This window comes from Marinobacter sp. EN3 (assembly GCF_000475315.1).
GTDB classification, from domain to species: Bacteria; Pseudomonadota; Gammaproteobacteria; order Pseudomonadales; family Oleiphilaceae; genus Marinobacter; species Marinobacter nauticus.
In genome coordinates, this window is record NZ_AXCC01000021.1 from 172,009 (window position 1) to 212,596 (window position 40,588).

General features: G+C 58.0%; 31 protein-coding genes and 1 tRNA gene (1 of these 32 cut by a window edge). 11 read left to right on the plus strand and 21 right to left on the minus strand.

All coding sequences use genetic code 11. The features are described from left to right. A protein-coding gene (locus Q675_RS27210) for a cation diffusion facilitator family transporter (RefSeq protein WP_014421812.1) crosses the window boundary here: on the plus strand, positions 1 to 838 show its 3' portion. The gene continues 326 nt to the left of window position 1, outside the view; 838 of the gene's 1,164 nt are visible here — the last part of the coding sequence; its start codon lies beyond the left edge, outside the window; its stop codon occupies positions 836 to 838. Positions 839 to 847: 9 nt separating this feature from the next. On the opposite strand, the gene Q675_RS27215 is transcribed toward Q675_RS27210, so the two are convergent. Continuing rightward, the gene (locus Q675_RS27215; protein WP_022992552.1) at positions 848 to 2,347 is read right to left on the minus strand and encodes a RimK family protein; all 1,500 of its coding nucleotides are present in this window, start codon (positions 2,345 to 2,347) and stop codon (positions 848 to 850) included. Between the two features lie 202 nt (positions 2,348 to 2,549). On the opposite strand from Q675_RS27215, the gene rimI reads away from it, so the two are divergent. Further along, positions 2,550 to 3,665, plus strand: a complete 1,116-nt coding sequence (gene rimI, locus Q675_RS27220; protein ID WP_031211292.1) for a ribosomal protein S18-alanine N-acetyltransferase — start codon at positions 2,550 to 2,552, stop codon at positions 3,663 to 3,665. On the opposite strand, the gene uvrB is transcribed toward rimI, so the two are convergent. Then, the gene (gene uvrB / locus Q675_RS27225) at positions 3,666 to 5,723 is read right to left on the minus strand and encodes an excinuclease ABC subunit UvrB (RefSeq protein WP_023011096.1); all 2,058 of its coding nucleotides are present in this window, start codon (positions 5,721 to 5,723) and stop codon (positions 3,666 to 3,668) included. A gap of 193 nt (positions 5,724 to 5,916) precedes the next feature. Between uvrB and Q675_RS27230 the strand changes: the two genes are divergently transcribed. Together Q675_RS27230 and Q675_RS27235 are read left to right on the plus strand one after the other, a co-directional pair. Further along, positions 5,917 to 7,101, plus strand: a complete 1,185-nt coding sequence (locus Q675_RS27230) for a pyridoxal phosphate-dependent aminotransferase (RefSeq protein ID WP_023008149.1) — start codon at positions 5,917 to 5,919, stop codon at positions 7,099 to 7,101. A gap of 70 nt (positions 7,102 to 7,171) precedes the next feature. Beyond that, positions 7,172 to 7,247 (plus strand) — tRNA-Asn (locus tag Q675_RS27235). Between the two features lie 235 nt (positions 7,248 to 7,482). On the opposite strand, the gene pyrF is transcribed toward Q675_RS27235, so the two are convergent. The 12 genes from pyrF to purU form a co-directional block, all read right to left on the minus strand. Further along, a complete protein-coding gene (gene pyrF / locus Q675_RS27240) occupies positions 7,483 to 8,193 on the minus strand; it encodes an orotidine-5'-phosphate decarboxylase (protein WP_023011097.1) in 711 nt (236 codons plus the stop codon). A 47-nt stretch (positions 8,194 to 8,240) separates the two neighbouring features. After that, complete coding sequence (gene lapB / locus Q675_RS27245) at positions 8,241 to 9,413, minus strand: lipopolysaccharide assembly protein LapB (RefSeq protein WP_014421819.1); 1,173 nt, start codon at positions 9,411 to 9,413, stop codon at positions 8,241 to 8,243. After that, positions 9,413 to 9,715 (minus strand): LapA family protein, encoded by a 303-nt coding sequence (locus Q675_RS27250; protein WP_011784539.1) that lies wholly within the window; start codon positions 9,713 to 9,715, stop codon positions 9,413 to 9,415. The genes lapB and Q675_RS27250 overlap by 1 nt, the downstream gene beginning before the upstream one ends. Before the next feature lie 71 nt (positions 9,716 to 9,786). After that, entirely contained in the window at positions 9,787 to 10,083 is a 297-nt protein-coding gene (locus Q675_RS27255) for an integration host factor subunit beta (protein WP_011784538.1), read from the minus strand. A gap of 132 nt (positions 10,084 to 10,215) precedes the next feature. Continuing rightward, positions 10,216 to 11,907 carry a 30S ribosomal protein S1 gene (rpsA, locus tag Q675_RS27260; RefSeq protein ID WP_011784537.1) on the minus strand — a complete coding sequence of 564 codons (1,692 nt, stop codon included), beginning with the start codon at positions 11,905 to 11,907 and terminating at the stop codon, positions 10,216 to 10,218. 129 nt (positions 11,908 to 12,036) lie between these two features. Beyond that, positions 12,037 to 12,717 (minus strand): (d)CMP kinase, encoded by a 681-nt coding sequence (cmk, locus tag Q675_RS27265; RefSeq protein WP_023011099.1) that lies wholly within the window; start codon positions 12,715 to 12,717, stop codon positions 12,037 to 12,039. After that, positions 12,717 to 14,945, minus strand: coding sequence for a bifunctional prephenate dehydrogenase/3-phosphoshikimate 1-carboxyvinyltransferase (locus tag Q675_RS27270; protein ID WP_031211294.1), 2,229 nt, complete (start codon positions 14,943 to 14,945; stop codon positions 12,717 to 12,719). Before Q675_RS27270 ends, cmk begins: the two co-directional genes overlap by 1 nt. A gap of 1 nt (position 14,946) precedes the next feature. Then, positions 14,947 to 16,071, minus strand: a complete 1,125-nt coding sequence (hisC, locus tag Q675_RS27275) for a histidinol-phosphate transaminase (protein WP_023008144.1) — start codon at positions 16,069 to 16,071, stop codon at positions 14,947 to 14,949. 29 nt (positions 16,072 to 16,100) lie between these two features. Next, complete coding sequence (pheA, locus tag Q675_RS27280) at positions 16,101 to 17,198, minus strand: prephenate dehydratase (RefSeq protein WP_011784533.1); 1,098 nt, start codon at positions 17,196 to 17,198, stop codon at positions 16,101 to 16,103. 2 nt (positions 17,199 to 17,200) lie between these two features. Next, complete coding sequence (gene serC / locus Q675_RS27285) at positions 17,201 to 18,283, minus strand: 3-phosphoserine/phosphohydroxythreonine transaminase (RefSeq protein ID WP_014421824.1); 1,083 nt, start codon at positions 18,281 to 18,283, stop codon at positions 17,201 to 17,203. Continuing rightward, positions 18,280 to 20,850, minus strand: coding sequence for a DNA gyrase subunit A (gene gyrA, locus Q675_RS27290; RefSeq protein ID WP_022992563.1), 2,571 nt, complete (start codon positions 20,848 to 20,850; stop codon positions 18,280 to 18,282). Before gyrA ends, serC begins: the two co-directional genes overlap by 4 nt. A gap of 126 nt (positions 20,851 to 20,976) precedes the next feature. After that, positions 20,977 to 21,831 carry a formyltetrahydrofolate deformylase gene (purU, locus tag Q675_RS27295; protein ID WP_011784530.1) on the minus strand — a complete coding sequence of 285 codons (855 nt, stop codon included), beginning with the start codon at positions 21,829 to 21,831 and terminating at the stop codon, positions 20,977 to 20,979. 144 nt (positions 21,832 to 21,975) lie between these two features. Between purU and ggt the strand changes: the two genes are divergently transcribed. From ggt to ftsH, 3 genes are read left to right on the plus strand one after another with little or no spacing between them, the layout of a single operon-like run. Further along, complete coding sequence (gene ggt, locus Q675_RS27300; RefSeq protein ID WP_023011101.1) at positions 21,976 to 23,736, plus strand: gamma-glutamyltransferase; 1,761 nt, start codon at positions 21,976 to 21,978, stop codon at positions 23,734 to 23,736. A gap of 44 nt (positions 23,737 to 23,780) precedes the next feature. Then, a complete protein-coding gene (locus tag Q675_RS27305; protein WP_011784528.1) occupies positions 23,781 to 24,029 on the plus strand; it encodes a YkoF family thiamine/hydroxymethylpyrimidine-binding protein in 249 nt (82 codons plus the stop codon). Next, positions 24,026 to 25,927 carry an ATP-dependent zinc metalloprotease FtsH gene (gene ftsH / locus Q675_RS27310; protein ID WP_023011102.1) on the plus strand — a complete coding sequence of 634 codons (1,902 nt, stop codon included), beginning with the start codon at positions 24,026 to 24,028 and terminating at the stop codon, positions 25,925 to 25,927. Before Q675_RS27305 ends, ftsH begins: the two co-directional genes overlap by 4 nt. 27 nt (positions 25,928 to 25,954) lie before the next feature. Here the strand turns inward: ftsH and Q675_RS27315 are convergent, their stop codons facing one another. The 3 genes from Q675_RS27315 to yghU are packed head-to-tail and all read right to left on the minus strand — an operon-like array spanning position 25,955 to position 30,099. Then, positions 25,955 to 26,830, minus strand: coding sequence for a universal stress protein (locus Q675_RS27315; protein ID WP_023011103.1), 876 nt, complete (start codon positions 26,828 to 26,830; stop codon positions 25,955 to 25,957). Further along, entirely contained in the window at positions 26,805 to 29,210 is a 2,406-nt protein-coding gene (locus Q675_RS27320; RefSeq protein WP_023011104.1) for a Lon protease family protein, read from the minus strand. Before Q675_RS27320 ends, Q675_RS27315 begins: the two co-directional genes overlap by 26 nt. A gap of 16 nt (positions 29,211 to 29,226) precedes the next feature. Beyond that, a complete protein-coding gene (gene yghU, locus Q675_RS27325; protein ID WP_023011105.1) occupies positions 29,227 to 30,099 on the minus strand; it encodes a glutathione-dependent disulfide-bond oxidoreductase in 873 nt (290 codons plus the stop codon). A gap of 146 nt (positions 30,100 to 30,245) precedes the next feature. On the opposite strand from yghU, the gene Q675_RS27330 reads away from it, so the two are divergent. Genes Q675_RS27330 through Q675_RS27340 form a run of 3 tightly spaced genes read left to right on the plus strand, consistent with a single transcriptional unit; the run spans position 30,246 to position 34,593 of the window. Then, positions 30,246 to 30,983 carry an ABC transporter ATP-binding protein gene (locus Q675_RS27330; RefSeq protein ID WP_011784524.1) on the plus strand — a complete coding sequence of 246 codons (738 nt, stop codon included), beginning with the start codon at positions 30,246 to 30,248 and terminating at the stop codon, positions 30,981 to 30,983. A 4-nt stretch (positions 30,984 to 30,987) separates the two neighbouring features. Then, a complete protein-coding gene (locus Q675_RS27335) occupies positions 30,988 to 33,357 on the plus strand; it encodes an ABC transporter permease (protein WP_023011107.1) in 2,370 nt (789 codons plus the stop codon). Positions 33,358 to 33,384: 27 nt separating this feature from the next. Continuing rightward, a complete protein-coding gene (locus Q675_RS27340) occupies positions 33,385 to 34,593 on the plus strand; it encodes an efflux RND transporter periplasmic adaptor subunit (RefSeq protein ID WP_031211299.1) in 1,209 nt (402 codons plus the stop codon). Positions 34,594 to 34,629: 36 nt separating this feature from the next. Here the strand turns inward: Q675_RS27340 and msrB are convergent, their stop codons facing one another. From msrB to Q675_RS27360, 4 genes are all read right to left on the minus strand, one after another. Then, positions 34,630 to 35,838: a peptide-methionine (R)-S-oxide reductase MsrB gene (gene msrB / locus Q675_RS27345; protein ID WP_023011109.1), complete on the minus strand. Its 1,209-nt coding sequence runs from the start codon at positions 35,836 to 35,838 to the stop codon at positions 34,630 to 34,632. 96 nt (positions 35,839 to 35,934) lie between these two features. Then, positions 35,935 to 37,401 carry a sensor histidine kinase gene (locus Q675_RS27350; protein ID WP_023011110.1) on the minus strand — a complete coding sequence of 489 codons (1,467 nt, stop codon included), beginning with the start codon at positions 37,399 to 37,401 and terminating at the stop codon, positions 35,935 to 35,937. A 2-nt stretch (positions 37,402 to 37,403) separates the two neighbouring features. Next, positions 37,404 to 38,105 (minus strand): response regulator transcription factor, encoded by a 702-nt coding sequence (locus tag Q675_RS27355; RefSeq protein ID WP_023011111.1) that lies wholly within the window; start codon positions 38,103 to 38,105, stop codon positions 37,404 to 37,406. Positions 38,106 to 38,256: 151 nt separating this feature from the next. Beyond that, the gene (locus Q675_RS27360; RefSeq protein ID WP_023011112.1) at positions 38,257 to 39,075 is read right to left on the minus strand and encodes an NAD(P)H-binding protein; all 819 of its coding nucleotides are present in this window, start codon (positions 39,073 to 39,075) and stop codon (positions 38,257 to 38,259) included. A gap of 139 nt (positions 39,076 to 39,214) precedes the next feature. Here Q675_RS27360 and Q675_RS27365 point away from each other — a divergent pair, with 139 nt between their 5' ends. Further along, positions 39,215 to 40,174, plus strand: coding sequence for an AraC family transcriptional regulator (locus Q675_RS27365; protein WP_227499531.1), 960 nt, complete (start codon positions 39,215 to 39,217; stop codon positions 40,172 to 40,174). Positions 40,175 to 40,588: the final 414 nt, after the last annotated feature.

Below are 40,588 nucleotides of genomic sequence, written 5' to 3' on the forward strand. Positions count from 1 at the left end.
CCTGGCCTGGGAGAACATTCTCAGGCTCCTGTCCGGTGAAGCGCAGCTGGTTCCGGGCTGGCCAGTGCTGGTAGCGGCCGCAGCCTCGGTAGCAGGCAAGGAATGGATCTACCGTTATACTCGCCATGTTGGCATGAAAATCCGCTCAGACCTGATCATTGCCAACGCCTGGCACAGCCGTACCGATGCATTTTCGTCAGTGGTCGTTCTGGTATCTACCATCGGTGCCATGCTGGGTTTCGTCTGGCTCGACGTGGTAGCCGCCGTCCTCATTGCAGCCATCATTGTGCACATCGGCTGGAAATTCACCTGGGACAGCGTGAAAGAACTGGTCGACACAGGTCTGTCCGAAGATGATACCCGGATGTTGAAAACCATTGCCCTGGAAACGGATGGCGTGCGAAATGTTCATGAACTGCGCAGCCGGCGGATGGGGCACGACATCCTGCTGGACGTACACCTGGTGGTTCGCCCGGAAATCAGCGTTTCCGAAGGGCATCAGATTGGTATGAAGGTGGTCACGGGCATGCGGGATGCCCTGGAGAACATTCGGGACATCAACTTCCATATCGACGCCGAGAACGATGAAAAAGTGCCCCACGCCACCGACCCGGGGCTACCCGATCGCGAAGCACTTCGTCGCCTGCTGACAGAGAAGCTGGGAGAGCTACCACCACAAAGCCGGCTCCGGCTTCATTACCTCAAGAATCGCATCCACCTTGAAATCTTCCTGGATGAAAACCATTCCGGGCCACACCTGACCACGGAACAGGTTCGAGCGGTTCTGGCAGACTACCCCTGGTTTGGCAGCGTCCGGGTCTGGGTCGCTGCCAACTGACGCGCCGGTTTACCGGCGCCGGTTCTCCTCCATGCGCGACAGGAATTCCTGCATCACCAGGGTATACAGCTCTCCGCCCAGGAACTTGTCTTCCACACCCGAGTCGATACTCGGGTTGTCATTCACTTCAATCACCGCCACCCGATTCCCGGCTTGTTTGATGTCGACACCGTAAAGCCCATTACCGATCAACCGGGTCGAATTCAATGCCGCCTGGATGACATTGCGAGGCACCTCGTAGGTGGGCATGGTTTCAAAACCGCCACTTTCCACTGTGGCACCACCGTGCTGGTAAATCTGCCAGTGACCTTTCACCATCAGATATTTACAGGCATAAATGGCCCGACCGCCAAGCACACCAATGCGCCAATCGTAATCCGTGTAGAAGTACTCCTGAGCCAATACCAACGCAGACTGTTTGAACAGGTCTTTCAGCCCTGCCCGAAGTTCCTTTTCGTCCTTGGCTTTGATCACACCACGGGAAAAGGCGCCATCCGGAATTTTGATGACCACAGGAAAGCCCAGTTCATTACTCACCTGCTGTACCGCATCCTTCTGATCCTTTGAAAGGATCAGCGTTTTCGGTGTTGGCACCTTGTTGTTTTTAAGCAGGTCCGCCAGAAACACCTTGTTTGTACAACGCAGAATCGACACCGGGTCGTCAATTACCACCATCCCCTCGGCCTCTGCCTTGCGAGCAAACCGATAAGTGTGGTGATCAATAGCGGTGGTTTCACGAATAAACAGACCATCATATTCCGGCAGGCGCATGTAATCCCGGCGGGTAATGCGCTCCACGTTAATTCCCAGCTTTCTGCCAGCACGCTCAAAACGCTTCAGGGCCATCTCATCGCTCGGAGGCAACTCTTCCTCCGGGTTCACCAGCATAGCCAGATCAAAACGGTAGCGGCGACGGGTGCGGGGTTTGCGCCAGATCATGCTGCTGAAGCGATCCAGGGCGGCCGCGAACAAATCCTGCTCGCGCTCGTCAAGATCCGCCGGTGCCGCCGGCTTCATGGTTTCGATCTGCCATTGTTTGCGGTGACGGAACACCACTTCCAGAATCGGGCACGGAAACCGCTCGAACAGGGCACGGGCCACGGGCTTCAGGTCCGGATGTTCGGCCTGGCCAAAATAGGTTCGGATTCGTACTTCATGGGTAGCGTCCCGGTCATCGGTGGCGGGATCGATTTCGGAGGCTGATTTTTCCAGCCACTGGATGACACTGCTGTCCAGCTCTTCGAGTTCAAGCGAAAACAGTCCCTTACGGCTCAGGTCGTTAAGTGTCATAACCGATGGCACCACGTGGTGCCCGCGCGCCTCGGCCAGCAACGAACAGTAATAGCCCCTGCTCAGATACCTGGCACTCTGGCACAGGTTTATCACCCGCACGCGGCTGTTAGCCGGGGCGGTGAACTGAAGGTATTGATCGAAAGTAAGCACGTCTTCGCTGGGGTAGTACGGTGCCCAGTCTTTGGCGCGATCTACAACGATGAGCAATCGGGACATAAAGCGGCATTCCTCCCTGAAGGTAGAGCCTGATAATTCCGGCAACAATACGCCCCATCACCTTGCCAGACAATCGCCTGAAGATGCGTGCTTTTACGCATCATCCGCTGCTATGACGGGATGGCATCTGTCTACCATAATAGCGGCAATGAGCGTGCCCGCCAGGCGCTACCTTTTTCTCGTTGACCGGGTTTACCAGACCATGACCGATGTAATGCTCCGCCAAGCCCATGCCAGTGATCTGGATGCCCTCGTTCAGCTGGAGAACCGCTGTTTTACCGAGGACAGAATATCCCGGCGCAGCTTCCGCCGCTTTCTGGAGATGCCCAGGGACCGACTGGTTATCGCCGAATTGAACGGCGAACTGGTGGGCTACTGCCTGGTGCTGATGAATGCAGCCACCCGGCTGGCTCGGATTTACTCGATTGCAGTCTCACCCGTTGCCCGCGGCCGCGGTGTGGGTGAAAGACTGGTCCGTGAGGCGGAGAAGGAAGCGGTTGAGGCTGATCGCATCATCATGCGGCTGGAAGTGCGTGAAGACAACACCGGGGCCATTTCCCTGTATCGTCGGCTGGGATATCGGCAGTTTGGCACCTACCGGGACTACTACGAAGATCACGGCGATGCCTTGCGGTTCGAGCGACGGATTCTCTACTACGAGCCCTCTCGCGAATTTCTTCCGGTGCCCTATTACCCCCAGACCACCGAGTTCACCTGCGGTCCGTCTGCATTAATCATGGCGATGGCGGCCCTTGACGAACAGCAACCAGTAAGCACGCTGGAGGAGCTGAAAATCTGGCGTGAAGCCACCACCATCTTCATGCTGGCCGGGCATGGCGGTTGTGGCCCCCATGGGCTTGCGCTATCTGCCTGGCACCGGGGCTTCGAGGCCAGTGCCTGGATCAGCCAGGAAGGCGCGCTGTTCAAAGATACGGTCCGCAACGAAGATAAAAAGCGGGTACTGGAACTGGTGCACGAGGGGTTCCTGCACGATATCGGGCAGACTGAAATCCAGCTGCATCACGACCCGCTAACCCTGGAGGCAATGGAGAAGGCCCTGCATGACGGGCGCATCCCTGTCATCCTGATCAGCACCTGGCAACTGAACCGGAGCCGGGTGCCGCACTGGGTAACCGTATGTGCCATCGACGAGGATTTCGTGTACCTGCATGACCCGGAAATCGATACCGAGGAAGGGGAAACCGTGGCCGACAAGCAATACCTGCCCATCGACCGACGGGTATTCGACAAGATGTCGCGCTATGGCCGCAACCAGCCCCTGCAGGCGGCAGTGATTGTCGGCCCCAAACGCCACTGATCAGCCGGTCCGCAGGGCCGCTTCCTTCAGTTCCGAAATCTGATCCCGCAGGCGCGCCGCGGTCTCGAAATCCAGATCCGCGGCGGCTTTGTACATCTCGTCTTCCAGTTTCGCCACTTCCTTGAGGACATCTTCCGGCGAGCGATTGCCTACCTTTACGCGATAATCCTCGGCTTCTTCAGCAGCCTTCTGCCCGGGACGCTCCGCTTTGCGCCGGCCACGACCGCCGCCGCCCGCGGCACCCTCCATAATATCCGCGATCTTCTTGTTAAGACCGGTGGGGGTAATACCATGCTCCTCGTTGTGTGCCATCTGCTTGGCACGACGACGCTCGGTCTCATCAATGGCCCGCTGCATGGAACCGGTGATCCTGTCGCCATACAGAATGGCCTTGCCGTTCACGTTACGGGCGGCCCGACCAACGGTCTGTATGAGCGAACGCTCTGAGCGCAGGAAGCCTTCTTTATCCGCATCCAGTATTGCCACCAGTGACACTTCCGGCATATCCAGCCCCTCCCGAAGCAGGTTGATGCCCACCAGCACGTCAAACTCGCCCCGCCGCAGATCCCGAATAATCTCCACTCGCTCTACGGTATCAATGTCCGAATGCAGATAACGCACGCGAATGTCGTGCTCCATCAGGAAGTCGGTCAGATCCTCGGCCATGCGCTTGGTAAGTGTTGTGACCAGCACCCGCTCATTCACCTCCACGCGCTGGTGAATCTCAGACAGCAGATCATCCACCTGGGTAGACGCGGGCCGAACCTCAATCTCCGGGTCCAGCAGCCCAGTCGGTCGTACCACCTGCTCCACCACCTGGCCAGCATGCTCGGCCTCATAATTCCCCGGGGTGGCCGAAACAAAGATCATCTGGGGCGCAATTCGCTCCCACTCCTCAAACCGCATGGGGCGGTTGTCCAGTGCTGATGGCAGACGGAAACCGTACTCCACCAGGGTTTCCTTGCGGGACCGGTCCCCTTTGTACATGGCGCCAATCTGCGGAATGGTCACGTGGGACTCGTCCACTACCAGCAAAGCGTTGGGTGGCAGGTAGTCAAACAGCGTGGGTGGCGCTTCACCGGGATTCCGCCCGGAGAGATAGCGGGAGTAGTTCTCGATACCATTGCAGTAACCGAGCTCCAGCATCATCTCGATGTCGTAGCGGGTACGCTCCTCCAGCCGCTGAGCTTCCACCAGCCGGTTGTTATCCCTCAACTGCTGCAGCCGAACATCAAGCTCCTGCTTGATGTGCTCGACCGCATCCAGCACGGTCTGCCGGGGGGTGACATAGTGGGACTTCGGGTAAATGGTCACGCGCGGCACCCGCCTGAGCACCTCTCCGGTAAGCGGGTCAAAATAGCTCAGGTTCTCCACTTCATCATCGAACAGTTCGATGCGAATGGCTTCCTTCTCGGATTCTGCCGGGAAGACATCAATGACATCGCCCCGCACCCGATAATTGGCGCGATGGAACTCGATGTCATTGCGGGTGTACTGCAGTTCGGCCAGCCGCCGCAGGATATACCGTTGATCCATCTGGTCACCCCGGTCCAGGTGCAGCATCATTTTCAGATAGGATTGCGGATCACCCAGACCGTAGATGGAAGAAACCGTCGCGACAATGATGGCATCCGGGCGCTCCAGCAAAGCCTTGGTGGCCGACAGCCGCATCTGCTCAATGTGCTCATTGATGGAGGCGTCTTTTTCGATAAAGGTATCGGAAGACGGTACGTAGGCCTCCGGCTGGTAGTAATCGTAGTAGGAGACGAAGTACTCCACTGCGTTATCGGGGAAGAACTCCTTGAACTCGCCATAGAGCTGCGCCGCCAGGGTCTTGTTATGGGCCATAATGATGGTTGGCCGCTGGACCTGCTGAACCACATTGGCAATGGTGAAAGTCTTGCCAGAACCGGTTACCCCGAGCAGGGTTTGATGGGCAAGCCCGGATTCAATGCCGTCAACCAGTCCCGCAATCGCTTTGGGCTGGTCACCTGCAGGTTGGTAGGGCGAATCGACGCGAAAAGCCCCTTCCCTCGCACTGGATGCTTTGTTGGCCATATCTGGCGTTTTAACCTCCGGACACCGGAAACGACGGAATATTTGCGTCGCATCCTCAAGAAATTTAGCGTTCTGGCAGCTTCATGATACCATCTGTGCGATCGACGGCTGGGTGAAAAATCAGCCAGTAACTTTGGCTCCAGTTGCCCGGCCGATCGCAGCCCAATAAGACGCAGCTTTAAGGAGCTCAAGTTTGGACCTTCAACTTTCCAGCCGAGTACAGGCGATCAAGCCTTCCCCCACCCTCGCAGTTACCAATAAAGCCGCTGAACTCCGTGCGGCCGGCCAGGATATTATCGGCCTCGGTGCTGGCGAGCCTGACTTCGACACCCCCGATCACATCAAACAGGCGGCTATCGACGCCATCAACAACGGCCAGACCAAGTACACCGCCGTGGATGGTACGCCCGCGCTGAAGAAAGCGATTATTGCGAAGTTCAAACGGGACAACGGCCTGGAATACGAAGCCAACCAGATACTGGTAAGCAGTGGTGGCAAACAGAGCTTTTTCAACCTCGCCCTGGCGACACTGAATGAAGGCGACGAGGCCATCATTCCCGCACCCTACTGGGTTTCCTACCCGGATATGGTGCTGGTGGCCGAAGGCAAACCGGTGATCATCGAAACCACCGCAGAGACTCGCTTCAAGATCACGCCGGAACAGCTGGAAAACGCCATTACTGAGCGCACCCGCCTGTTCGTGATCAACAGCCCGTCCAACCCCAGTGGCATGGCTTACACCATGGAAGAGCTGCAGGCCATCGGTGAGGTGCTTAAAAAGCACCCGAACATCATGATTGCCACCGACGATATGTACGAGCCGATCCTGTGGACTGGCAAGCCGTTCTGCAACATCCTGAACGCTTGCCCGGAGCTGTATGACCGCACCTTCGTACTGAACGGTGTCTCCAAGGCCTACTCCATGACTGGCTGGCGTATCGGCTATGCCGCTGGCCCGGCAAAAATCATCGGTGCCATGAAGAAGATCCAGTCCCAGAGCACCTCGAACCCCTGCTCTATCTCCCAGGCCGCCGCAACAGCCGCTCTGGATGGAGATCAGGCGTGCGTGGGCGAGATGGTCAAGGCTTTCAGGGAACGCCACGACTGGCTGGTAGCGGCCCTGAACAAGCTGCCTGGTGTGGACTGCCTGAACGGCGACGGCACGTTTTATGTCTTCCCGAGCTTCCAGGGTGCAATCGATGCCACTGACGGCGTGAGCACCGATGTGGAATTCGCCGAGAAGCTGCTGACCGAGGCCGGCGTGGCTCTGGTTCCGGGCTCTGCGTTTGGCTGCCCGGGGCACATGCGGCTGAGCTTTGCCACCAGCATGGATAACCTGCAGAAGGCGGTCGAGCGTTTGCAGAAGGCTCTTGGCTAAAATTTTAAGCTGAGGGGTTGACGGGGCGGTATGGCCAACATAATATACGCGCCTCGTCACACGACGACGTTCCCCGATAGCTCAGTTGGTAGAGCAACGGACTGTTAATCCGTTTGTCGCTGGTTCGAGCCCAGCTCGGGGAGCCACTATTTCGAAAGCCCGCTAGTTCTCTGAATTAGCGGGCTTTTTTCGTTAGACCTCGTATTCGGATAATCGCCTGCCGGGCACGGACGGGTGTCGCTCCCGAAAATGTCGGAGGCCATGGATGGCCGGAGAGAAGCGCACATGGATGTGCTTGTAGCGGTTTTCGGGAGCGACACCCGTCCGTGCCCTACCCGCTAACCCGGAAGGCTAGGGACAGGACCCGTAACCGGGACAAAGCTAGACCGCCGCGACCTCAGCGTGAATGGCCTCTAAAGCAGCCAGAGGGTCAGGCGCCTGGGTGATGGGCCGGCCAATGACGAGGTAGTCGGAACCCGCCTTGAGAGCATCAACCGGGGTCATAATGCGTTGCTGGTCGCCTTTGTCTGCGGTCAGCGGCCGGATTCCCGGTGTGATCAACTGGAAGTCACTACCCTGCTCCGCTTTCAGACGCGGGGCTTCCTGAGCCGAGCAAACCACGCCGTCCAGGCCGCTGTTTTTGGTCAGGGTTGCCAGACGGGAAACATGGGCTTCTGCCGAACCGGTAATACCGATACCAGCAAGGTCCTCGTCAGACATGCTGGTCAATACAGTGACCGCAATCAGGAGCGGGCGGTCATTGCCGAACGCTTCCAGGCGTTCACGGCAGGCCACCATCATCTTCTCGCCGCCTGAGGCATGCACATTCACCATCCACACGCCCAGTTCCGCAGCTGCGACCACCGCGGCCGAGGTGGTATTAGGGATATCGTGAAATTTCAGATCCAGGAAAATATCAAACCCGCGACTCTGGAGCGCTTTTACCAGATCCGGGCCTGAGCGCGTAAACAGCTCCTTGCCCACTTTCAGGCGGCATTTTGCCGGATCAAGCTGATCAGCCAGGGCCAAGGCGGGATTCTGGGAAGGAAAGTCGAGCGCGACGATGATTTTCGGGTCGTTCAGGTTTTGCACGTTCAGGTTCCTGGGTAGAAAGGTAATCGGGATGGGTCAAAGCGAGGTTATTCCGCCTCTACGCCCTGAATGGGACGCACGGTTTCCCACTGTTTGCAGCTTGGGCACAGCCAGTGTAACTGTTGGCCGGAGAATCCGCAGCTTACGCAACGGTAGACCGGGCGGTTTGCGAGAATCAGGTGCCCTATTCTGCTGACAAGGCGCCCCTCATCGGTGGTCATGCCTTTTTCATAGCCCGCCATCTCCACCAACCGCAAAAGCCCTCGCACGGAGGGCCTGGTCTCGAGCTCCATGCGCAGTAGATCAATGGCCGCCGGCCGGCCGGAGGAACGCTCAACTGACTCCACCAGGGCCAGCAGCAGGCTGGTACTGGGATACTGCTCATAGAGCTTACGAAGCTTTTTATAAAGGCGTGAAACATCACCATGCTCACGCTCCAGCTTCATCAATCGGTCTATCGCTTCCGGACCGAACTCCGGATTCTGGTCGAAAATTTTCAGGGACTGGTTTGCCGCCTCCCGAAAATTGCCCTGCCGAATCTGGAGCTTCATCAGCAGCAGGGTTGCCCGCACACAGGAGCGGTCGTAATCCAGCGCTTCTTTCGCCAGCTTCTGCGCTGTCCAGCGGTCGTCGTTACGGCTCAGGGCGCCATCAGACAATTCGCAGGTAATGTAGGCCAGCGCTTTGAAGGTAGCAGGATCCGCATCACCACGAGTGAGGGTTTTTGCCACCTGGGCCGCCTTCTCCCACTCTCTCTCCTGCTGATAGAGCTCAATCAACGCAATGGCTGAGCGGCGCCCGTACTCGCGGTCGCCCATCAACTGGTGAAACAATGCTTCGGCCCGGTCGAGCAATCCGGCATTCAGATAGTCCATTGCCAGTTCCTGGGTAACCTGGGGCGAATAACGGGCCGGGAGCTCAGGCCTGGCAAGAAGATTCTGGTGAATCAGAATGGCGCGGTCTGTCTCTCCCTTATTCCGGAAATGGCTGCCAATGGAGAGATGCAAGCTGACGGTGTCTTTGTTGACGGCAAGGGATTGAACGAAGTTCTCGACAGCCTGATCAGAGTAGTTGGTAAAGAGAAACTGCAGACGGTCCCGAACGGAATCCTCGTCCATAATGGCTCGGGAGGCGCGGCCAGAGCGGTTTCCGTATCGACCTACAGCCCAGCCAGCGGCAACGGCCGCCGTCAGAAGCAGCCACTGAAACAGCATGTCCATCAAAGTGCCCGGTCGTTTTGTGCCCTGGATTTTTCGAGTGCGTGCTCTGTCCGCTCAAGACGCTTCTGCAGATGACGGCGCGATACAGACGTCCGGACGGTAGCCATGGTAGTCACAAGCACCCCAACCAGTGCACCAATCACAAACGCCATGATGATCCAGACAGCAACGCCATGGGGCTGGGTTTCGAACAACAGGAAGTTGAGCGAGACCGCCATCTGATTATTCAGGGAAAACACCAGCGCCAGAAGAATCAGAACCAGAACCAGCAAGGTAATTAGGATCTTCCGCAGTCCTGCCATGTCTTAAGCGCTCCCAACGGGTCAGATGCCCGGTATGTGAGGTTTCGTGTGTTAATTGCCTTCTCGGGGCCTCAGAAACCTTTTTTCATGCTGTCGTTGACCTGCTCTCGCAGCTCTTTGCCGGGCTTGAAGTGCGGCACAAACTTGGCTGGCAGTTGCACGGCGTCTCCGGTTTTCGGGTTACGTCCGGTGCGGGCAGCCCGATGATGCAGGGAAAAACTGCCAAATCCACGGATCTCAATTCGCTGGCCGTCGGCAAGGGACTGAGACATATGCTCGATGATGCTTTTCACCGCGAGCTCAACATCCTTTACGGAGAGCTGAGTCTGCTTCGAAGCGATCAGTTCAACCAGTTCGGACTTCGTCATGAGGCTTTTCCCTCTGTCGTTATTATTCCGCAGCAAATTACCGGGTCCCAATGCCTCTAGTTTAGCCAAACCAGAAAAAAACACAAAAAAAACGGGCTCTTAGAGCCCGTTTTTTTGACACCAACCGGAAACTTAGTCCTTGTTAGCGTTCTGCTGCTGCATCTGCTCCTTGATCAGGTCACCGATAGTGGTGGCACCTGAGGATTCTGCAGCCTTACTGCGTACGTTTTCCAGGGCCTGCTTGTCGTCCTCAACGTCTTTGGACTTGACAGACAGGTTGATCACGCGGTTTTTGCGATCGATGCTGATGATCTTCGCTTCAACTTCTTCGCCTTCCTTCAGAACGTTACGCGCGTCTTCTACGCGGTCACGGCTGATTTCAGAGGCTTTCAGTACCGCTTCAACTTCTTCGTTCAGGGCAATGGTGGCGCCTTTGGCGTCAACCGCAGATACGGTGCCCTTAACGATGGAGCCCTTGTCGTTCAGCTGAACGAACTCGGCAAACGGATCGCTTTCCAGCTGTTTGATGCCCAGGGAGATGCGCTCACGCTCTGGATCAACAGACAGGATAACGGTTTCAACTTCGTCGCCCTTCTTGTATTCGCGAACGGCTTCTTCGCCAGTCTCGTTCCAGCTGATGTCAGACAGGTGAACCAGACCATCGATGCCACCGTCCAGGCCGATGAAGATACCGAAGTCCGTGATGGACTTGATCTTGCCGGAGATACGGTCGCCCTTGTTGAAGTTGCTGGAGAAATCTTCCCACGGGTTGGCAACGCACTGCTTGATGCCCAGAGAGATACGACGACGCTCTTCGTCAATATCCAGGATCATCACTTCTACTTCGTCACCTACCTGAACAACCTTGGACGGATGGATGTTCTTGTTGGTCCAATCCATTTCGGATACGTGGACCAGACCTTCAACACCCTCTTCCAGCTCGGCAAAGCAGCCGTAGTCGGTCAGGTTGGTTACGCGAGCAGTAACCTTGGAACCTTCCGGGTAACGACCTTTGATGTCGACCCAGGGATCTTCGCCCAGCTGCTTCAGACCCAGAGACACACGGTTGCGCTCACGGTCAAACTTCAGGACTTTAACATTGATTTCGTCGCCCACATTCACGATTTCGCTCGGATGCTTGATGCGCTTCCAGGCCATATCAGTGATGTGCAGCAGGCCGTCAACACCACCCAGGTCTACGAATGCACCGTAGTCGGTCAGGTTCTTGACGATACCCTTGATTTCCAGACCTTCGGTCAGGGTTTCCAGCAGAGCTTCACGCTGCTCGCTGTTTTCAGCTTCCAGAACGGCGCGGCGGGAAACAACCACGTTGTTACGCTTCTGGTCCAGCTTGATAACCTTGAATTCAAGCTCTTTGTTCTCCAGGTGCGCAGTGTCGCGAACCGGACGAACGTCTACCAGGGAACCCGGCAGGAAGGCACGGATGCCGGCCAGATCAACAGTGAAACCACCTTTGACCTTGCCATTGATAATACCCTTGACCACTTCCTCAGCTTCGAAGGACTTCTCGAGAACCTTCCACGCTTCAGCGCGCTTGGCCTTTTCACGGGACAGACGGGTTTCACCGAAACCGTCTTCAACTGCATCGAGAGCCACATCGACAACATCGCCGACAGCTACTTCCAACTCGCCTTTTTCGTTCAGGAACTGGGAGGCGGGGATAACGCCCTCGGACTTCAGTCCGGCGTTAACGGTGACCCAGTCGTTGTCGACGTCAACTACGGTTCCCTGGACGATGGAACCCGGTTGCATGTCAATTTCTTTTAGACTTTCTTCAAAAAGATCCGCAAAGCTCTCGCTCATTATGTGCCCTATATGATCAACGCAAGTGTGCTCCGTGTCACCAGCAACACGGTCTGTTAACGATGTCCGGAATCAGCCAGCGGCTGGCAGAGTACGCTGTTCCGGCATTTCAACGACAAAAAGGTGTAGTCAGGCCTGACCTGCTGCGGCCATACACCTGTCTAACACCTCTTCGATACTCAAACCCGTAGAATCAATGACTTGCGCATCATCCGCAGGCTTGAGGGGGGCCGCCGAACGGTTCATATCCCGCTCATCACGAACCCGTATCTCCTCTAAAAGGGCGTCAATGTTAACATCGACACCTGCTTCCTTCAACTGATTGTAGCGCCTGCGGGCCCGCTCCTCGGCACTGGCGGTCAGGAAGATTTTGACCGGTGCATCCGGAAAGACCACCGTACCCATATCGCGGCCATCGGCCACCAGCCCGGGCGCCACCCTGAAATCGCGCTGGCGCTGCAATAAGGCATCGCGCACCGGTTGCATGACGGCGACTTTTGACGCGTTATCACCGCAGGTCTCGGTGCGGATTTCGGAGGTAACATCTTCCCCGGCCAACAGAACCTTCGCAGGCTCACCCGGAGGCGTCGGCATGAACGCAACATCGAGCCCTGCGGCAACCCGAACCAGTGCCGGCTCGTCGTCCAGCGCAACCCCCTGGCGGGCAGCCGCCAGGGCCGTCAGCCGATACAAGGCACCACTGTCGAGCAGATGCCAGCCCAGTTTGCGGGCCAACATCTGGGTAACGGTACCCTTGCCAGAACCGCCAGGGCCGTCAACCGTAATTACCGGTGCCTTGCTATCACTCATCAATCACTACCTTCTGCGTTAATTCGAATACCTGTCTGCAATGCCAGATCAACAAAACCCGGGAACGATGTGGCGACGTTGGCGCAATCGTTGATCCGGATAGGTCCGGTTGCGCGCAATGATGCCACCGCAAACGACATGGAAATGCGATGATCACCATGGCTTTCCACGGTACCGCCGCCTATTTCCTGGCCGCCATCTATAATGATGCCGTCGGGTGTCACGGTGGTCTCCACACCCAGAGCCGCGAGACCGTCCGCCATCACCTGGATACGGTCGCTCTCTTTCACCCGAAGTTCCTCGGCGCCGCGCAATACCGTGCGCCCTTCCGCACAGGCAGCGGCGATAAACAGTACCGGGAACTCGTCAATGGCCAGCGGCACCTGCTCTTCCGGAATGTCAATGCCCTTCAAGCGGGCTGACTGTACCCGAAGATCGGCTACCGGCTCTCCACCGATGACCTTCTCATTGAACACTTCAATGTTGGCACCCATCTGTTTCAGGATATTGATTACACCTACACGGGTGGGGTTCATGCCAACGTGGCGAAGCGTCAGGTCAGAATCTTCGGCAATACTGGCCGCCACCAGGAAAAACGCGGCCGAGGAAATATCAGCCGGCACATCAATGGCGCAAGCAGACAGTTTGCCTCCACCGGTGACACTGGCAGTCGCACCATCGCGGTGAACGTGGTAACCGAAACCCTCCAGCATGCGCTCGGTATGATCCCGGGTTGGCGCCGGCTCAGTCACCGAGGTAACACCCTCAGCGTAGAGTCCCGCCAGCAGCAGGCAGGATTTCACCTGGGCACTGGCCACCGGCATTTCGTAATGAATGCCCGTGAGTGCATGTCCACCCCGAATCTTCAACGGCGGCCGACCACCCTCACCGGTGTCGATGACCGCTCCCATGGCACGCAGTGGATCTGCCACGCGCCCCATAGGCCGCTTCGACAAACTGGCATCGCCCGTGAGCTCAGAATCGAAGGGCTGAGCGGCCAGCAATCCGGCAAACAGGCGCATGGCCGTACCCGAGTTACCCAGATACAACGGGCCACGGGGCGCCTGCAGGCCTTTCATACCGACGCCGTGAATGCGCACGAAGCCGTCATCCGGACCTTCGATGGTGACGCCCATATCCCGGAACGCCTGCAGGGTGGCAAGACTGTCCTCCCCCTCCAGGAAGCCCTTCACTTCGGTTGTCCCCTCAGCCAGGGCACCGAGCATGATGGAACGGTGAGACATGGACTTGTCGCCCGGAACCCGGATGTCACCTCTCACGGTGCCGCCCGGCTGCATTTGGAAAGTCACCTGTTTATCGCTGTTGTTAGTCACGTACGCCTGTCCTGAAAGCATTTTGGAAAAATGTTCCCGCGCCGCCTTGGCACGGCTGAAAACCCTGAGCAACGTGGCACCATCGCCACAGGCAATGGCAGCGCGGAGTTGATCCAGATCTTCGGTAAAATGGTCTATGACCCGGAGCACAGCATCCCGATTGGAGAGAAAAATGTCGTGCCACATCACCGGATCGCTTGCGGCAATCCGGGTAAAATCACGGAACCCACCTGCGGCATAGCGGAAGATATCCATATTCTCATCTTCGCCCGCCAGAGTGTCTACCAGCGAAAAAGCGATCAGGTGGGGTAAATGGCTGGTGGCCGCGAGCACCTCATCGTGATACCCCACCGACATGGTAAGCACGGTCGCACCGGCACCTTCCCAGACGGTCCGCAAACGATTCAGGCCATCTTGGTCGGCATTTTGCGACGGCGTCAGGATCACCTTGTGATTGGCAAAGAGATCGGGCCGGGCCGCACGGATACCGCTCTTCTCGGAACCGGCAATGGGATGGCCGGGTATTACCCAGGGCGGCAGCTCACCAAACACTGCCTCCACATCAGCAACAAAACTGGACTTGGTACTACCCACATCAGAAAGGATGGCGCCCTCTTCGAGAACGGGCCGAATTTGTTCCAACACCGCACGGGTGGCCCGCACCGGAACGGCCAACACCACCAGATCACTGCCCTTTACGGCCTGCTCGATGGAATCCGCAGCCTCGTCTATTACACCCAGTTCAACGCCGAGAGCCAGTTCATCCTGACGGGTATCAAAACCGGTCACCATTCCCGCAAGCTGTTGCGTGCGTATGGCGCTGGCCAGAGAACCGCCAATCAGCCCCAGGCCGATAACCGCAACCCGACGAAAAGGCGCACTCGGAACTGTCACTTCATGCCCCCAGCCCTGCTGACGCCAATGCCTCAGCCAGCGCATCAAGAAAACGTTCATTTTCTTGCGGAAGGCCGACCGATACACGCAGGTGCCGGGGCATGCCATAACCAGCGACGGGCCGAACAATCACGCCATGGGCCAACAAGGCCTGATAGATACCGGCGGCTGGCTCACCCACTTCCACGGCAATGAAGTTGCCTGCCGAAGGGATGTAGGAAAGCCCCATGCGATCGAAGCCTTCCGCCAGTTGTTGCAGGCCGGCTTCGTTCACCTCCCGGGATTTCTGCAGATAGGCCTCATCCTCAAGAACTGCTGTGGCCGCCGCCAGGGCAACGGTATCGACATTGAATGGCTGGCGAACCCGGTTCAGGATGTCAGCAATGGCCGGAGAACTGATGCTGTAGCCCACTCGCAACGCTGCAAGCCCCCACGCCTTGGAAAAGGTGCGGCAGACAATCAGGTTCGGGTATTTGTCCAGCAGTCGAATACCATCCGGGTACTCGTCACCAACAAGGTATTCGCAGTAGGCTTCATCCAGAACAATCAAAACCTGTTCAGGGATACGATCCAGAAACGCTTCAATCGCATCGGCGGTGTGCACGGTACCGGTGGGATTATTCGGATTAGCAACAAACACCAGCTTGGTGCGCTCGGTCACCGCATCGGCCATGGCATCCAGATCGTGCCCCCAGTCTTTTGCAGGCACCGCCACACCTCGGGCGCCAATCGCCTGGGTTACCAGCGGGTAAACCGCGAAGGCATACTGGGAGAACACCACTTCGCTATCAGAGTCGGCGAAACACCGGGCAATGACTTCCAGCACATCGTTGGAACCATTACCGAGGGTGATCTGGCTCATTTCCACGCCAAAGCGACGAGCCAGAGCCTGCTTCAGATCAAAGCCATTGCCGTCCGGGTACAGGCACATTTCATCGAGGGCATTTCGGGCGGCCGATACCGCTTTCTCACTCGGCCCAAGCGGGTTCTCATTGCTGGCCAGCTTGATGATCTCCGACGGATTCAATCCCAGCTCCCGGGCCAGCTCTTCAATCGGCTTGCCGGGCTGGTACGGAGACAGAGCCTGAACACCTTTTACCGCAAGACTCTGGTAATCCACTGCCATTGAACTCTCCTCAGGATCGACATTCGAAATCAAAGTACGCCGATGGGATAGGACCCCAGGCGCTTCAGCTCCACGGCTTCTTCATCAATTTCAGCCAGTACCTTGCTGATCCTGTCATCCTGCATGTGACCTTCGAAATCAATGTAGAAAACATAAGCCCAGGTGCCACTGGGCGAAGGCCGCGTTTCAATCCGTGTCAGACTGATGCCGTGACGGTGGAACGGCTCCAGCAGCTGATACAGAGCGCCCGGTTTGTTGCGCATGGAGACCAGAATCGAGGACTTGTCCTGGCCACTGGCCGGCACCTCTTCCCGCCCAATGATCAGGAAGCGGGTGGTATTGTCCGGGCGATCCTCAATGCTGTTAGCCAGCTTTTCCAGACCGTACAGCTCCGCCGCCATATCTCCGGCAATCGCCGCCGCGCCCGGCTCTTCAGCCGCGCGGCGCGCCGCCTCGGCATTGCTGGAAACGGTAATACGCTCAATACCGTAGCGATGTGTATCCAGCCACTGCCGGCACTGGGCGAACGACTGTTGATGGGAATAGATGCGGGTAATTTCCTCATCCTTGTGCTTCGGCGATACCAGCAGATGATGATGAATGCGAAGCTGCACCTCACCGCAGATTTTCAACGGCGAAGACATGAACATATCCAGGGTGTGATTGATCATACCCTCAGTGGAATTCTCCACCGGCACCACACCGTAATGCGCCGCACCGGACTCCACCTCGCGGAATACCGCATCAATCGCGGGCAGCGGCACGCTGACGACAGAGTGGCCGAAGTGTTTGAGCGCCGCCGCCTGGGTGAAGGTGCCTACCGGGCCCAGGAAAGCAATATGCATGGGCTTTTCCAGCGCCAGGCAAGCCGACATGATCTCACGGAACAGCCGCGCCATTTCTTCAGCGGGCAAAGGCCCCGGGTTCTTTTCCTTGATCCGGCGCAGCACCTGAGCTTCGCGCTCAGGCCGGTAAAAGAATACATCCTCACCGGGATTGGCCGCCATTTTGACATGGGCCACTTCCTGCGCACATTTCGCCCGGGCACTGATCAGCTCCATGATCTGCTGATCGAGGGCGTCGATCTCCTCCCTTAATTCCCCCAGGCGGGTCTTCTCATCCGTCATGATCAGCCCCGCTCCTTCGCAAATTCCGCCATGTAGTCGATCAGGGCGTCGACACCTTCTTCCGGCATGGCGTTGTAGATGCTGGCACGCATACCACCGACGGAGCGATGCCCCTGCAGGTTGAGCAGATGCCGGGCTTCAGCGCCTTTCAGAAATTCAGCATTAAGCGCATCATCGGCCAGAGTGAACGGTACGTTCATCCAGGAGCGGAAGCGTGGTTCAATGGGGTTGGCGTAGAAATCGTTGGCATCAATGAAGCCATACAGCTTCTTTGCTTTCCGGGCGTTCATCTCGCCCATGGCTTGAACACCGCCCTGCTCTTTCAGCCACTTGAACACCAGCCCGGACAGGTACCAGGAATAGGTCGCCGGGGTGTTGTACATGGAGCCGTTATCGGCGATGACCTGATAGTTCATCATGGTCGGCGTCTCTTTCCGGGCCTTACCCAGGAGATCCTTACGGATAATTACCACCACCAGGCCCGAGGGGCCGATGTTCTTCTGGGCGCCGGCATAGATCAGACCGAATTTGCTGATATCCAGCGGCCGGGACAGCATGGTGGAAGACATATCCGCCACCAGCGGCACATTGCCACTGTCCGGAATAAAATCGTATTCCAGGCCACCGATGGTTTCGTTCGGCGTGTAATGCAGGTAAGCGGCATCGGCACTGGTATTCCAGCCGGACTGATCCGGAATGGTGGTAAACCCGCTGTCTTCAGAGCTGGCAACCACATTCACATTACCGTAGCGCTTGGCTTCGGCAATGGCCTTTTTCGACCAGATACCGGTGTTCACGTAATCGGCCGAGGCCTTGTCACCAAGCAGATTCAGCGGAATGGTCGAGAACTGGCTGGAAGCTCCACCCTGCATGAAGAGTACAGCGTAATCATCTGAAATACCGGCCAATTCACGGAGATCCTTCTCAGCCGCTTCTGCAATGGCAACAAACTCATCGCTGCGATGGCTCATCTCCATCACCGACATGCCGGTGCCGCGCCAATCGAGCATTTCGCTCTGGGCCTGCTTCAGCACAGCTTCCGGCAAGGTGGCCGGACCAGCACAGAAATTGAACGCCCTGCTCATTCTTCGGTTTCCTCGCCTTCCACTTCTTCTTCATCATCGGATTCTGCAATCCGCTCCACACCCACCAGGCGCTCATCTTCCTGGGCCAGACGGATCAGACGCACGCCCTGGGTATTCCGGCTCAGTACCGACACCTCATCAGTGCGGGTACGCACCAGTGTGCCCTTGTCGGAGATCAGCATCATCTGGTCGCCATCAAACAGTTGCAGCGCAGTCACCAGATTACCGTTTCGCTCGGAGCACTGCATGGCGATAACGCCCTGACTGCCACGGCTGTAGGCCGGGAATTCATCAATGGCCGTGCGCTTGCCATAACCATGCTCACTGGCCGTCAGAATCACACCGCCTTCCTGCGGAATGATCAGGGACACGACATGGTGGCCTTCCGGCATCTTGATACCGCGGACACCACGAGCCGTCCTGCTCATCGGGCGAACCTGCTCTTCCTGGAAGCGCACCGCTTTACCGGCACTGGAAAACAGCATCACTTCGGCAGAACCATCGGTAATGGCGGCACCAATCAGGGTGTCACCCTCATCGAGATTCAGGGCAATCAGGCCACTGCTGCGCGGGCGCGAGAAGTTCGGCAGCGGTGTCTTCTTGACCACACCAGCCGAGGTGGCCATCAACACAAACTGGTCTTCCGGGTAATCCCGCACCGGCAGGAAGGTGGTAATACGCTCTCCTTCGTCCAGCGGCAGGATGTTCACCATGGGCCGGCCACGGGACCCGCGGCTGCCACGGGGAATCTCGAATACCCGCAGCCAGTACACTTTACCCTTGTTGGAGAAGCACAGAATGGTGTCGTGGGAATTCGCCACCAGCAGCTTCTCGATAAAGTCTTCGTCCTTCATCGACGTTGCCGCTTTACCCCGGCCACCACGGCGCTGGGCCTGGTAATCCTCAACGGCCTGGGTCTTGGCATAGCCACTGTGGGAAATAGTCACCACCAGATCTTCTTCGTCGATCAGGTCTGCAATGGTCAGGTCGCGACGGGAGCTGGTGATCTCAGTGCGGCGCTCATCGCCATACTGGCTGACAATCTCTGCCAGTTCGTCACGAATCACCTGCATCAGACGCTCGGGATCACCCAGGATATCCAGCAGATCGGCAATCTTCTCCAGGATTTCCTTGTACTCGTTCTGGAGCTTTTCGGTTTCCAGACCGGTCAGGCGGTGCAGTCGCAGATCCAGAATCGCCTGGGCCTGCTCCGGCGACAGGTGGTACAGGCCGTCTCGCAGGCCATAGATCTCGGGCAGGTCGTCCGGACGACAAGCATCCTCACCGGCACGCTCCAGCATGGCCAGTACGTCACCAGGTGCCCAGCCCTTGTCCATCAGCTTTTCTTTCGCTTCTGCGGCGGAGGGCGACTGTTTGATCAACTCGATGATTTCATCAATGTTGGCCAGGGCAACGGTGAGACCTTCCAGAATATGGCCCCGCTCACGAGCCTTGCGCAGCTCATAAATGGTGCGGCGGGTGACCACCTCCCGACGATGACGCACAAACGCATCGAGCATTTCTTTCAGGTTCAGGGTCTTGGGCTCGCCGTTGATCAGCGCCACCATGTTGATACCGAACACGGTTTCCAGCTGAGTCTGGGCGAACAGATTGTTGATGATCACATCCGGGTTCTCGCCCCGACGCAATTCGATCACAACCCGGATACCTTCCTTGTTCGATTCATCACGCAGCTCAGAGATACCTTCCAGGCGCTTTTCCTTCACCAGTTCCGCGATCTTCTCGATCAGACGGGCCTTGTTCAGCTGGTAAGGCAGCTCGGTGATGATGATGGATTCGCGGCCGGTCTTCTTGTCCTGCTCAATCTCGTGGCGGGCACGGATATAAATGCGGCCACGTCCTGTGCGGTAGGCTTCCACGATACCGGCACGGCCATTGATGATGCCCTGGGTGGGGAAGTCCGGGCCCGGGATGAATTCCATCAGCTCATCGACCGTGAGATCCGGGTTATCGATCAGTGCCAGGCAGCCGTTCACCACTTCCGTCAGGTTGTGGGGTGGAATATTGGTCGCCATACCCACGGCAATACCGGATGAGCCGTTCACTAGCAGGTTAGGCACACGGGTCGGCAGGACTTCCGGAATACGTTCGGTGCCGTCGTAGTTGTCTACGTAATCGACGGTTTCCTTGTCGAGATCCGCCAGCAGCGAATGGGCGATCTTCTCCATGCGGATTTCGGTGTAACGCATGGCGGCGGCATTGTCGCCGTCGATGGAACCGAAGTTACCCTGGCCGTCTACCAGCGGGTAGCGCAGGGAGAATGGCTGGGCCATTCGAACGATGGTGTCGTATACCGCAGAGTCACCGTGGGGGTGATATTTACCGATAACGTCACCCACCACACGGGCGGACTTCTTGTAGGCCTTGTTCCAGTCGTTACCCAACTCGGACATGGCGAACAGCACCCGGCGGTGTACCGGCTTCAGGCCGTCCCGGACATCGGGTAATGCCCGGCCAACGATAACGCTCATGGCGTAATCGAGGTAGGACTGTTTCAATTCGTCTTCAATATTGACCGGCAGGATCTCTTTGGCTAACTCACCCATCGAGAAAGGTTCCTTTGCGTTATCTGGAAGTCGTTCCGGGGCCGTTTCCGGGCCCCGTCTTTATTCTTCAACAAACCGCCAAGCATACCACAGACCGCCCCCACCGGGGGCAACTGTGGTAAAGCCTTAATCAAACACCACGGTCTTGTTTTCGTAGGTAATCACGCGGTCTTCAATGTGGGACCTCAAGCCGCGGGCCAGAACATTTTTCTCCACATCCTTACCCAGGCGAACCATGTCTTCGATGGAGTCGCTGTGACTGATCCGAATGACGTCCTGCTCGATGATCGGGCCCTCGTCCAGATCCTGGGTGACATAGTGGCAGGTGGCACCAATCAGCTTCACACCCCGGCTGTAGGCCTGATGGTATGGGCGGGCACCCGCAAACGACGGCAGGAAGCTGTGGTGAATATTGATCACCTTGCCGGAGTACTTTCCGCACAGCTCGGCAGGCAGAATCTGCATGTAACGGGCCAGGACCACCACGTCGGTTTCGTATTGCTGGAACAGCTCGTCGATATGGGCGAAGGCCTCAGCCTTGTTCTCTTTACTCACCGGCACATGGTGGTAAGGAATCTCGTGCCACTCCACCATACGGCGCAGATCATCGTGGTTGGAAATCACCGCAACGATCTCGCAGTTGAGCTCTTTGCTGTGCCAGCGGTGCAACAGATCGGCGAGGCAGTGTGATTCCTTGCTGCACATCAGGATAACCCGCTTGGGGCGCGCGGAATCGGCAATGTGCCAGTTCATGTTGAACTCGCGGGCAATCGGCTCAAAGGCGGCACGGAACTGATCCAGCCCGAACGGTATCGATTCGGCCTTGATTTCATGCCGCATGAAAAACCAGCCGGCCTGGGTATCGGAGTGGTGGCTCGCCTCGGTAATCCAGCCGTTATAGGTGGACAGAAAATTACTCACCTTGGCAACAATCCCGACCCTGTCCGGGCAGGAAATAACAAGACGATAGGTATGCTCCATGAAGCCTTTCCTTAACTTGAATCCGGGGAAAGCGGGCGCGACAGGAAACCACAAACCGGACATTCACGGCGATGGTCGGTACGCACCGGTAAAAATGACCGGCTATGATAGCCTATCTGACAGCCAGAAACGAGGAATCCGACCATGGACAGAGTGATCTACAGCCCCGCTTCGAAAATCAGCCACAGGCGGCTCTGGAGAGCGACAACCGCGCTGATGCTTTTCCTGCTCGCCTACAACACAAGCGCCAACGAACAGGCCATTCTGGAAGGGGAACGTTTCCATCCGGTTCAGGGCACCCAGGGTATGGTTGCCACCAGCCACACCCTGGCCACAGAGGTTGCCCTGAAGGTATTGAAAGACGGAGGCAACGCCATTGATGCCGCTGTTACCGCCGGCTTCGCCCTGGCCGTCACCCAACCCCGTTCCGGCAATATTGGCGGTGGCGGCTTTCTGGTCTACTCGCCCGGTAACGGCGATGCCCCGGAAGCCATTGATTATCGCGAAACCGCACCGGCTGCAGCCACCGAAACCATGTTTCAGGATCAGGACGGCAATGTCGTGAGCGAACGCAGCCGGTTCAGCCATAAGGCCGCCGGGGTACCCGGCACCGTAGCCGGGCTGGCGCTGGCACTGGAGCGGCACGGCACCCTGAGCCTGAGCCAAGCCCTGGCCCCGGCGATTCGACTGGCCCGGGAGGGCTTTGTGGTGCCCCACCGATTCACCGAAGGCCTGGAGCAGGCCCGGGACCGCCTTGAACGCTGGCCAGCCACCCTCGCTACCTTCTATATAAAAGATGGATCGGCCCCACAACCTGGCGAAGTGTTTCGCCAGCCGGAACTGGCCGACACCCTCCAGCGCATTGCCGAGCAGGGCGTAAAAGGCTTCTATGAAGGTGAAACCGCCCGGTTGATTGTGGCGGAAATGCAACGGGGCGAGGGTCTGATTACTCTGGAAGACCTGCGCAACTACGAACCGGCCGTTCGCCAGCCGGTCCACGGCACCTATCGGGGATTTGATATCTACTCCATGTCGCCGCCCTCCTCTGGCGGCACTCACATCGTGCAGATCCTCAACATTCTGGAGGACTACCCCATCGGCGAATGGGGGCACAACTCCGCAAACACCATTCACCACATGGCCGAGGCCATGAAACTGGCATACGCAGATCGCTCGGAATACCTGGGGGATACAGACTTCGTAGCTGTGCCGCTGGAAGGGCTGACCAGCAAGGGCTACGCCGACCAACTTCGCACATCCATCAAGGCAGACAAGGCCCGGCCCGCCAGCGAGATCGCGCCTGGAAAACCTGGGCCCTGGGAAAGCCCGGAGACCACACACTTCTCGGTGGTGGACCGCTGGGGCAACGCGGTATCAAACACCTACACCATCAATTTCAGCTATGGCTCGGGCATTACCGTGGCCGGTGCCGGCTTTCTGCTCAATAACGAGATGGACGATTTCAGCGCCAAGCCGGGGGTTCCCAATGCTTATGGCCTGATCGGCGGCGAAGCCAACAAGGTGGAGCCAGGTAAACGCATGCTCAGCTCCATGTCGCCGACCATCGTACGAAAGGGCGACCGCAATTTCCTGGTAACCGGCAGCCCCGGCGGCTCCCGGATCATCACCACCACCTTGCAGGTGATCATGAATGTGATCGACCATAATATGAACATACAGACAGCCGTCAGTGCGCCGCGCATCCACCACCAGTGGTTACCGGACGAGATTCGGGTGGAACAGGGTATCAGCCCGGACACTCTGGATCTGCTCCGGGCGCGAGGGCACACCATCAACACCGGCTCGGCCATGGGCGCCATCCAGAGCATCCTGATTGGCGAAGACGGCACGCTATACGGCGGAGCCGATCCCCGGCGCAGCACTTCGTCTGCCATGGGATTCTGAGCCATTCAATATTGACCGGGCGCATCCCGGACAGGAGGTAACTGATGTATCTTTCCGTACAACTGAGCTGCTATCCGCTCAAGGACGACTACAAACAACCGATCTGGGATCTGATTGCACGCCTGGAACAGACCAGCCTTGAGGTCCACCCTGGTCGCATGAGTACCGAGATCTTCGGCGAGTATGACGAAGTGATGAAGGTGCTCTCAGACACCATGAAATGGTCTTTTGAGACCTACGGTAAATCGGTGTTTGTAGCAAAAATCATGGAGGGTGACCGGAGGCCGAAATGACACCCAGCAACGAACCCGGAAAGCAGGACCAGATACCGCAGCCGGGACCGACGATACCAAACCAGTACTCGTTTCTGTGGTTGAGCGCGGCCATTTTCCTGATGTTCTTGTGGCTACAGGGGAACAACCATCAGCAACAACAGGAACTGGCCTATTCCGAGTTCAAACAGGCCGTCATAAGCGGCCAGGTTGCCGAAGTTACCCTGCGCACCGAAGAGATCAGCGGACGCTTTACGGATTCCGGTGCCAGCCGGTTTGCCAACGACAGCCGGCCACCGTCGAGCAGTTTCATAACGCTCAGGCCACAGGTGGAAGACCCGGAGCTACTACCACTACTGGAAAGACAGGAAGTACTGGTTCGAGGCTCCCGCTCCGGCCGCCCCTGGTGGCAGGAGCTGATCCTGGGCTTCCTGCCCTGGATCCTGTTATTGGCGCTGATGTTCTGGTTCTGGGGTGCCGCCCAGAAACGCATGACTCAGGGCGGCGGCCCCTTTGACTATGGCAAGTCCAGGGCCCGCCGCGCCCGCAGAGAAACCTCCACCACGACACTGGACGATGTAGCGGGCATTGAGTCCGCAAAACGGGACATTTCGGAAATTATCGACTTCCTGAAGTCGCCGGATAAGTATCGTCGCCTGGGCGCCGTGATGCCTAAAGGGGTTCTCCTGGTTGGCCCGCCGGGCACCGGCAAGACTCTGTTGGCGCGGGCCATTGCCGGCGAGGCGGAAGTCCCCTTCTTCAGCATCAGCGCCTCGGAGTTTATCGAAATGTTCGTGGGCGTTGGCGCGGCACGGGTTCGGGACATGTTCCAGACGGCTCGCAAGGAAGCCCCGGCACTGATCTTTATCGATGAGCTGGACGCCGTCGGACGCTCACGGGGAGCTGGCCTGGGGGGCGGCCACGACGAGCGCGAACAGACCCTGAACCAGATCCTCACGGAAATGGACGGTTTCGAGGCCCATGAGAACGTTCTTGTGCTGGCCGCCACCAACCGCCCGGATGTATTGGACACCGCTCTGCTGCGCCCGGGCCGGTTTGACCGGAAAATCACCCTGGACCGCCCTCACCGGGAGGCCCGGGAAGCTATTCTGAAGGTACATGTGCGCAAGGTGCCGCTGGCTGCGGATGTGGACCTGACGCAGGTGGCCGCGCGCACGACCGGCTTCTCCGGCGCCGACCTGAAAAACCTGGTGAACGAAGCGGCCCTTACAGCCGCCCGAGACAACCTCGTTGAGGTAAACAACCACTGTTTTGAAGTGGCCCACGATCGCCTGATTCTGGGTGAGGAAAGGGACGCCCAGTTAACACCGGAAGAGCGTGAAGCCGTGGCCTACCACGAATGCGGGCATGCCATTATGGCCTATTACATGCCCAAGGCAGATCCTCTCACCAAGATCACCATTATTCCCCACGGCATGGCCATGGGAGTGACCGAACAGACCCCGAAAGAAGACAAATACAATTACACCGAAAGTTACCTGGAGGACCGCATCAAGGTGATGCTGGGCGGGCGTTCTGCCGAAAAGATCATCTACGGAGAGGTCAGCACCGGCGCCCAGAATGACCTGAAAGAAGCCACCAAACTATTGAGACGAATGGTCGGCCAGTGGGGCATGAGCGAAAAGATCGGCCCGCTGGGCCTGGGCATCGGCGAAGAACATGTGTTCCTTGGCCGGGAAATGGGCGCGCCCCGGGAGTACAGCGAAAAACTCGCGGAAATGATCGACTCGGAAATCCAGTCGCAATTACTGGCCTTTGAAGCCTTTACCGTGAGCTTCCTGACCGAACACCGGCAGGAACTGGATGCCCTTGCCAGAGCCGTCATGAAAAGGGAAACCCTGTCAGCCGGGGAAATAACCGAGGTGCTGGAGGAAGCTCGCAGCCGGGAGACCGCCTGAACAACTGCCGGCACAACAGCGGTTTGCTCAGGGCGTGATGGTGACCGGTAGATTCAGCTGGCAAAGCAGGGACTCCGCGCCTTGCTGTTCAAACAGGCTGCACTGACGGCTGATCACCAGCTGTGCTGCTCCCTCCTCCCGCACGGCCCTCGCCATGGCAGCAGCACCGGCTTTGGGCAAACACCTGACCCGGGCAGCAATGCCCCCGGCTTCAAGCATGGCTGCAAGCTCCTCAAGCAATTCGGGATCATCAGCGGCGTCTGAGCGCACCAGAACCGTCAGCGCCCGCTGCCCACGCCTGGCCAGCTCCACGCCTACCCGCACAGCCCGATGATTCGCGCCCTGATCGTGGTTCAGCAACACCACCACCCTGCCCGGTGGTAATGAGCGCGATTCCGGCCACAACAGCACATCTCCCGGTGCCTGCCGTAACAGGCCCCGGGCGGTTGAGCCCAGCTTGAAAGATGAAATACCGGACCAGCCAGCCCCGCCGAGCACCAACAAATCATCAGGCTGTACCAGCCCCAATACCTGCTCTACCACTTCACCCCGGCATAATCTCAGTGCCTGGGCCACACCCCAGGGCGCCAGGGTTCGCTCGAGAGTACGGCGAAGCTTCTCTGCAGTTGCCTGCATACGGACTTCCAGAGCGTCGACATCCATGGGCCTCGCCACGCCGGAACTCCGGCCCACTTCCCGGGCAAAACCGTAACCGGCGCTACGCAGCAGGCTTACTTCCTCCACAAAGATACCCAGAACTTCGGCTTGCTGCGCACGTGCAATGTCTGCCGCAGCCTCCAGGGCTGCCAGACTCCGCCTGGAACCATCCAGCAACACCAGTATCCGCCGGACCACGGCGGGGTCTGGTTCCGGAGTTTTATGACTGACCGTTGTGTCCGTCATTGCCATTATCCTGCCCCGTGTCTTTGTCCTTGCTTTTGCCAACCTCGGCAAATGCGGCCAGCCTGTCTGCCACGCGTCGGTTAAAGCTGCCCTCAGGGAACACGCCATCAGCATCCGGTTGCCCCGGCTCCAGGCCCGTCAACAACTCAATGGCCTGGTCGATATGGGTAACGGGATAAATGGAGAACCTTCCGTCCTGCACCGCTTCCCGCACCGATTCATTCAACATCAGATGCTCCACATTGCTGGCCGGCAACAAGGCACCCTGGCTGTTTACGCCGCCGTCCTGCCGGCAGACATTGAAGAAGCCTTCAATCTTTTCGTTGACGCCACCCACCGCCTGCACCTCACCATGCTGGTTCATGGAGCCGGTAACCGCCAGGGACTGCTTGAGCGGAACGCCGGCGATAGCAGACAACAACACACAGGTTTCCGCCACCGAGGCAGAATCCCCTTCCACGCCACCGTAGGATTGTTCAAAGGCCAGACTGGCCGACAGTGAAAGCTCATTCATCGGCGCATAACGATTGGCCAGGAACCGGGACAGAATCATCACCGCCTTGCTGTGGATCGGCCCACCAAGCTTGGCTTCCCGCTCGATATCCACCACCTGGCCCTTGCCAGGGCGCGCCGTGGCGGTAATTCGGGTGGGCTGACCAAAGCGGGTGGCGCCTAGCTGCAGTACCGATAGACCATTCACCTGCCCCACCTGCTCGCCCTGAGTGGCAATCATCACCACACCCCGGCGAATCTGCTCCAGACTGCGCTCACGGACCCGGCTCGCCCGGTAGTCCCGCTCGTCAATGGCCTGCTGCAAATGGCTGGCGCACACCTGCGGGCTGTTGGCCACACCAGCCCAGTGGTCCGACTCAGTGAGCAGATCTTTCAGTACACGATCGTGGGCCGTCAGCTTGTTCTGATCGCTGGCCAGACGGCTCGCGTGTTCAATCAACCTGGCAACCGCCTCCCTGTCCAGGGTTCTTACGCCAGCCGACCGGGCCATAGTGGCAATCATCCGGGCGTAGAGTAAGTAGCTGGCCTCATCCCGCTCCATGTCGTCCTCAAAATCCGCTTCCACCTTGAACAGGTCCAGAAAGTCCGGATCGTAGTGGGACAGCAGGTAATACAGCATCCGGTCGCCAAGCAGCACCACCTTTACCGAAAGCGGAATCGGCTCCGGTTGTTGGCTTACCGTGGTGGCGAGGCCATACAGGCGCTCCAGGGATTCGATGCGGATCTCGCCGGAAAAGAGTATGCGTTTGAGGCTTTCCCAGGCCATGGGCTGCGACAGTACCCGCCGGGCGTCGAGGATCAGGTAGCCACCGTTGGCCCGATGCAGAGCCCCGGCCCGAATCAGGGTGAAATCCGTGTACAGGTTACCCTGGTGGGCCCGGTGTTCGATCTGACCTGCCAGGTGTTGGTGGTTGGGAAGATCTTCATAGATGACGGGGGCCCCACGGGTCTCGGCATTATCCACCAGCAGGTTCACCCGATAGCGGTTCAACAACCCTGCCGGTGCGCCGTTTTCAGTATCCTGAAACGCCTCGGCATGCTCCACCACATCCTCTCGCACCGCGTCGAGGTGAGCCATCACGGCCGGCACGTGCCCCCACTTCTCGCGCAGCTCCCCCATGGGGCCGCCCAGGGTAAGCTGAACCATTTCTTCATTCAGGGCATGGACCCGCTCCCGGACTTCCTTGCGCAGCCGGGGCACCTGCTGGATGGCCTGCTGCAGCTTTTTCTGGAGGTCTTCCACCTTGGATTCGACCAACTCCTTTTCCTCATCGGAGAAGGTCTTGTATTCCTCAGGTTCAATCACCTCGCCGTTGCGCATGGGCGCAAAGGTAAAACCTGCCGGGGTGGTGAGCATGGCTATATTGTTGGCGTTTGCCTCTTCCTGAATCTCAGACAGGCCTTGCTGCTGGCGCCGGGTAACCTCTTCCTGCAATTCCTGAATACGGGCCTGGTATTCCTCGCTTTCAAAGGTGGCCGGTATGGTGGTCTTCAGTTCGTTGGCCAGTTCGCTCATATCGGCCTTGAACAAGCGACCCTCCCCCGGCGGCAGCTCAATGGCCCCGGGTTTGTCCGACTGCTGAAAATTGAACACATGACACCAGTCCGACGGCACCGGTTTTTCCGCGGCATGGCTGGCCAATACCCGCCGTACCAGCTCATGCTTGCCGGCACCGGAGGGCCCCAACACGAACAGGTTAAACCCCTGGGCCTTCATGCTGGCCCCGAATTCCAGGGCACGCAGTGCCCGGTCCTGACCGAAGGGCAGAGCCAGATCTTGCAGACTTTCCGTGGTTTCAAAATCCAGTTTGTCCAGCGGGCACCGATGGTAGATCTGTGCTTCGGTCAGAGCGTCGGGCAGAGCCATCCGTCCTCCTTATGGCTTAGGCGTTGCCTTCCAGTTTGTCCTGGGTGCGCAAATCAAAATCGCTGGCATCGTGCCGCTCGTGCAGCTGGGAGGCAAGATCGCCCCAAGCCTTGTTCACCATACGGCCACGCTTTACTGCCGGGCGTTTGGCCACCTCGTCGGTCCAGCGAACCACGTTGGTATAGGTGTGGGCTTCCAGGAATTCGGCCGCCTCGTACACCATGTTTTTCACCAGGGCTCCGTACCAGGGCCAGATGGCCATGTCGGCGATGGTGTATTCATCACCGGCAATGTACTGGTTATCCGCCAGCTGACGATCGAGCACGTCCAACTGGCGCTTCACTTCCATAGTGTAGCGGTTGATGGGGTACTCGTACTTTTCTGGCGCGTAGGCATAAAAGTGACCAAAGCCGCCTCCCAGGAAAGGCGCACTGCCCATCTGCCAGAACAGCCAGTTCATGGTTTCGGTGCGTTTGGCCGGGTCCCTGGGCAGAAACGCATCAAACTTCTCCGCCAGGTAGAACAGAATGGAACCAGACTCAAAAACCCGGATGGCCGGGTCCACACTGCGATCCAGCATGGCAGGGATCTTGGAGTTGGGATTCACCTTCACGAACCCGCTGCTGAACTGATCCCCTTCGGTGATGCGAATCAGCCAGGCATCGTATTCCGCCTCCTTGATGCCTTTTTCCAGCAGCTCCTCAAACATGACCGTTGCCTTGACACCGTTGGGCGTTGCCAGGGAATAAAGCTGGAACGGATGCTCCCCCACCGGCAGCTCTTTTTCATGGGTAGGGCCGGCGATGGGGCGGTTGATGTTAGAGAACTTGCCGCCGTTGTTCGAATCCCATTTCCAGACTTTCGGAGGTGTGTAAGTTGGGTCACTCATTCCGTTTTCTCCCATTGGCTTTACAGGGTTAGTGGCATGACTGTAACCGAATCCGGCACGGGTACGCACGTGGAATACGTCTGCGCGGGATCAATAATCGGTCATCGGTATTGGGCTATACTCGGCTCTGGATCAACTGGACTGCAATGGAACCTGCCATGGCGTGTCACGCCGACCGGACCGCTCCTGTCTTTCAAACGAAAGGCCTGACCAAAACCTACCGTCAGGGCGATGTGGAAGTGCATGCCCTGCGGGGGGTCGATATCAGCCTTTATCCGGGGGAGCTGGTAGTAATGCTTGGCGCCTCAGGCTCAGGCAAATCCACGCTTCTGAACATTCTGGGCGGACTGGATGTGCCCACTACCGGCGAAGTTCGTTATCAGGACATCGATCTGGCCGGCGCCTCAGACCGGGAGCTTACCCGCTATCGCCGGGATTATGTCGGGTTCGTGTTTCAGTTTTACAACCTCATCCCCAGCCTGACCGCCCGCGAAAACGTCATCGCCGTGACCGAGATTGCCCGTGACCCCATGGCGCCGGAAGAAGCCCTGGACATGGTGGGCCTGGCCAGTCGCCTGGACCATTTTCCGGCTCAGCTTTCCGGTGGCGAGCAACAAAGAGTGGCCATTGCCAGAGCCATATCCAAGCGACCCCGGGTGCTGCTGTGCGATGAGCCTACCGGAGCCCTGGACTCGGCCACCGGTATTCTGGTCCTCGCGGCATTGGAACGGGCCAACCGGGAAACCGGCACCACCACGGTGATCATCACCCACAATGCTTCAATCGCGAACATGGCGGACAGAGTGATCACCCTTTCGGATGGCGTGATCAGCGGTGAGCACCGCAACTCAGAACGCCAGGACCCGAACACCCTGAGCTGGTGATGCCATGATTTTCGGGCCGAGCGTACTGCACACCAAACTGCGACGGGAAATCTGGCAGATGCGCGGCCAGTTGCTGGCGATCGCGCTGGTGATTGCGGGCGGGATCGCGGTTTGCCTGATGTCCCTGGTCAATTACTCCTCCCTCACAGCCACCCGGGATCAGTACTATCAGGAGCACCAGTTTGCTGATGTTTTCGTTTCGGTAAAACGGGCCCCCCGCCATGTGCTGCAAACGGTTTCCAAGCTACCGGGTGTGACCCGCCTGAGCGGCCGGGTGGAAGGCGCCGCGAAGCTCAATCTCCCCGATTACGATGAACCTGTGTCGGCCCACCTGGTGTCTGTTCCTCCGACCGGCCAACCCGGGGTAAACCAGTTGTATGTCCGGCAAGGTCGACTGCCAAGCGCCACCCACGCCAATGAAGTCGCAATCATTGGCAGCTTCGCGGATGCGCACCAGCTCACTCTGGACGACAGTTTCAACGCCATCATCAATGGCCGACAACAAACCCTGAAAATCGTGGGCATTGTCGAGTCGCCGGAATTCATCTACGTGATACCTCCGGGGGGCATGCTGCCGGATTACCAGCGCTTTGGCGTGCTCTGGCTGAATCAGGAAGCACTGGCCGCCGCCATGGACATGCGGGGCGCCTTCAATAGCCTGGTACTGCAGATCGACCCACGGCATCCTGTGGAAGATGTGATCGACCCGCTGGACCGGTTGCTGGCGCGCTACGGCAGTACCGGTGCGTTCGCCCGGGCTGACCAGTTCTCACACCGTTTTCTCAGTGACGAGCTCGAGCAGCTGAAGGCCATGGCGATTATCTTTCCGTCCATTTTTATGGGCGTCGCCATGTTTTTGCTCAATGTGGTGGTGACACGCCTGATCAGTACCCAACGGGAAATCGTCGCCATTCTCAAAGCCTTCGGCTACAGCAATGGCCAGATCGGCTGGCACTACAGCCAACTGGTGCTGGCCATTGCGTTTACCGGGCTCGCCATCGGCTGCGCCAGTGGCCTCTGGCTGGGGCATCGGTTGGGAGAGCTGTATATGGATTACTACCGCTTCCCTTCGCTACTGTTCCGAATCAATCCCTGGTGGCTGGCGTTACTGGCCCTGATCAGTATGGCAGTTGCACTGCTCGGCGGCTGGCGCTCCATCCGCGCGGCGGCCGCCTTGCCCCCAGCGGAAGCCATGCAGCCCGAGAGCCCCGCCCGATACCGGGTTACCGTTCCCGAACGGCTGCTGGGCTGGGTGCGCTTTCATCAGCCTTCACGCATGATCGTCAGGCAGCTCGCCCGAAAGCCAGGCCGAACCGCCCTCTCGGTATTTGGCATTGCCATGGCCATCGTGGTGGTTGGGAATTTCCAGTTCAGCTCTGTTTCGCTGATGGTGCACACCCAATTCGCCCGGGTGCAGAAGCAGGATCTGACCGCCACACTCACCGACCCGGTCAACCCGACCGCACTGTACGGAATGGCGCGCCAATCCGGTGTGCGTTACGTCGAAGGACGCCGGGCCGTTACCGTAGAGCTGGTTAACGAACACCGCAGATGGCGCACGGTGCTCACCGGCTTACCCCGGGACGCCAAACTGCAATTCGTGGTTAACCAGAATCTGGAGAACGTGGCCATGCCTGCTGCCGGCCTGTTGGTAACCGACTTTCTGGCCAAGGCCCTGAATGTTGAGACCGGAGACACAGTTCGGGTGCGAGTGCTGGAAGGCCGACGCCCGGAACTGGATCTCACGGTGGCTGGCATTACCAGCGAGTTCCTCGGTGTGGGCGCCTACATGAATCTGACCGCCATGAACAAGGCGCTGCGTGAAGGCCCGAGAGTGAACCAGATGCTGATGAATCTGGCGCCGGAGCAAACCAACACCGTCTACCAGGAACTTCGGGATACGCCGGGAGTGATGGCCACCAATCTGCGACAGGCAATGCTCGACAGCTTCTTCGAGACTCTCGCGCGCACCTTCCTGACCTACACCTTCATCATCAGCCTGCTCGGCGGCATTATTGCTTTTGGTGTGATCTACAATACCGCGCGGATTTCCCTGGCCGAACGAGGGCGAGACCTGGCGAGCTTGAGAGTACTGGGGTACAGCCACAACGAAGTCGCCCACATTCTGCTCGGAGAACTGGCCATACTGCTGTTACTGGGAATTCCTCTGGGTTGGGCGGTTGGTTTTGGATTGGCAAGTTTTGTGGTTACCGCGATGCAGACCGAACTCTATCGCGTTCCCCTGGTCCTGACCGGCCAAACCCTGGCATTGGCGGCCAACGTGGTCATTTTGTCGGCATTGATTTCCGGCTTCATCACCTGGTGGCGACTTCGTAAACTGGACCTTGTCGCGGTTCTGAAAACCCGGGAATAATTCACACACACTCACATGGGACCCAACATGGCGACACAACGCATCTCCAAAGGAAAATGGGCCTTCTGGCTTTTGATGGCCTCGGTGGCCGCCATCGTCTTCGCGCTTATCCTGCGGCCAGAGGCAGTTTGGGTTGACCTCGCCTCCGTCGAACGCGGCCCCATGGAAGTGACCATTCTTGAAGAGGGTAAAACCCGGGTCAAAGATCGCTATCTGATTTCCTCCCCCGTGGCCGGCTATATTCACCGGGTTCAGCTGGACGTCGGCGACGCGGTGATTCCCGGGGAGCTACTGACGTTTGTGGACCCGACGCCCGCCAGCATCCTGGACGCCCGAACCCGCGCCGAAGCCGAGGCTCGGGCAGCCGCCGCCCAGGCGGAACTTCAATCCATCCAACAAAAGGTTCAGGCGGCGGAGGCTGATGCTGAGTTCGCTCAGAATGAATACCAGCGCCTACTCGCTCTGGAAGAATCCCGCTTTGTCTCCACCGAACAGTTACAACAGGCGAAATCCACGGCAGCCCGGCCACAGGCAATCCTGCGTTCCGCCCGGTTTGATGAAGAGGTGGCCGCCCATGAACTGGCCGCCGCTCAAACCCGGCTGCAGATTTCAACCGCGTCCTCCAATGGTCAGAAACCTGCCGAGCGGGTCGCCGTGCGTTCTCCGGTTAACGGCGCGGTTCTGGCTCTGGTGCATCAGAGCGAGGGCGTGATCCAGGCCGGCGAGGCTATTCTGGAGGTCGGCGACCCTGGCGCTCTGGAAGTGGTGGTCGAGGTCTTGAGTTTCGATGCCGTCAAACTGGAACCCGGCCTTGGCGTGCGACTGAGTGGCTGGGGCGGGCCGGTACTGGAAGCAACGGTTCGTCGTATCGAGCCTATCGGGTTTGAGGATGTATCCGCTCTGGGCGTGGAAGAACAACGGGTTCAGGTTATTGCCGATATGGTCAGCCCACGGGAGCAGTGGCGACAGCTGGGAGACGGCTACCGGGTGGACGCTGACTTTATCCTGTGGCAAAGCGAAGACACCTTGCAGGTACCCACCTCAGCGATCTTCGAATACAACGGCTCTTCTGCGGTTTTCATGGTTGAGAGCGAAACGGCGAGACGCCGGACAGTCACGACAGGACCATCCAACGGTTTAATGACCCAGGTAACGCAGGGACTGCAGGAGGGCGTTCAGGTGGTCCGGCACCCCGGCCGTGGCCTGGAAGACGGCGATCAGGTTCGGGTGCGTTAACGAATCCCTCACAAACCCTGACCCCAAACGCCCCAGTTAACGTTCGCCCTGAGCTTTTACATCGGCGATCCATTTGCCATACCCCGCGGCTTCCATTTGCTCCAGCGGGATGAACTTCATGGCTGCGGAATTCATACAATAGCGCAATCCCGTCGGCGCCGGACCATCGTCAAAGACATGGCCCAGATGAGAATCAGCATGGGCACTGCGAATCTCCGTCCGGGTCATGAAAAACGACTTGTCCTCACGTTCTACCACTGCCTCTGGCGTAATCGGGCGAGTGAAGCTCGGCCAGCCGGTACCGGACTTGTACTTATCCCGTGAGGAGAACAGCGGCTCACCGGAAACGACATCCACATAAAGCCCCGCCCTGGTGTTGTCCCAGTAGGTATTGTTGAAGGCGGGTTCAGTACCATCCTCCTGCGTGACCTCATACTGCATTTCCGTCAAACGCTGCCGAAGAGTCTTGTCATCCGGCTTTTGAAAACGTTCGGGGTTAAAACCCCCGCTTGCCGCCGCTTCTGTCGGATCGTCCTCCGCAGGCATCGAGTCATTGACTCCGGTATTGGGCTGATAGCGCGAGAAATCCAGCTCATAATCCTCGCCATAGACCTCTTCAATAAACTGATAACGCCCCGAATTGAAGGTGTAGAACTTGTAGCGGACCGGATTCTTCTTGTAGTAGTCCTGGTGGTATTCCTCCGCCGGATAGAATCTCTTGAGCGGCTCAATGGGGATCACCACCGGCTTGTCATAGACGCCGGAAGCCTCCAGTGCCTGCTTTGCCGCCTCTGCGAAGCGCTTCTGCTCCTCGTTGTGGTAAAAAATGGTGGGCCGGTACTGCCGACCACGGTCAACGAACTGGCCCTCCAGGTCGGTCGGATTCATCATTCGCCAGAGGCCGGCCAGCAAGCCCTCATAGGTTATTTTGTCCGGGTCGTAATATACCTGGACGGCTTCAGTGTGGCCTGTACGCCCGGAAGAGACCTGTTTATAGGTCGGACTTTTTTCTTCTCCACCAGCGTAGCCAGACACTGCCTCGACAACACCAGGAATCTTTTCGTAGCCGGCTTCCACGCACCAGAAACAGCCGCCAGCAAAGGTCGCCACGGCCAGATCCGGATCATCCGGTGCATAGGCATTACCTGCACTATCCACTCGCTCTGCTGCCACCTGTGCCGCAAAAAGACCGGCGGCGGAGACCAGCGCCAGGGCGGAAAACAGGCCTATAACTTTGCGTTTCATGACACTTCTCCTCGCTTGAATCCATAATCACAGCCTAGCGATCTGAATTCACAAAAAAGTTCAGCAACTATCACAAATCTATAACACAGCGGAAAGCTAGCTGGAGGAAGCTAACGGTAGCCAGAGGGTAAAGACAGCACCGTTCGCATTGTGCGCTGAGAGCCTGCCTTGCTGCAGGACGACCAAGCGCTGGGCGATCGCAAGTCCCAGGCCGGCATGCCCGGTACGTTCAGCTCCCGCGGCCTGGTAGAAGGGGTCAAACACCTGGCCAAGGTCTTCTTCGCGGATGCCAGGCCCAGCATCGGCAACAGTGATCGCTGCTCCACCATCCCGTACTGACATCGTGAGTATGACTCTTGTATTCCGCGGAGAATGGACGATGGCATTATTGATGAGATTGTCCAGAACCCGCTCGGTCATCGCGATATCCGCCAGCACGCTCTCGGTCTCTGTCGCCGAAATGATGAGCTCAACACCCGCTCGGTCTGCTGCTGGCCTATGCTTCTGAACGACGTCGTAGAGCAACTCAGCCATGACAAACGGCTCGATATCCGGCTGTTTTTCACGGGCGTCCAGGGCGGCCAGTTCGAACAACTCCTCAACCTGCCTGCCCAACCGGTGTGTTTCTGACAGGGCCACCGCCAGGAACCGGCCTCGCTCCTCAGCTTCCAGGGTCTCATGCTTCATCCGCAGCGCTTCCAGGTAGCCCTGAATTGACGCCAGCGGTGTTCGAAGATCGTGAGACACCTGAGCAACCAGCTGTCGACGCTGGGCGTCTTTGTGCTTCAGGAGGTCCAGCTGCGCCACAATGCGGCGCGCCATGAGATCAAACCGAGAGGCCAGGTAATCAATGTCGTCGCCCTTCTCGGCCAGTGGAGGGCTTTGTTCCGAGGACAATTCCCGTTCAAACGACTCCACCCGTTCAGTCAGCCGGGACAGCCGCCGCGTTAACATTCGGAAGAACACCAACCCGGCCAGGAGCCCCACGAGCAGGCTCACCGCCAGGGCGCCTGCGCCCATCTGCAACAACCGGTTGCTGTGAACCATGCTCTCCGCGAGGTCGAATTCTTCGCCCCTCAGAACCACATAAAGGTAGCCGGCAGGGGCGGCTGCCGAGGGAACGGGGGTCACAGAGAACACTTTTTGCCGATCGTGACTACGAGGGTCGTCCCCCGGCAGAGGATAGGCGTCCGGGTTTTCGAGCAGTGTCTGGATTGGTCCGAGGGATACCCGATTGCGCTTGATTCGGTCCGGATCGGCGGAATAGGCACGAATGGCCCCGTCGGTATCCAACAGGTAAATCTCAAGGCTGGGATTGATCGTCATATACAGCTCGAACAGCTGCTTCAGGGCATCCCGATTCAACTGGCCATCGGTGACCAGGTTTCGGTCAGAAACCAGATTCTGCGCCAGATTCCGGTTCAGTTGCTGGTTAACGGCAGCCGAATACTCCCTGACCGAGGCCAGACTCAGCAAAGTAAATAGCCCGCCCACCACAAACAGCAGCAGGAACAGACCAATGGCCAGCCTCGCATACAGAGTTCGAAGCACGGAAAGGCCCATGGTTAATCCATAAACCGATAGCCCACGCCCCAGACCGTCTGAACGTAACGCGGTTGGGCCGGATCGGGCTCAATCTTGTTACGCAGGCGGTTGATATGGGTGTTTACGGTGTGCTCGTAGCCGTCGTGATTGTACCCCCAGACGGCATCCAGCAATTGGGCCCGGCTGAAAACCCGGCCACGATGGGAAGCAAAGTGCCACAGAAGATCGAACTCACGGGCGGTCAGATCGAGCTCGCGGCACTCCAGGAACACCCGGCGCCGAACCGGATCAATCCGCAGCCCGTCCGCCTCGATCTCCGCCACGTCGTCTTCGGGTGAGTTCTTCCGGGAGAGCGCGTCCACCCGCCGGAACAGAGCTTTGATGCGAGCGGACAGTTCCGCCACGCTGAAAGGCTTGGTGAGGTAGTCATCCGCCCCCATTTCCAGCCCCAGCACCCTGTCCAGCTCGGTGCTCTTGGCGGTCAGCATGAGCACCGGCACATAACCCGCACTGGAGCGTATTTCCCGGCACACCGCCAGGCCATCCAGGCCCGGAAGCATGAGGTCCAGAATCACCAGATCAATACCACCGTCCCGGAACCGCGCCAGGCCGCTGTCGCCCCGGTCCCGCAGAACCGCAGTCATGCCCAGGTCGGATACCTGCATGCGGACCAGTTCGCCGATACCGGGATTGTCTTCGATTATCAATACCGTGCGCGGCATGCAGCTGAGGGCTCCTTTCGGTCAACACTGGCGGCCAATCCAGTATTATCGTCAGTCCTCTGAGTCTATCGTGGAAAGTTCACAAAACCATAAACTTCTTCATAAACTCCGGACACAGACAATATCGAACCTCAAGCAAGCGATCACCCAATCACCACACCCCCATAGGCACAACATCAGCAACATAGTCCCTGAACCGGCGCGCAGGCCGCCCCAGCACTTGTTCAACCGTTGGAGTGGTGCTTTCATTGCGGCCATCAAGAATGTTCACAAACAGTTCGTTGATCAGCCACGCCATGTCGTCTGCCATACCCTGCGCCCTGGCGCCATCCAGATAGGCCTCCACCGGTAACGGCGTAAACCGGATCTCACGGCCACTGGCCGCAGCAATCGCATGCACACACTCCTCGAACGAGAGCAGCTCCGGACCGGTAACTTCCAATACCTGGTTTTTCAATGCGGGATTGGTCAGCGCCGCTACCGCCACACTGGCCAGGTCATCCACATCGATGAATGGTTCCCTGGCGTTGGGCCTGGGCAACACCAGCTCACCCGCCTGCAGGCCCTGCAGCATAAAGCTTTCACTGAAGTTCTGCATAAACCAGCTGGCGCGAACCACGTTCCAGTCCAACCCGCTGCTTTCCAGTACCTGTTCTGCCCGCCGTGCACCCGCCTCTCCACGCCCCGACATCAATACCAGGTGCGCCACACCCTGCTGTTTAGCTTCCGCCACAAAGGCACGCACATCCGTTTCCGCCGCCGGCACCGCGAGATCCGGGAAATACGTAACGTAGGCAGCACGCACTCCCTGAAGTGCCGCGGCCCAGGTACTGCGGTCTGCCCAATCGAAGGGGATAGGGGAAGAGCGTGACAGGCCGCGCGCCTCCAGCCCCATCTCACCCAGTTTTGCCAATACCCTGGAACCGGACTTACCGGTGGCGCCAACAACAGCGACGACTTCTGATGTCATGGTTTGGTCCTCGTTAAACGATCACTGAAGGTTCCAGTTTACGAGGACAAAAACTGATGCTTAATGCTTTTTTATCTACTATATTTTGCAGATCGTCCAAAACACGTGAGAAACAATGATCCCTGAACTTGAGCGGCGCATGCCAACAACCTCCGATCCACTCGGCGAGACGCTGTGCTCACTTCGTATGGACGGTACCGTCTACGCGACTGCCGAACTGATTACCCCGTGGGGAATGGAGATGCCGCCGCTCGGGGGCAAAATGATGTTTCACATCGTCACCCAGGGAAGCTGCTGGTTGCGTTTCAAAGACCAGGACAGCCTGCTCCTTAAAACGGGCGACATGGCGCTGGTACCCAAAGGGGAAGGCCACTGTATTTCCCATAGTAACAATCAGCCGTGCGAGCCCTTTTTTGATATTCCCGTCACCCGGCTGACAGACCGCTTTGAGTTCATGCGCTATGGCGGGGCCGGCACGGAAGAACAGCGCACGGGCGAAGAAGAAACCCGACTGACCTGCGGCGTGCTTGGCTTCGACCAGATTGCAGCTCAGAAGCTCATTCGTGAATTGCCACAGTGCATTCACATCAAAGGCGACGATGGCGCCCTGCCCGCCCAGCTTACAACGCTGATACAACTGATGGAGCAGGAAGCCCGCGCACTATCACCCGGCGGAGTCACAGTGATGGCCCACCTGGCAGATATCATCGTGATTCAGGCCATACGACACTGGATCAACTCAAGCGCGGAAGCCAGCAAAGGCTGGCTGGGCGCGCTGAAAGATCCGAAACTGGGCAAGGCTCTGGCGGCCATACACGCACACCCTGAGGCTGACTGGACAGTCAGCCGGCTGGCCAAGCACGCGGGCATGTCCCGCTCGGGGTTTTCCGCCCGGTTTACCGAGGTGATAGGCACTTCAGTCAAACAGTACCTGACCGAATGGAGGATGAACCTGGCGCGACTCAGAATTGGTCAATCACCCGTGACACTGACTAAGCTGGCTGAAGAGCTGGGGTACCAATCCGAAGCGGCGTTTTCGAGGGCTTACAAGCGGGTTTTCGGGGTGCCACCACTGCGGCGGAAAGGCTGCGAAAGGTAAACACATAATGAGCCCGATTTTCCCGCCCACGGCTCTATGGTTCAGACTGGAGTACCTCAGACCGATCCCTCTCGTACTCTTCGTATGACTTACTGGAACGTTCGATGCATTCATCATACTGAGGGGGTGGCACACTGACACATTCCTGTCGGTTGTTTCTCTGCACATTGTCATACACGGCTTTGCTGCTACAGCCAGCAACCAAGACACACACCAGCAGTAAATATAGAGTTTTAGTCACGTTCTTCATCCAGTTAGTCCGTAACGTTAGTGGCATAGGAACCAAAGGGGTCACCAACGCAAGCCCCAAACTAAAGCTTTATGCCTTAAACACTTAAGCAGCTCTTGAAACCAAAACCGCCAAGCATTGAGAATCCCTTTTAGATGCCTTTTTCGTAAGCGTCTGGTGATCCC

Excerpts from the sequence above, each read along its gene's own strand:
- Q675_RS27215 (WP_022992552.1), bottom strand. The coding sequence starts at position 2,347 with ATGTCCCGATTGCTCATCGTTGTAGATCGCGCCAAAGACTGGGCACCG.
- rimI (WP_031211292.1), top strand. The coding sequence starts at position 2,550 with ATGACCGATGTAATGCTCCGCCAAGCCCATGCCAGTGATCTGGATGCC.
- uvrB (WP_023011096.1), bottom strand. The coding sequence starts at position 5,723 with ATGGCCAACAAAGCATCCAGTGCGAGGGAAGGGGCTTTTCGCGTCGAT.
- lapB (WP_014421819.1), bottom strand. The coding sequence starts at position 9,413 with ATGGACATGCTGTTTCAGTGGCTGCTTCTGACGGCGGCCGTTGCCGCT.
- Q675_RS27250 (WP_011784539.1), bottom strand. The coding sequence starts at position 9,715 with ATGGCAGGACTGCGGAAGATCCTAATTACCTTGCTGGTTCTGGTTCTG.
- Q675_RS27255 (WP_011784538.1), bottom strand. The coding sequence starts at position 10,083 with ATGACGAAGTCCGAACTGGTTGAACTGATCGCTTCGAAGCAGACTCAG.
- rpsA (WP_011784537.1), bottom strand. The coding sequence starts at position 11,907 with ATGAGCGAGAGCTTTGCGGATCTTTTTGAAGAAAGTCTAAAAGAAATT.
- cmk (WP_023011099.1), bottom strand. The coding sequence starts at position 12,717 with ATGAGTGATAGCAAGGCACCGGTAATTACGGTTGACGGCCCTGGCGGT.
- hisC (WP_023008144.1), bottom strand. The coding sequence starts at position 16,071 with ATGGCAGTGGATTACCAGAGTCTTGCGGTAAAAGGTGTTCAGGCTCTG.
- pheA (WP_011784533.1), bottom strand. The coding sequence starts at position 17,198 with ATGACGGATGAGAAGACCCGCCTGGGGGAATTAAGGGAGGAGATCGAC.
- serC (WP_014421824.1), bottom strand. The coding sequence starts at position 18,283 with ATGAGCAGGGCGTTCAATTTCTGTGCTGGTCCGGCCACCTTGCCGGAA.
- gyrA (WP_022992563.1), bottom strand. The coding sequence starts at position 20,850 with ATGGGTGAGTTAGCCAAAGAGATCCTGCCGGTCAATATTGAAGACGAA.
- purU (WP_011784530.1), bottom strand. The coding sequence starts at position 21,831 with ATGGAGCATACCTATCGTCTTGTTATTTCCTGCCCGGACAGGGTCGGG.
- ggt (WP_023011101.1), top strand. The coding sequence starts at position 21,976 with ATGGACAGAGTGATCTACAGCCCCGCTTCGAAAATCAGCCACAGGCGG.
- Q675_RS27305 (WP_011784528.1), top strand. The coding sequence starts at position 23,781 with ATGTATCTTTCCGTACAACTGAGCTGCTATCCGCTCAAGGACGACTAC.
- ftsH (WP_023011102.1), top strand. The coding sequence starts at position 24,026 with ATGACACCCAGCAACGAACCCGGAAAGCAGGACCAGATACCGCAGCCG.
- Q675_RS27315 (WP_023011103.1), bottom strand. The coding sequence starts at position 26,830 with ATGACGGACACAACGGTCAGTCATAAAACTCCGGAACCAGACCCCGCC.
- Q675_RS27320 (WP_023011104.1), bottom strand. The coding sequence starts at position 29,210 with ATGGCTCTGCCCGACGCTCTGACCGAAGCACAGATCTACCATCGGTGC.
- yghU (WP_023011105.1), bottom strand. The coding sequence starts at position 30,099 with ATGAGTGACCCAACTTACACACCTCCGAAAGTCTGGAAATGGGATTCG.
- Q675_RS27330 (WP_011784524.1), top strand. The coding sequence starts at position 30,246 with ATGGAACCTGCCATGGCGTGTCACGCCGACCGGACCGCTCCTGTCTTT.
- Q675_RS27335 (WP_023011107.1), top strand. The coding sequence starts at position 30,988 with ATGATTTTCGGGCCGAGCGTACTGCACACCAAACTGCGACGGGAAATC.
- Q675_RS27340 (WP_031211299.1), top strand. The coding sequence starts at position 33,385 with ATGGCGACACAACGCATCTCCAAAGGAAAATGGGCCTTCTGGCTTTTG.
- msrB (WP_023011109.1), bottom strand. The coding sequence starts at position 35,838 with ATGAAACGCAAAGTTATAGGCCTGTTTTCCGCCCTGGCGCTGGTCTCC.
- Q675_RS27350 (WP_023011110.1), bottom strand. The coding sequence starts at position 37,401 with ATGGGCCTTTCCGTGCTTCGAACTCTGTATGCGAGGCTGGCCATTGGT.
- Q675_RS27355 (WP_023011111.1), bottom strand. The coding sequence starts at position 38,105 with ATGCCGCGCACGGTATTGATAATCGAAGACAATCCCGGTATCGGCGAA.
- Q675_RS27360 (WP_023011112.1), bottom strand. The coding sequence starts at position 39,075 with ATGACATCAGAAGTCGTCGCTGTTGTTGGCGCCACCGGTAAGTCCGGT.
- Q675_RS27365 (WP_227499531.1), top strand. The coding sequence starts at position 39,215 with ATGCCAACAACCTCCGATCCACTCGGCGAGACGCTGTGCTCACTTCGT.